This window comes from Peptoniphilus sp. GNH (assembly GCA_021307325.1).
Classification (GTDB): domain Bacteria; phylum Bacillota; class Clostridia; order Tissierellales; family Peptoniphilaceae; genus KA00134.
The window spans coordinates 1557132-1613720 of record CP089931.1 but is presented as its reverse complement, the minus strand read 5'-3'; the positions used below and the strand labels follow the sequence as shown (position 1 = coordinate 1613720).

Sequence of the window (56589 nt, the reverse complement as noted above, 5' to 3'; positions counted from 1 at the left end):
GAAAGAATTTGCCTCTGATAGGGCCTGTCAGACTCCTCTTTTTTATGAAATTTTCAAAGAATATGAGACCTTTAAGGAGAAGATGGGCCTTTTTGACTTTGATGATATGATCACCTTGGCCTACAAGATTTTGAAAGAGGATGCCTACCTTTTGAGAAGTATCTTGGATAATTTCGAGTTCATCCAGCTCGATGAGGGACAAGATACGTCAATTTCTCAGTTCAAATTAATAAGGCTCATTGCCAGTCGCAAAAAAAATTTATTTATAGTCGCAGATGACGATCAAAATATCTATTCTTTTCGGGGTGCTCGGTCTGATAATTTGAAAGATTTGGAGCTTATCTATCCAGATTTAAAAATCTACAAGCTCTCTACCAATTACCGGTCTTCCGATAACATAGTGAGGCTTGCCGGCAGTTTTATAAGCCAAAACAAGACCAGATACGAGAAAGATTTTCTCGCCAAAAAAGAAAGCCAAGAGCCTATCAAAATTCTGAAATTTACCTCGGCTCAGATTTTTGAAAAATACTTGCTAGATGACTTAAAAGAAGAAGAAAGCACTGCGATTTTATACAGAAACAACGTCTCCTCTCTTAGCATCTGTGAAATCTTGGAAAGAAATAATATTGATTTTACGATTAGAGATCGGGGCATGAGTTTTTACAACAATCCTCTGGTCTTTGACATAAAAGACATTTTAAATTTTGCCAAAAACAGGGGCGACTTTGCGGCTTTTTCAAGAATTTATTTTAAAATTAAAACTTATATCACAGGGCCTATGCTTGCATACCTTGCCGGGGTCAAGTCTTCCAATCTTTTGGAGGATTTGAGAGATTTCCCCGGCCTCAAGCCCTTTTATATAAAAAGATTTAGAGATTTATCGTCTATGCTGGATACGCTTATGTATCTTAATCCTCGCCACGCTCTTTCTTACATCTTAAAAGATTTATCCTATGAGGACTATCTAAAAAACGAGAATTTTAGATATTTAAAGCAAACTGGCTCGACTTATGAATTTTTAGATATTTTAAAAAATGTCGCCAAAAATTCTAAGACTTTGACGGATTTTTTCGGCAGATTAAAATATCTGGACTCTGTCTTGAAAGAGAGCCAATATAAGAAAAGTCGGATAAGTCTTTCTACGATCCATGGCGCCAAGGGCTTAGAATTTGACAAGGTCATCGTCGTTGACCTTTACGAAAACAATCTGCCCTCCCGCAGCTCTATCGATTTCTTGTCGCTTGGCAATGCAGAGCCTTTTGAAGAAGAAAGAAGGCTCTTGTATGTTGCCATGACTAGGGCAAGGTACAAGCTGCGCCTTTGCTATATAGAATATGAAAATACAAAAATGAGTAGATTCTTGACAGAGCTAAAAGGACTTTAAAATTAAGCACCTCTTTTTACAGGTGCTTTTTTGGTTTCTTACAATAGGTGTTTCATTTGATTTTACAATTCGTCCTTACAAAAAAAGCCGACTCACCTATGCGAGTTGGCTTCTAAGATTGATTTATCTTTTTATTTGAAATCTTTTGCACTTTTTTTGCGACATAAAATATACCCCGTCTATTTGACTTCCATTTTGCCAAGCACATTAGTCAAATCTTTTATACTCATGCTCAAGTTGTCCAGCTTTTGCTCTATGCGAACCAAAAGATAGGCAGCCACCGCAATTGGAAAGCCTATGTTGGCTATGCTTGCTAATAATTCGTCCATATAATCCACCTCCTTATGTAGGGCGAAATTCGCCTCTTATAGAGCATCAAAGCTCTTTTTCAGTAACTTGGATTAGTATTCTTTTTTCTATCGCCTTAAATTCGTCCTCAAGACTTAACAAGCCCTTGTTATTTATCAAATTTTCAAGATCTGTCAAATCTTCTTTTTGCAAGTTTTCCTTCACTCCAAGCATGGAGTAGTTTACCTTCTTGCCAGACTTTGTTCCAAGTACCAATCTCAGACTAGTTCTCATATCTTTCTCCTTTCTTCTCTCTTAGCATACCTTAGCTAAATGCGACCTCTTCCCCTCTTGGCATCCCTTAGCCAAGTGTGATTTCTTCTTCATCAATCCTGAAAGCCTTCGAAACCTTGCCATCAAAGCAATTTCCAAATGCCTTGGCAGCAAGAACGCAATCTTCGTTTCCCAATTTGTCGTTGATTTTAGCGAAAGTCTTATATTTGTATTTGACATCGCCAGAACCATTTTTTCCATCTTCAAGACCGATTCTTATCTTTCTGCTCATCATTTTCACCTCCTGTTTATATATACTCGGATAAGCAAAAATGTACTATAACTTTTTTTAAATTGCCCTTGACTTCATACGTGCAATATTTATAATTATAAGTGCAAGTAAACACACTTAGCAAGAAAGAAGGTGATTATATGACAAGAGAAGATACCGCTTGTTTCTCTGCTAAAAGTGCAGACTCATTAGCTGATTCCAAAGACATAGCAAATCATGTCAGGTCAAGTGATGACAGCTTGTTTGCACTTTCTCGTCAAGAGTTTTTGCAGCACTTTCAAGGACTTATCAAGGCATCTATCAGAAAGTATTGCTACTTTCCTGAAGACTTCGATGACCTATTCCAAGACGGTTGCATAGTCGCCTTAAACTGCCTAGACACTTACAAAAAAGAAAGAGGGATAAGCCTAGATGCCTATGTGGCATCCTATTTGCGCTTTTATTTTTTAAAAACTCGCAAATATCTAGAGAACAGGCCCTCCATCAGCCTAGACGAGAAAAGAGACGAAGGCGACCTGCACGAAATCTTGGACTCGGGGATAGACCTCGAAGGCGATTTTTTTAGAAATTTTGACGACAATTTCTTGAACTTCGTTCTAAAAAAGCTGACCAAAAGGCAAAGGCAAATCATATTTTTCTTCTATTACAAACAAATGTCCATAAAGGCAATAGGAGATGCCCTAGCCATCAGTCCAAACACAGTAAGAAATCTAAAATCAAGCGCCATAAAGGCCTTGAGAAACTATTTTGAAAAGGAGGATCTAATATGAAAATTCAAAAACTGCTCGTGAAGTGCAACTACTCATCCCGTCAAGGCTCACCCATAAGCTACATTGTCATCCATGACACCGCAAATGTGAATAGAACTGCCACAGCCTATAATCACTTTCGATTTTTCTCTTCAAAAAGAGGTGCATCAGCCCACTATTTTGTAGACGAAAATGGCATCATCCAAATAATCGAAGACGCAAATTCAGCCTGGCACGTCGGCGACGGTCGGGGCAGGTTCGGCATTTTAAATCGCAACTCTATCGGAGTAGAAATGTGTGTCAACAAGGGAGCAGACTTTTCCAAGACCTTCGAGACCACTTTAAGGCTCACATCCTATCTAATGGACAAGCACAAGATAGACCTAGACCATGTTGTAAGGCATTTTGACGCTTCTCGCAAGATGTGCCCCTTTTCTCTATCCTATGACAAGTGGGAAGGCTGGAGACTTTTTAAAACAAAATTAAAAGCTCTTAGAGCATGATATTTTAGGCAATTTTAATTTATAAAACTTGGGTGTGTATTTTTAAGTTTTGGAGATTGCCTATTGCAACTGATTTTAAGCTAAGGCTTATGATCTTAGAAAGGGAAAATTTTGAATAAAATTAAATATTTTTTGTGAAATAGCTGGAGTTTTGTGGGTCTGGCTATTTTTTTTGTGTTTCTGTTTTTTGTTCTAGAGTTTTTTCGGGTTGGTGTTTGGGTTTTGTTTTTGTGTTGTTGTTGAGGGTGAGATTTTTTGAGGGTTGGTTTGCTTGTGGGGGTTTTTGTGTTGTTGTTGGGTGTGAGATTTTTTGAGGGTTGGTGTTTGGTTTGGGTTTTTGTGTTTGTGTTTTTTTTCTAGCGTTTTTTAGGGTTGGTGTTTGGTTTGGGTTTTGGGTGTGGGGTTTTTGTTCTCGTGTTTTTTCGGGTTTATTTTTGGCATAAAAATACCAGCTCTGTGGCTGGTGTTTGTTTTGTTTTTTTTATATAATTTTCTTAGAGGACATACAGATGGTTTGCTCCAATCTCTAAGGATTGGGGGTGATGGCATGACTGATTATGAATTGTTGCCTTTGATGATAAAGATTTTTATGTTGGTTGTCGCTATATTTACCCTATTTCAAAATAGGAAATAAAATCAAAAACCTACCTGTATTTGCTATCTTTAGGTAGGTTTTTTTAACACTTAATGGAGCAAGCCGTCTTTAACGGTGTCCTCTTTACATATCTATTATATCATTAATTTTAAATTTGTATAGTTTTCAGGCTTAATTGGGGCGAGTTTTTGCTTTAATTAGGCTTTTTTGATTTCAAGGAGAGGGAGATTTTTTTCGGGTTCTCGTGTCTATTGGGTTTGTGGGTGTGGGGGTCTTGTTCTCGTGTTTTTTCGGGTTGGTTTTTTGTTTTGTTTTTGTTTGCAAGGAGGGGGCTAGGGGCGACGATGCCCCTTCCCCCTCCTTGACCACCCCTGCACCCTACTTACTGGTTGTCAGAAAAAATCTCCAAGCCTAGAAATTCAATAACTCGCTTTGCTCAGACATTTGAATTTCTTTTACGGCTTGTCGATTTTTTCTTTCTTTTTGGTGTGGGGATTGAGGGTTAGATTTTTTGTGAGGTTTTATGCTTGTGGGGTTGGTGGGTGTTGTTGTTGAGGGTGAGATTTTTTTCGGGTTGCTGTGGATATGGGGTTGGTGATGTGGGGATTGGGTTCTCGTGTTTTTTCGGGTGAATGTGCTTATGGGGTTGGCGATGTTTGAATTGAAGAGGTTAGATTTTTTTCGGGTTGGTTTGCTTATAGTGTTGGTGATGTGGTGAGAGTTTGTTCTCGTGTTTTTTCGGGTGGGATGGGTGATTTGGGTCTTGTCTTGGCTTTTACTTATGGATATAATATATAGAGTAAAATACTAGTATTTAAAAAAGGAGATTTAAATGATTACTAAAGATTTATTGATAGGTCAAATGATACACAAGCACCCTCAAACTGCCAGGACTTTGATGGAGTATGGCATGGGCTGTGTGATGTGTCCGTCTAGCCAAATGGAGACTCTCGAGGAGGCTGCCATGGTACATGGGATGGATCTGGAAGGGCTTTTGAAGGCTCTTAATGAAAGCGTGGATGCTGAATAAAATCGGGGCAGATGTCTGCCCCTTTTTGTTTGCAAATGATTATAGATTTTATGTATAAAAAAAGAAAGTCGAATATTCGACTTTCTTTTTATTTTAAGAATTACTTCTTATCTTTCTACCTTTACAGGTACAACTACTGATTCATTACCATAAGTTAAAGTAATGTTAGCAGTGTATTTGTCTGCTTCTCCTGGGATAGCAGTAAGTTCAGAAGCTGAAACCTTTACATCTGCAAAATGCTTGTTTACAGTTGCATTAAGTTTAGCATTTGCTGCTTTAACAAGTTCTTCTGCTGTAAATGCTGCTGGAGCTGTGATTTGAACTGGATTTCCAATTGTAGTCTTAGCTTCTGCAACAAGTTTAACTTCAATTCTCTTTTCAAGAGCTGCTTTTGTTGTTCCTTCAGGAAGTGCAGCTACTTTTGCCTTAGCGGCATTAAGATTAGCTTCGTTTACAGCACCTTCGAAAGTTGTTACAGCTGTTGTTGCGTCATTAGTATCCTTAGTGATGTTTTGAGCTATTCTATAAACTGCGAAGCTTTCAACTTTTCCGTAGTAGTTTTGAACTTGTACATATCTGAATACTGGTTCAATTCTGATTTCATCATTAAGAGCAACATTCAATACGTCGTTGTCAGTAACAGCTACAGTATTTCTGTAAGCTCCGTCAAGATAAGTTACTAGACTAACTCCGTTGAATTTTTCAACACTTAGAACTTTAACAGTCTTAGCATCTTTAACCATTCCGTTTGGAAGATCTCCAGGAACGTTGTTCTTTGGAACTACAGAAATTAGAGTAATTTCCTTGTTTGCTTCACCAAATTTAACTTGTACATAAGCGCCTTCTCTGATTTCGTTTGCGAACCAAGTGTCGATATCTCTTGCAACACCGTAAACTTGTTCTCCTCTTCCATCAGAAAGCTTGATAGCTGTTGTGTAACCATTTACAAATGGAAGACCATTTTGTCCTCTTGTGTAAATCTTTTCAACTTTGAAAGTTGGAGTCTTATCATAGTCAATTTCAGTTTCAATTGTTCCATTGTAACCATTTAGATTAACGATATCGTACTTGTCAGCCTTGTAAGCATATGGATAGTACTTGTAATCGCCAAGTTTGTATTCTTTTGCTTCAGTAGCCTTTTCGCCAGCTTCTTGAGCAAGAACTGAATAGTTAGATATTACAGGGTTAGAAATTCTTACAAGATCTCCTCTTAGGTTTGTCTTATCAACTTGGTTGAATACAACTAGTCTTGCAATTCTTCTGCCTGATACTTCTACCTTTTCAAATCCTAGGTATACTCTATTAGCAAATTCAGTTTCATATTTGAAGTAAGATCTGATATCTGACATAGATTTAACTTCTTTTACTCTACCCTTGTTTACATCTGCTACAAAGTAACGAGTATGAGAGTCAGTGTCAATCTTAGCAAGTTTAGCTTCTTTGAAAGTTAGGTTAGCTTTTCTAAGATCAACTGTTCCGTTGTCATGATCATCAGCTATTGGTGCCCATCCTTGAGTCTTAAGGTCAAGGTGTTCTGGGTTACCAAGTTGGATAATGTGAGTTACATTACCATCTTTGTCTGCAAGTACTCTTACTAGAGATCCGATATAGTATCCTGATCCGTAAGTTACATAAGTCATCCATCCGATTGGGTGGTAAGGTGTAGTTGCATCCTTAGCTTCTGCAGGAACGAAGTTAGTCTTTTCGTTTACTTTGAATTCAACGTCTTTTTCGATTCCACCAAGAGTGATCTTGTCGTTTGTAGCCTTAGAGATTACGCCGATAGTTTCATTTGATGGGTAAAGTCTCCATTCTTTCATTGCAAACATTGCATTGTAAATCATTGTGAATGCGTCTTTTCTTGTTGCATTGTCGTTTGAGTTTGCAACTGTTACGCCTTCAAGAATGCCCATTTCTGCTGCATATCTCATCCATTGTGATGGCCAGTCAGCGTTTGCTTTTACTAGAAGATCCTTAGTAAGGTCTTTCTTTGCAAGCACTACAAGCATCTTTGCAAGTTCTGCATAAGATACGTTCCATTTTCCTTCGAATTTGCCACTTGGGTATCCGTTTAGGAATGGAAGTCCATTTGCTGGAGATGGAGAAGTTGAACCAACTGTGATAAATCCGTTAGCCCAGTATCCTGCTTCTACATCTTTGAATGGTCTTACTGCTCCTTTTAGTTGTTCTGCTAGGTCTTGTTTACCAATAGCGTAAACTAAAAGTTTTGTTACTTCTGCTCTTTGGATTGTCTTGTCAAGTGCTAGATCGTTGTTCTTTTCGTCTTCGTTTACTTTACGACCTTCAACGATTTTTACGTCTTGTAGCCATTGAATCTTAGCGTCTGATGAAGTTAATTTTGGAACTTCTTTTGTCTTTTCCTTAACTTCTGCTTTTGCTTCAGCGGCGAAGACAGATCCGAATGTTCCTAGTACCATTACTAGTGCTAGTACTAGAGAAAGAATTCTTTTGTTCATTTGTCTTTCGACCTCCTTAAAAATTTTGTAGACCTACAAAAGTCTTAAACTTTTGCCCCATGTCTTTCTCATGGGATAAGAGGCAAGGCAAATAAATTTCCTTTTGTTTGGAATATTTAGTTGTCATTGTTCTCTTATGTCATCATTATACATCAGCCCGGGCCAAAATAAAATTACAAGTATGTTACATAATATGGTCAAGTTGTAATTTTGTTTGGGGGGGTGACTTTTTATATTATATAGGAGTTTTTTTATTTTGCAATGTGGAGGAGATGGGTTTTATTTTTTGTTTTTGTTTGTAAGGAGGGGGCTAGGGGCGACGATGCCCCTTCCCCCTCCTTGACCACCCCTGCACCCTACTTACTGGTTGTCAGAAAAAATCTCCAAGCCTAGAAATTCAATAACTCGCTTTGCTCAGACATTTGAATTTCTTTTACGGCTTGTCGATTTTTTCTTTCTTTTTGGTGTGGGGATTGAGGTTTAGATTTTTTGTGAGGTTTTGTGCTTATGGGGGTTGTGAGTGTGAGGATTGAGGTCTAGATTTTTTTCAGGTTAATCTGCTTATAGGGTTGGTTGGTGTAGGGGTTTTGTTCTCGTGTTTTTTCGAGTTGGTTTGCTTATAGTGTTGGTGATGTGGTGAGAGTTTGTTCTCGTATTTTTGTGGGTTGGTTTTTTGGTTTGGGTTTTTGTTTGCAAGGAGGGGGCTAGGGGCGACGATGCCCCTTCCCCCTCCTTGACCTCCCCTCTACCCTACTTACTGGTTGTCAGAAAAAATCTCCAAGCCTAGAAATTCAATAACTCGCTTTGCTCAAACATTTGAATTTCTTTTACGGCTTGTCGATTTTTTCTTTCTTTTTGGTGTTGTTGTTGAGTTCTCGTGTTTTTTCGGGTTGATGTGGATATGTGGGTTGTGAGTGTGGGGATTGGGTTCTCATGTTTTTTCGGGTGAATGTGCTTGTGGGGTTGGTGGGTGTGGATTGAAGGGTTAGATTTTTTGTGAGGTTTTGTGCTTATGGGGTTGGTGATGTGGGGATTGGGTTCTCGTGTTTTTTGGGGTTTGGGATATAAAAATACCAGCTCTTGGCTGGTGTTTTTGTGTTTGTATGAGTTATATGTCGTAATCGAATTGGTCTATGGATTTTTTTCTTTCTAGGTCTTCTTCTGTTAGGAAGTCTATTTCTTTCATGTTGTTGATGCTTGCGATGATTGATGTGGGGAAGGTGACTAGTTCTTGGTTGTAGAGGCTGATGTTGCTGTTTACTATTCTTTTTGCTGCTGCCAATTTTTCGTTTTCGTCATCTATTTCGTCTTGCAGGTTTACAAATTCGGCTGATGATTTCAAGTCTGGATAGGCTTCTGCCAGAGCATAAATCCCTTTTATGGCATCGTTTTGGCTTTTCATTGTCATGTTGGCTGCTGTGATGCCGCCTTCTTGTCTTAGTTTTATGGTTTCTGTCAGGGTGTCCGTCTCGTGCTTGGCAAATGATTTGGCGACTTTTAGCATTTGTGAAATGGTGTCGTATCTTTTGGCAAGGGCTATGTCTACGTTTCTCTTGGATTCTTTTATGACTATTTTGTGTCTTCTTAGTCTATTGGATGTCGATGTAAACCAAGAGAAAGCGACTAATATTACTATGATAATAAATAAATATCCCATATATTCTCCTCTAAAATTTTTCCATTATAAGATTCATTAGTGTATAGAAATCTGCGAGCTTGGTTCTTATTTCTTCGTATTCGCTTGATAGTGAAATTTTGTCTACTAGCTGGGGTATTATCGGCAGGGTTAGGATGTGTTTTCCCGATTGGAAGGCTATTGATACGTACTCGTCATTCATATAGATGGCGACTTTCATTTTTTTGCGCATATCGGTCAATAGTTCCAAGATTCTGGCATCTAGTATGAAACGAGTGTAGAAGTCGTCTGTCGAAAAAATAGAATAGAGGTTGTTGAACTCGATGGACTCGGTTTGGATTTCTTTTTCTTCGCCTCTTCTTCCTCCGTAGGCTCCGTTGCTTTTGTTGCCGAGGGCCTTTTTGGTTGAGGGTACTACTCTTATGTGTCCTTTTATGCCTGTGTTTACAGATGCCATGAGGACTTGACCTCTAAAGTCTGTCACTTCTTCCGTCTTGCCCTTATTTTGTATTTCGTCATGGACTGCTATCATGTTACAAAATTCCGTCTTGTATTCGTCTGCGAATGTTATATGACAGCTTGATGTGTATCTGTCGGAGCGATGCAGGAGATTTTCGAAAACGGCTTGGTCCATGCTGCCGAAGTAGTCGATTTTGGTGCCGGGTAAAATTTTTTTAAATATGGGGTCTAAGAAGTTGTTTACATAGGCTGTGGCAAGGTAGTTTTTGTTGCGCTCAGAGTAGCTCGACCAATATTTTATTAGAATGGCTATGACTATTATGGCGTATATTTTTATGAAGGAGTACAGGATAAGGCCTCCTATGATGCCTATAAGACCAAAGACGTAGGATTCGGTCATGCGATTTTTTATATCTTTTCTGATGTCATCAAGTCTTTTTTTGGCTTCCGGTGTGGTTTCGATTTTTTTAATCTCGTCTACAATTGCCGGGTCCGAAAATATTTCTCTGGACTTCATTTTTCTAAAACACCTCCTGGGTCTTTTATGTATTTAATAATGTTAATCAATGAGCTTTTGACAATATAGTTTTACCACAAGTTTTTTTGTCTTGTCAAAATTTTTTCATTTTTTATTTTTCTTAATCTCGGCTTTAATTTAAAGCTTTTTATGGAGTTAGGTTTGCAAAAATTTTTTCAAGTTCTCGGCGTATTCTCTGGGGTGTTCGTGGAGGAATTGTCCATGACCCATGCCTTGAAAGACTTGGCTTTTCATTTGTGGAAGGTAGGCTTTTAAGAGCTTTTGTCCTCTTGCTGGCAGGGGCTCTTCGCTTCCTCTTATGAAGAGGACTTGACCTCTAAAGTTTCTCAAATTGTCTTTTATCTTGTAATGGTAGATGTATTTGCAGGCATTTTGAATGGTTTTTTTGCTGATTTGCGGATACATCATTTCGATGATGCTCTTGTTGCCCTTGCCCATGATTTTGTCTAGCAAAAACTCGGGGATGGGTTTTTTATTTTTTATTCTTTGAGTGCCGATGATAAAGGCTAGGGTAAAGGGCAGGGCCATCCAGCCCATTTCTATTGTGATGGCTGCATCTAATAGGACTTTGTCTGTGGAGATTTTACCTCTTGATATCAGATCTACTGCCAGAGTCGCTCCCATGGAGAAGCCACAGATGCAATGGACTCTTTTATCCATTTCTTTTAATATGTAGTTTTCTATTGCTAGCATGCTATCTTTAGGGGATGTCATGTCGCCTTTTTTATAAGCGCAATGGCCATCTAGCTCGCAAAAGATCACATGGTAGTCTTTTAGGTAGGGCAAGAGGGGTTTGAAGCAGAGATCTGCTGTCGAGGCAAGCCCATGGATAAAGAGGATGGACTTGTTTTCCCTTTCCCCATATGTGGTGAATTTCATTTTATTCCTCTTTTGTGATTTTGTGCCGTCTTTGTGTAATTTATTTATGTAAGTTAGTTTTTGGTGAGTTTTAAGCTTAAAGACCTGTGACTTTAAAATCTGTTTATGTATCAATAGCTCTTATCGTTTTATATTATAGCACTCTTGGGCGGTCGGGGTGATGTATTTTAGAGTTTAAAGGCATCGTCATATATATATTTGTATATTTTTCTTTAAGGATAGTTTAAAAATAATATTCAATTATTTATCTGAATTTCGAAGGACGAATTTTATTATGGCCATAAAAAGAGCCATGCTCTTTTTATAAATTTTCAAAAGCTTTATATGAATATATAAATTATTACAATAAAGAAAAAATTTAAAATAAAACAAAATGGATGCCGCCTGCGAAGTATAGGCTAGCATCCACTAAAACTAACTAAGTAAATATGGTGTCCCTTTTTATGAGTAGATATTATTTTTGAGTTTTTTGTTAAAGTTTTTTATTTGGATTTTTTAAAGGGCATGTTTTATTTTAAAAATTCCCCTTATACATCTACATCTATTTTGGTAGTGGGCCATGATTTTCTAAGCTCTTTGTAAGATATCAAAAAGTTTGCAAGCCAACCTAATGGTACGGCGAGCCAGACAAAGGCAATGCCAAAACGTGGAGCGAAAATCAAGGCAACCGACATGCGTATGGCAAGATTTACAAGATTTGCAATAAGGAAGGGGCGCATTATGCCGAGGCCTCTTAGGACTCCATCTGTTGCCATTTTTGCATGATGGGGGCGAGATTTCTTTCGGATTGATTTTTGATTTGGATCTTTGTGTTTATGTTTTTTTGTTCTAGATTGTTTAAGATTGTTTGCTTGTTGGGTTGGTTTACGAGTGGTTTTTATCAAATGAATTACAAACAATATACACTAATCTTTCACAAACGTTTATTATAATTTTGGCTACACCGTGTTTGAGAACACTTTTGACTGGGTTAAAAATCTAAAAATCTTGTGAGGTGATATTATGAGTAAGTATAAACTTTTTATTTCTTTTTTGCTTATCGCTTTAATTGTTATGAGCTTTAAGTTTCTAAAAAAAGATTTAAATGAAGTTTCTAGCAAGAATGATAAAGAAAGGATTGATAATAAGATGACTGATGTTAAAGATAAAAATGTAATTTATTTGGCTGGAGGATGTTTTTGGGGAATTGAAGGATATTTCAAAAAGATTCCCGGTGTTATTGATACTACTGTAGGATATGCTAATGGAAAAACTAAAGATACTGATTATAAAAAAATAAGTGAGACTGATCACAGCGAGACCGTAAAAGTAAATTATGATAGAGATAGGGTTTCTCTTCAAGAGCTTTTGGAACATTATTTTAGAATAATCGATCCTACATCTATAAATAAACAAGGAAATGACAGGGGTAGGCAATATAGGACTGGCATTTATTACACTGATCGAAATGATAAGCTTGTAATAGATGAGATTATAAGACAAAAGCAAGATGAATATGATGGCAAAATTGTTGTTGAGGTGGAGCCTTTGAATAATTTTGTTCGTGGAGAAGATTATCATCAAGATTATTTGGATAAAAACCCCGGTGGATACTGCCACATAAATCTTTCGTTAGTTAATAAACCTTTGCAAGCAAAAAATAAACTAATTAAGAAAAATGAAAAGGAGCTAAGAGCAAAACTAACTGAAGAGCAATATAGTGTAACTCAAAAAAATGCTACTGAAAGGGCGTTTACTTCTGAATATGATGATTTTAATGAGCCTGGAATCTATGTTGATATTGTCAGTGGAGAGCCTTTATTCTCTTCAAAAGATAAGTATGATGCCGGCTGTGGCTGGCCTTCTTTTACTAAACCTATTGATTCAAATATAAATTATAAAAGCGATAGTTCATTCAATATGAATAGGGTTGAAGTTAGAAGTAAAAGTGGAGATTCTCATCTTGGTCATGTGTTTGACGATGGTCCTAAGGATAAGGGCGGTGCAAGATATTGTATTAATGGTGCTGCTTTGAGATTTGTCCCATTAAGCGATATGGAAGAGCAAGGATATGGGGACTATATAGACAAGGTTAAATAATTTTCCAGTACTTCTTTTGATAAAAAAATGTATCAACTTAAATCATAATATAAGGTTTAGTGTTGATACATTTTTTATTTCTCTTTATTTTTTCATTTTTATATTCTAAGGTTTTACTTGATTGTACGTAATCTTTAAATTATATATAATCCATGATAAAACCATAGATTATATATAATTTTTTATCAAAGACAAAAACAATTGTGATATATGTCTAAATTATAAACCTCATTTCAAATTATTTTTTTAATTGATTTTTGTTTAATTCAGATCTTGCAATTTTTAATAATTTATAATTATACCTAACAAGGTATAATTATAACTCTCTGTCTATTTTGGTAGTGGGCCATGATTTTCTAAGCTCTTTGTAAGATATCAAAAAGTTTGCAAGCCAACCTAATGGTACGGCGAGCCAGACAAAGGCAATGCCAAAACGTGGAGCGAAAATCAAGGCAACCGACATGCGTATGGCAAGATTTACAAGATTTGCAATAAGGAAGGGCCGCATTATGCCGAGGCCTCTTAGGACTCCATCTGTTGCCATTTTGATGCCCATAAAGATGAAGAAATATCCCAGCCATTTCATGTAATCTCCCGAGACTTGATAGGCTAGAGTGCTTCCGTCTTTACCCAAAAATAGCGAAGATATTTTATAGTGAAAGGCTTCTATGACTACAAAGGCTAGGACTGCAAAAGATAAGTCCAAGATGAGTGCGGCATGGTAGCCTTTTTTAAGTCTTTCAATTTTATTTGCTCCAAAATTTTGAGAAATATAGGCAGAGATGGAATTGCCAATTGACACAAACATCAGCGAAAAGACATTCTCTACTCGCATCGTGGCTGAGTAACCTGCAAGGGCCTGGGTGCCAAAGGGGTTTACAACTGCCTGTACAATCATCATGCCTACTGAAACGGTGGACTGTTGGAGAACTGACGGTATGGCAATTTTAAGCATGGAGTGCAACTCATACCTATCGAAGTACTTGAAGCCGCTTTTAAAGTGCCGCATCCGATAAAGAAAAATTAAAAGCGAAAACACTGCCGAGATCCCTTGCGAAATTAAAGTTGCAAGGGCTGCCCCAAATACTCCAAGTCTCAGGCTTGCCACCATCCAGATGTCCATAAAAATATTTAAGACTGATGAGAAAATCAAAAGTGCCAGAGGAATTTTTGATTCGCCAATCGAGATAAACATGGTCGAGAGAATGTTGTACATAAATAAAAATGGAAAGCCCAGAAAATAAATCCTAAGATACAAGACGGCATCATCCATTATATCTGTCGGGGTTTTTAATAGGCTCATCATAAATTTCGACAGGCAAAAGCCAAATATCCCAAGGACTATGCTTAAAAGCAAAAAGCTAATCAAGGAAGTGGATACAATTGTTTTCATTCTATTGTAATTTCTGGCTCCAAAATATCTACTCACCAGTACACCAGCACCCACTCCCGCTCCTAGGGCTATACAGATAAAGACATTGGTAAGGGCTGCGCAGGCGCCCACAGCTGCAAGAGCAGAAGAGCCCACAAACTGACCTACTATTATCGAATCTGCCATATTATATACTTGTTGAAAAAAGCTGCCGATAATCATGGGCATGGCGAAAACTGTCAAGGCTTTGAGGGGTGGGTCTGTGATTAAATATTCATCTTTTGACATGCTTTATTACTCCTATATTTTTATCTCGGTTTTTGGGGATTTGTCTATGCCTTTTTGCTCCAAGTGTTTGGCATAAAGATTGCCAAGACTGGGAACAACTCAAGTCTACCCATGATCATGCCGATTGTGAGGGCAAGCTTACTTATGTTTCCATAAAAGGCAAAGTTGCCACTTGGACCTACTGCCCCGACTCCAGGGCCGATATTGTTTAAGGTCGCTGCAACTGCCGAAAATGCCGTCACAAAGTCTGGCGAATCTAGGGAAACTATGAGAAGTAGCACCGAAAAGACTCCCACATAAATGGAAAGATAGAGTAGCACACTTTTTACAAGTCCTTCTGCCAGGGTCTTGTCTCCATCTCTTATGGCTATGACCCTTCTGGGGTTTAGGTAGAGTTTGATTTCATTTACTGCCGATTTGAAGAGGACGAGGACTCTGGATACCTTGATGCCTCCGGCGGTAGAACCAGCGCATGAGCCTATGAACATGAGTAGAAGTAAGACTACATGGGAAAACAAAGGCCACATACCAAAGTCGATTGTGGCATAGCCTGTCGTGGATATGATTGATGATACCGAGAAAAAGGCATCTCTTAGCATATCAAAAAAGCTGTCATAGCGGGTGTGGATATTAAGGCAAATGAGAAATACTGCCCCGAGTATGATAGCTAAAAAAGCTTTTAGCTCTTCGCTTTTTAGGGCATCTCTTATCCTACCCCTTACCATGAGAAAGTAGAGGTTGAAGTTGACTCCAAAGACTATCATGCCGACTCCTAAAATCCATTCTATGGTCGAGTTTTGGAAGTAGGCAACGGAGGCCTGCTTGTTGGAAAATCCTCCTGTGCCGGCAGCTCCAAAGGCGTGAATCATGGCATCAAAGGGCTTCATGCCTGCCAAAATCAAAACCAAAATCAGAACCAAGGTCATGATTATATAAATTCTATATAAAATTTTTGCGCTTATTGACATCTTGGAAACGAGTTTACCAAAAACGGGACCCGGGCTTTCTGCCTTGGCTATGAAAACAGAGCCTTTTGAGTCGTTCTCAGACTTGGGGGCTATGGCAAGGGCAAAAATCAAAATCCCCATACCGCCTATGAAGTGGGTAAAGGAGCGCCAAAATAAAAGTGAGTTGGGTAGGGCTTCCACATCTTGTAGGATGGTGGCACCAGTTGTTGTAAAGCCGGATGCTGTCTCGAAAATGGCATCTACGAGGGAGCCTACATAGCCTGAAAAGACAAAGGGCAGAGCACCAAAAAATGACATCAAAAACCAAGTTAGACTTACTATGCCAAAACCGTCTTTGAGATTGTAACTGGATTTTTGGGGTTTTACTCGGGCAAATAGGATGCCTACCAAGAGTAAAATTACTATGGTCTTTAAAAGAGAAAGGCTCACTTTTATATTTTCCCTATAATAGATGGACAGGGCCAGGGGCAAGATAAGCAAAAGCCCCTCTATTTTTAATATTCTTCCTAGAGTGTTTATAACTAATTTTTTATTCATATTTACACCAAGATGTCATCTAAGGATATTATATTTTCTTGAGTTGTGACTACGATGACATGGTCTTTAGGCAGAATTTTGCTTTCGCCATTTGGCAAAATCAAATCTCTACCTCTTTGAATAGAGGCAATCAGGGTATTTTCTTTTGTCTTTAAATCTTTTAGCTTGGTATCTAAGATTTTTAGGTCATCGCCTGCTAAAAACTGCATGGCTTCTACCCTTCTGCCGGCGAGTCTGTAAAGTTTTTCAACCGGTGAATTGTCTGCTGCTATTATAGATCTTACAAATCTTATAATCTGATCTGATACTATGGACTTGGGGGTGATTATTGAGTCTATGCCAAAATGTCCCAGAATTTTAAGCATGGAAGTCCTAGATACCTTGGCTATGGATTTATTTACACCTCTGTGCTTGGCAAAGACTGAAAGGATTACATTTTCTTCGTCTATACCCGTCAAGGCTATACAGGCTTCATAATTTCCTATTCCTTCTTCTTCAAGCACGTCTTGATCTGTGCCATCGGCATTTATGACGGTGATTTCAGGAAAGGATGATGCCAAAAATTTGGCTCTTTCCAAATCGGTTTCTATGATTTTTATGTCAACTTTTCTTTGTAGAAGTCTTTTAATCAAGTAGTAGGCTACCCTACCTCCTCCTATCATTATGGCTGATGAGATTGGCTTTTTGCTCTTGCCGAGCATAGAATAAAATTTCGCAAGGGCCTCGTTGTCGCCTAGGACATGGATTTTGTCTCCAGCCATGAGGCAGCAAGAGCCAGATGGGATAAAGACTTTGCCCTCTCTTTCTATGATGCAAACCAAGAGGGGACTGCCCAAATTTTTGCCGACTTCTGTAAGGCTCAAGCCATTTATCACTGATTCTTTCTCAAGCTCCAATTCAACTATGTTTAGCTTGCCGCCTGCAAAGGATTCGACATTAAGAGCTGTCGGGAATTTCAAATTTCTAGAAATTGTTTTGGCAGCTTCTTCTTCCGGGTTTAGGATTGTTGTTATTTCAAGAGATCGCTTTATAAAATCTACACTTTCTGAATATTGTGGATTTCTTACTCTTGCCATGGTGTGCCTAGCACCGAGTTTTTTGGCTATGATACAAGCCACTAGATTTAACTCGTCAGATTCTGAGACAGCCAAAAAAATGTCGGCATCCTTGACGCCGGCTTCTGTCTGCACATTTACATCTGTTCCATTTCCGAGCACAGCTTGAATGTCGCACTGGTCAAAAATATTTTCGACAACCGCTTGATTTTTATCAATTAAAACGACGTCGCAAGAATTGGCAAGATCAATACACAGAGCCTCGCCAACTTTTCCGCCGCCTACAATTACAACTTTCATTATCTTTCCTCCATAATGCAATGATAGCAAAAAATAGCCATATAAGCAAAATTATTAGCTGCCCAAACTAATTTTAAGCAGCTAATAATTTCAGTTTTCTTATTTTAAAAAATTTACTTGAACATTCTTTCATAGAGGTCTTCGTAAAAGGGTTTTGAGTTCATAAATTCAGCAATCAAATAAGCTATTAAACTGACAATGCCAAGTTCTAGCAAGTATTCAAAGCCCCCTGCTGTCATTTCTACCATAAGTATTACTGCTGTTATGGGAGATCTTACTATGGCTGAAAAATGGCCACAAATTCCAAGTACAGTAAAGACTATTATCATTTCATTTCCAATGATGCCAAGGCTTGCAAGAAAAGAGCCGAATATGTTTCCAAGAAGGGCGCCAATTACTACCAAGGGCACTAGACTGCCTCCGGGAACGCTGACTCCAAAACAGATTGCCAAGAGAAATATTTTCAAAAAGTAAAAGGCTATTAGGGTCGCTAGGGAGAAGTTGTCCTCCAAGGGCAGGGCTATGAGATTTTCTCCAGCAGCAAAGAGCCTGCTATCTGCAAGGATGATGATACCTGTGATTAAAAATGGCAGCAAAAATTTTATAAAAGAATTTATTTTTATTTTTTTAAAGACATCCTTGGCTCCTATTACGACGAAGTTAAAAAAGACACCCGATAAGCCTGCAAGGATTGCAAAGAGTAGTACATAGCCATAAAAACTATTACTCAAACCAGTCATCCTCGGCAGTTCTTTTAGCACATAGTGTTTGCCAAAAACTACATTAGAAAAAACAACTGCAGAAAAGACAGTAAGAGCAGATGAGAGAAAAATCTTCCTATCTGTTTTTTTAAACATCTCTTCGATTGCAAAAAGGATCCCTGAAATGGGTGCATTAAAAGCAACGGCAAGACCTGCTCCCGCCCCAGAGCCTAAAAAGTATTTTTTATCCTTTTTGTCTTTTGCCAAGGATGAAAAAGCTTCGCCTACTAGCCCACCAAGTTGGACAGATGGGCCTTCCCTGCCAAGGCTAAGGCCCGAACCAACAGTCATAATCGATGTGATAAATCTAAGCGGCAGAGTGATTTTCCAGTTTACTTGGCATTTTTCATCTATTAGTCCATAGATGGTTGGGATACCAGAGCCTCTAGTGTTTTGGTCTTTTTTGGTAAGTAGATAGATAAGAGTTCCTAAGACCAAAAAAGCGGCTAGGAAGGTCGCCCAACCAATAAAAGACCTATTTGAGTCTTTTAAAAATTCAAAGGCAAGTCCTGCAAATATGCCTATACCTTTTTTGAAAAGGGATACGACAAGGCCGGCAAATACACCAGTTAGAACATATAAAAAAAGGTTTCTTATGGATATGTCTCCGAGGATTTTCTTTTTTTCTTCTTGCAAGTTTAACATCTCCTATATTTTAATTTGGATTGGCAATAAAGAAGCGAGTCCGTCATTTCTAAAATTTCCTATAAATCTTTTTTTATTATATCAAAAAAAGAAGAAGAACTAAGAAAATTCTTCTTCTCTTGTTTGTGAGGATAATACGTTTCATTAATAAAATTTTGGTGTGTCTTAAATTTCCATTTCCAAAAGTGCCATGGACAAACTCTTGCCGTGCTTATCTAGGGACAAGGATCTGGTAACTCCTCCTCCCAAGGTCTTGTCTAGAACAAAGTTAAGAGCACCAACTGAGTCAAGCTCATATCTTACAACTTCTCCATGGCAAATTTCCTTGAAGTATTCTTTTACCACTTGAGCTGTAACCTTGTCTTTAAGGGTTTGATAGTCTTCTTTCTTGTAGGCTATGAGAGATATGTTTGAGATATCTCCCTTATCGCCTGTCCTTGAATGGGCTATGTCTTTTAATCTCATCTTATACCTCCAAATAATTTACTTGTGCCTTTACCGCTTCTCTCGGCACAAAGATTGAACAAATCGAAACTACATCTGAAACTTTTTTAGTGGCTCCACCACCGCCAGCTGGTCCATTTGTATAAAGGGCCTCAACTTCGTTTCCAATCAGGGCTGCGTTTTTTCTGTCCTCAGTCCTTGCTGCTATTCTCAATCTTATTTCTGGGAAGATTTCTGGAGCATATTGGCTGGAAATTTTATCTGCATAAAGAGAATTGTAGCCAAGGTATTCAACCTTGATTTCATCATATTTGCATCCGACAATTTCAAGTCTTTTTAAGACAACATCAGCTGCCAACTTAGCTCTTTGTAGAGAATTTCTTCCGCCGTAGGAAATTTCTCCTTCTCCTATGAAACAATCATTGTAGCCTATGCTTACCTTTAAAGTTTCAGGCTTGTCATGGGAATCTGCATTTCTAACTGCCACCTTGTCTTTTCCAATTTCTTCAAATTCAACCTTTGAAAAATCAGCATTTACATCTGGTGTCATATACATTTTTGGATTGTGAATTTCGTAAATCATTTGCTCTTTTAAGGTATCCGGGCTTACAAGTCCTCCCGCTTCTTCAACCTTAGTTACGAAAAATTCTCCATTTTCTTTTATCTCTACAATCGGAAAACCAAGTCTTTCCAGATTGGGGACTTCCTTATAGCCTGGATCAGCATAATAGCCACCCGTTGCTTGGCCTCCACACTCTAAAAGATGACCTGCAAGAGTCGCTTGGCCAAGTTCTTTTTTATTTTTTTCAAGAGTCCAGCCAAATTCATAGCAAAGAGGTCCAATTGTAAGGGCTGGGTCTGATACACGACCTGTGATTACAATGTCCGCTCCGTTTTCAAGGGCTTCCATTATACCATCTGCACCCATGTAGACATTAGCTGAAATAAATTTGTCTTTCATTTCTCCAAGAGTTTTGTCAAATTCCAAGATCTTATTGTCATAGTAAGAAGAGATTCTATCTGCTATATCATCCCCTGTCACATAGGCTATCTTGATGCCTTTTACATTTAATCTCTTGGCGATTTCTGCTGTCACCCTTGCTGCTTCTACTGGATTTGCAGCACCCATGTTGGTTATGACTTTTACCTTGTTTTGCTTAACAAGGGGAAGGATTCTTTCCATTCTGTATTCTAGCAATTGGTTGTAGCCCTTTTTAGGGTCTTTTAACTTGTCCATTTGTCCTATTGCTATTGTTCTTTCTGCAAGGCACTCGAAGATTATATAGTCGAGATCTCCTTTTTCCATCAGTTCTACGGCAGGCTCAATCCTGTCGCCGGCATAGCCTGCGCCGCTGCCAATTCTAATCTTTTTCATCTTTATCTCCTTTCAAGAGTCACAGATTCAAAGGGGCAGTCCAAGCCGCCCCTATATCTGAGGCTTTTTAAAACAGTTTAATTTAGATAGCTATTGCTCCAACAATAACTGCCACAATAAGCATTACAATTGCATTTAAAAATGCAAATGGAATTGTGGATTTTTGGTGTTCTCCCAAGTCTATTCCTGCAAGACCTGTAAGTAGGAAGGTCGCTCCTGTAAGTGGAGAGATTGGAAAACCGGTTGTCATTTGTCCGATTATAGACGCTCTACCAACCATTACAGGGTCTACGCCAAAGGCTTGAACTGCAGTAGATATTACAGGAAGCACTCCATAGTAGTATGAATCTGGGTCAAATACCAAGGATAGAGGCATTGAGAAAATACCAGTTATCACTGGAATTTTTGTTCCAAGGCCTACTGGAATCAATTCCACAAGAGCATGGGCCATGGCATCAAGCATGCCAGAACCCTTTACAATTCCTGTAAAAGAACCAGCCGCAAAAAGCATACTTGCCATCATGAGAGCTGATGGAGCGTGCTTGTCTACAAGCTTTCTTTGTTGTTTTTGGTCTGGATAATTTATAATCATGGCTAGGGCAGTTGCGATCATAAATACTGCTGCTGGTGGCAAGATATTCTTTATAAGAACTACTATTGCTACAATTATGAGAATCACGTTTACAGGGAAAAGCTTAGGTCTTTTCATTGCTTCTGATTCGGAGTCTTTCTTTTCATTTGCCGCTTCTTTTACAGAGTCAACATTTTCAAGAGATTTTCCTATTCTAGCTTTTTCTCTCTTTCCTAAAAAGACAGATACCAAAAGAATGAAGATTATACCTGCTCCAAGAGCTGGCAACATTGGTGTAAAGACATCAGCTGCAGTAGAGTTTAGAGCTGTTATGGCACGAATTGTCGGGCCGCCCCAAGGTAGCATGTTCATAGTACCTGCTCCAAGAGCTGCACAAGTTGCAAGTGTTGTCTTTCTCATGCCAAGTTTTTCATAAAGTGGTAACATGGCAGGTATTACGATTAGGAAGGTAACTGCTCCAGAGCCGTCTAAGTGAACCAAGCAAGCAAGAATTGTAGTTCCAAGACAAATTTTTACCGGATCTTTTCCTACAATTTTTAAAGTTCTTTCGATTATAGGGTCAAATGTTCCGGCATCTGTTAGGATTCCAAAAAACAAAATTGCGAATATAAACATTACTCCCGTAGGGGCTATGTTTTTTAATCCATTAGTTATAAGCTTACCGAGGGTCGCCTCTTCTACTGTTATAAGGTCGAGTCCTCTTGCCAAAAGATATCCCAAAATTGGCACTATTATAAGAGCCAAGAGGGTCGAGAGTCTTTTGGTCATAATCAATCCCAACATGATTAGGATGGTCAAAAGACCTATCAATGCTAAATTCATAAATAATTCCTCCTTGATTTTAAGGTCGGATGAAATTCCCACTAATATGTAACAAATTATTGTTAGCTTATTTATGGACTTATTGCGAAAATTTCAAACTCCTCTTGAATAATAAGCATCATTGCAAAAAATATTATTGCAAGGTTCGTGCCAAAACTCTAAAATTTTCAAAAATAAAAAAGTTTTTTATAAATTTTTTTATAAAAGGACTGTTTTTTGATGTCTTGTAAGCCAAAACATAGGCGGAAATTTTTTATTTTATTTTTTTTAGAAAATTTTTGGAGGTGAAAATTAAAAAAATCCCCATTTTTTTCCAACATTTTAGAAAAAATCTGAGGATTTTTATTTTTATTTGTTTTTTGCAATTTTTAAAAGTTTGCAGGCAAACGTTTCATCAAGTTTAACGATAATATAAATCATTACTTAATCTTTCTAAATTTTTAGAAGTTCGGTCATTGCTTTTCTATTTTTTTAGAATCGCTTAATTTATTGTAGAGCGATGCCAATGAAATTCCTAGTCTTTTTGCGACAATTTGTCTATTTTTGGTCGTGTCATCCAAGCCTGAAAGCTCTTTTAAAATTTCTTTGCGTTCGAAATCCTGCGTCCTTTCTTTTAAACTTCTGCCAACTTTTTTGTCTTGTGATTTTATTTTTTCAATGTTTTCAAACATTTTTGGTGGAAAGGAGTCCTCGTCTAAGATATCATCGCCAGTCATTACCGCAGAAAATTCCAAGACATTTTTTAGTTCTCTTATATTGCCGGGCCAATTATAACTTCTAAGCAGCTCTCTTGCTCCTTCTGTAAGAATAAAATTTTTCTTTAGTCTGGTGTTCATCTTGCCTAAAAAATGGTCTACAAGACTATCTATATCCTTTCTTCTCTCTCTTAGAGGTCTTATCTCAATTGGGATTACTGCTATTCTGTAATAGAGGTCTTTGCGGAATTTGCCTTCTGCTATATATTTTAATAAGTCCACATTGCAGGCGGAAATAATCCTCACATCTATGTCAAGCTCCTCTCGCCCGCCGATTTTTCTAATCTTTTTTTCTTGGAGGACTCTAAGAAGTTTGGCCTGTAAACTCAAATCCATCTCAGAAATTTCATCAAAAAATATTGTACCGCCACTTGCCGATTCAAAAAGCCCCGTCTTCCCGCCCTTGGCAGCTCCCGTGAAAGCTCCTTGCTCATATCCAAAGAGTTCGGCTTCTAAGAGGTCCTTGGGGAAGGTAGAACAATTTATAGCTACGAAGGGTTTGCCCCCTCTTTTTGATTCGTTGTGGATGGATTGGGCATACAGCTCCTTGCCAGTGCCAGATTCGCCCTGTATCAAAACATCGACATCCCTATGAGCAATTTTTTTGGCAAGCTTCATTGTTTCTATGGATGGTTCATCTGCTGCCACTATGGAATCAAAGGTATAGCGAGTCCCGTTGTTTTCCCTCATCCACTCTTTTAAGTATCTATTTCTTCTTTCTATTTCATAAAGTCCATCTTTTATAAATTCGGCATCCTTTAAAAAGGTAACAAGAGATATGCCACCTCTTACCTCTTTATCTTCTACTATGGGATAGATATTTACAAAATATTCTTCCTCTTCTTCCTTTCTGACAAGACCAACAAGGGCCTTGCCACTTTCTATGACGCCAGGTTGTCTTGCTCCTTTTCTAATCTCTGTAATTTTTTTACCTTTTATTTCTTCGAAATTTTTATTTATGAAATTCAAGTAGGCCTTGTTGCAGTAAATGATGTTTGAGTCTTGATCACATATGAGCACTCCCTCTTTCATTGATTCAAAGAGTCCCTTATAAGAAATCATATGATAATTCCTCCTCTTATACATTTAATTTATCTCTTATTTTTTATTATAAGTGAAATGTTTTTTCTATAAACAATAAAAACTAAGAAAAGATAAACAATATGATAAAGGAGCATAGCCAAATTTAAAAGGGTATTTTAAAAATAAATACAAAAAAGAGCCTACAAAGATTTGTAGACTCTTTTTCATTCAAGACATCTTTTTACTTTCTTTGTCCCAATTCGTTGTCAAAGATGTATAAGCCGCCCCAGTTGCCTTTAATTCTTTCCATCTTGGTAATGATATATCTGAAGTTGTCTTCTTCTTCAATTTGTTCTTTTACATACCATTGCATAAAGATTGAAACTTCGGCATTGCCTTCCTTCTTAGCCAGTTCATAGATCTTTTGAATTCTTTCTGTAACGACCTTTTCGTGTTCATAGGCTAGTTTAAATACTTCTGTATAGCCTTTGAATCCGCTTGTTTCTGGCTTTGGGATTGCTTCGTATTCTGGTTTTTCGTCCATTTCAAAGAGGAAGTCATAGATCTTGTTGGCATGTTCGATTTCTTCGTCAGCTTGATGTTTCATGAAGTTTGAAAATCCTCTCATGTCTTCTGATGTGAAGTAGGCTTCCATTGCCTTGTAAATATAGGCACTTTCTAGTTCAAAGTTGAATTGATCATTAAGTGCATTTCTTAATTTTTTTGACATTTTCATTTTTTATTCCTCCTTAATAATTTTACATCTTACAATTTACAGCATACCCATTTTTAATTTTTATAAGCCATATCATCTAAAAAAATTTCTCCAAAATGTAAAATTAAATTTACATATCTGATTTCATCTTTTAAAAGCGGATTTTTCTTTTGAAAATCTTCAAAAGAAAAGCTAAGACTTATGGGGATGGACTTTAAATCATAATCATCTTTAAGATAGGCAATTTTAGATCTGTAAAACTTCTCTGGCCCTTTTATATCAGGTAGATCAAGCCTTGCACTCTCTCCGTATATGTCTGAAACTTCCAAAGATGCCCCTATGCCGTCTAGGCTCAAATTTTCTATCACAAGAGATAACTCTTTAAATTCTATTGGATTTTTAAGATATGTTTCGTAGCTTGAGTTTGCTGTGGCTTCCAGATAAAGACCAGATCCCAGATCTTCTTTTTCAAACTCGTAATAAGAAGAAAAGCCCTTGAATTTGTTGCGGCCACCTATGCTAGCTGTTTCAATGTCATAATCTTCTTCATAGTCATTTATTATTTTAGAAGGGCCCTTTTGAAATTGGCAAAATGCCTTTTTAGAGTCTAATGTCTTTAAAAGTTTTTTGCCAAAATTTTCTCCCCTTCCACATCTTGAGGACTCGATAAAATCAAAAATTAAACTCTTTAAAATATTTTCCTGAGTTCTTCTTTTTAGTAAGCCATCGCCATCAATAAAAAATTTTTCTGGATAGTCTTGGTCTTTTTCCTGCCAAAGCTGATTAAACATACCATGAGATGCCCCTCTTAAATAGACTGCCGCCTTGAAATTTTCTGGGCCAAGGCTGGAATACTTGTAGGCTCTAAGGCCTTCAAAATCTTCCAAATCCCTGTCATGACTTCCGTGGACAAATAGTAGATCTGTATTTGATGCTAATATTTCCTTGCCGCCAAGGTCATACTGATTGTGAGTGCCTGCAATCGAAATAAGACCCCTTATATTAAATTTAAAGTCTAGGTTTTTGCTGCCCTTGTTGGGAAACTTATTTAAATCATTCAAGTTGTAGGCTGTCATGATTGCCTCGGCTCCTCTGGAGTGCCCAGCAAGATATATGGCATTGTCATTTGAAATAGATGGGATATCTAAACCTTCTGGATTTTCTACGAGATATTTTATATTTTCAAGTAGCATAAGAGCCCTTGCTCCCATCTCATCTGAAAGTGAAATTTCATAAAAGCCATTTAAAACTTTCTCATCAACTGAAACTGCAATCATACCCTTAGAGGCGAGATAATCTAAAAGATAGTCATAGCCTCTATAAGAATCAGTAGTCATCTGATGGTTGCCATGGACAAGTACAAAAAGCGGGGCAGTCTTTAAATCTTTTTTATCTAAATTCTTAGGATAGGCTATCCTGCCTCTTAGCTTGGCATTAGATAGCTTATCAGCATTTATTAAATCTCTTAATTTTCTAGCTGTCTTGGGTTTAAAACTGCTGGAATATTTGACGTAAGGTCTTAAATCTAGGGTCTTTTTAACACTCTCATAGTCTTTGAAAATAACTTGATAGGGTCCCCTTTTGACATCAAAACTAAAATCCTTTCTGGCTCCAAAAGAATCTTTAAAAAGAAAAAATAATAAGATGGAAATAATTAAGACATTGGGAAATAAAAATAAGTAGCCGACTTTTTTTCTTCCTGCCAAGAGCCTTAGACCTATGTAGGCAAATAAAAAGGGTAGACTTAAAAGAAAGGCAAGTCCCAGCAATTGCAAATCTGAAAAATCATCTGGACAGGCACTTATTATCTTATAAATGCCAAAAATTATAAGTATTTCAAAGACCAAAAAATTGCTATTTAGATTTTTGATTTTTTTATGAATTTTTTCCAAGAGAATAAAAAGCAGAAAAAATATAGCAAAAGACACCACTATATATATGGCAAGCAAGGTTTTAAAATTGTATCTCAAGTCTGAAATATAATCATAAATAAAAGAAAATATAAAAAGACAAAGGCATAGCACTCCCAATACCCTTGTCCAATTTGTATTTTTGGAAAATATTTCATCCAAACTTCTATTTGTTTTAGTTTTAAAATTTTTATAAATCTTCAAAATTTTCTTCATCTGTCAGTCCTTGTTCTGGATCTTCAGATTCAAAATAGTCCTCGTCCTTGGCTGTTTTGTCTTTTTCATTTTCTCTGTTGAATCTGCCGCATCTTTTTGTTCTTTTTATATCTTTAATGTCATAGATTTGCAATTCTTCGTCGTCATCTTCTTTGAATTTGACCTTTACCAATTCTTGAATGGTGTAAGTTTCCACAACGACTCCCTTGCCATCTTTAGTTTCGACACATTCGCCTACTTGGGGCATCCTCTTTAAAATGCACTCATATCCTTCTTGCTCATACTTTAGGCAGCACATGAGCCTGCCACAACTGCCTGAAATCTTAGTCGGATTTAGGGATAAACCCTGATCTTTTGCCATCTTTATGGATACCGGAGCAAAGTCTGTCAAAAATTTAGAGCAGCAAGTTTCCCTTCCACAGCAGCCCAAGGCTCCCACTATCTTGGCCTGATCTCTTACTCCTATCTGCCTAAGCTCAATTCTCGTTTTAAATATTGCAGCCAAATCTCTAACTAGCTCTCTAAAATCTATTCTCTCATCTGCTATAAAATAAAAGAGGAGCTTGCTTTTGTCGAAAGTGTATTCGGCTCCGACTAATCTCATATCCAGCTTGTGGTCTTTTATCTTTTGAGTGCATATTATGGCAGCCTCTTTGGCATTATTTCTGTTATCTATTTGCTTGGTTCTATCTTCATCAGTAGCTATTCTTATAATGGGTTTTAGATTTTTTGCAAAATCTTCATCTTCGGATATGGCCTTTTTACTTGCAACATATCCCATTTCAATTCCTCTAATCGTTTCAACAATTACAGAGTCTCCGATTTTAGCGCCCGTTTCATTTATATCGAAAAAATATATTTTCCCGTTGCGCTTAAATCTCACGCCTGCTGTATCAATCATCTTCTCCCCCTATATATAGTAAAAGCGGCATAAGTGCTGCTCTAAAATTCACATTAAAGTTCAATTTTTCTCTAGCCTCAATTATAAGACTAGACATATTCAAAATTCTTCTAAGCTCCAAGCCCTCAAAGTCTTTTCTCAAAGTCGGGTTGATAGCCAGATTTCTCACATAATAGTAGCTAATCTCGAGCAATATATCTATATCATCTTTTTTATCTTCAAAAAATTTAAAAGTTCTATAAGCTTCGAATCCTCCAAAAGTAAGAAGGCTTTTTAAAGCCGCCTCTGTTTTTATCTTCAAATCAAAAAAATCCACATCGGCTAAGATTTCAAGAGCTTTTCCTATCGAGCCCTTGGCAAATCTTATTGCATCTTCTGCTCTTATTTTATTATAACCCATAAAAAGCAGATGTCCCATTATTTCATCATCTCTTAGGGGATAGAACTTTATAAGCTTTGCCCTTGATAAAATTGTCGGCAAAATATTTTCATTATTTGAAGCCACAAGGATTAATTTCACATGAGCTAGGGGTTCTTCTAAGGTCTTTAAAAGAGCGTTTTGAGCTTCCTTGCTAGCCTTGTCAAAGTCCCTTATTATATAGACCTTGTACTTCTTATACCTGGGCAATCTAAAGGAATCTTCAACCACTTCTTCTATTTGAGATTTTTTTATGGAAATTTTATCTTCTATGATTTTGAGATCGGAATGGCAAATTTCATCTATCTGCAAAATTTTTCTGGCAAAAGCTTGAGCAAAAAGAAATTTACCAAGGCCCTCTCTGCCCAAAAAAAGATAGGAGTGATTGCTGCCCACTTCCAAATCTTTTAATAGGAGTTCTTTCGCCTTTTCATTTCCCAAAAGATTTTCAAATGTTAAATACTCAGACACTTGTTCACATCCACGAAAAATAAGCTTGCCCCCGATACTTCTATCTTTTCTTCGTCCTTTTCTACCAGATTTTTGTGGCAAACTTCTTTCATAATCTGATCTACAAGCTCTATCTTTTCATCAATGACCCCAATAAGAAGTGTGGTGTTGCCCGACTTGAAAAACCCTCCACTAGAAGAAAGTTTTGTAACGGTGATGCGAGCCTCAACGAGCCTTGCTAGAACTCTTTCTATATACTGGTCTTGGATAATGGCAATAATAAGTTTCAATAGTTTTAATACCTCCTGAAATCATAGATATCAAGTATAAAAACTGTAGCCCCGCCCACTTGAATTTGAATTGGCATAGACATAAGAGATGAAGAAAACATTTGACCCGGCATACCAGAGGTTTGGATTGTCTTGGTAAGCTCTCTTGTCTTGCAATTTTTTCTTATAATTTGCAAATAATCCTCCAGCCTCTCGTCATCTACTCCGGAAAAAATTGTCGTGTTGCCAGATTTTAAAAACCCACCACTAGACGAGAGTTTGGTCACTCTAAAATTTTCTTCAGTAAGCTTTTCAATTAAGTAATCGCTGTCAAAATCTTGAACTATAGTAATCAAAAGTTTCATTATTTATTCTCCATAGCTTTTTTTATCTCCATGTAAGTCGCCTTAAAGACCTCATCTATACTCATGGAGGCATCTATAAATACTGACTTAGTAGTCTTTGCATAGGATTTATAGGCTTCTAGCACTTTGTTGTGGAAATCTTCTCCCTCATTCTCCAGCCTATCCAGCCCTTCTTTTTCCTTTCTCTTAAAAGTCGATTTTTTAGGTAGAAGGATTATGCTCAAATCAGCCTTCAAAGAACTTGTGGCAAAATCATTTATTTTTGAAACCTCATCAAAACCAAGCCCTCTTACAAGCCCTTGGTAAATTAGAGATGACAAAACATATCTATCCGACAAGACCAGATATCCTTCTTTTAAGGCAGGTAAAATTTTTTCATGGACATGTTGGGCTCTGGATGCCGCATACAAAAGGGCCTCTGTTCTGGCATCCATGGCTACATTTTCATTATCAAGGATTATATTTCTTATCTTTTCACCTATATCGGTGCCACCCGGCTCTCTTGATCTTATAACTTTAAGACCATCCAGGGTGAATTTTTCTAAAATCATTTTTGAAATTGTGGATTTGCCGCAACCATCAGGTCCTTCAAAGGCTACAAAAAATCCCCTATTCATCTATTACCTCCATCATGCCATCTTCTATTCCCACAATATGGGCTCCATATTTTAAATATTCTCCTAGAGTTTCAATAATTTCACGATCTACAAGCTCACCAGGTATAAGAATCGGAACTCCCGGCGGATATGGTGCGACAATTGACGCCGCAACTCTGCCCTCTGTCTTTTCATAAGGCAAGCGAAGAGATTTTTTATGAAAAGCTTCATAAGCTTCCATTTTCTTTTCAGGATTTTTTTCTTCAAACTTGGGCAGGTCTATCTCTTTTCTGGCCTTTTCTGAAATTTCTGCCAAGGCCCTTGTCAAGATTTCATAGTCCTCTTTTGTATTCATGACTGTGGCAATGGCAAGAACATAGTAAAAATCTGCCATTTCTACCCTTATATTATAGTCGAAATACAAACTCCTTACAATCTCAAAGCCTGTAAGCCCGGGAATCCTAAACAGCACCTTCATGGGCTCTTTGAAAACTCCATTTGAAGGCTTGTAAAAAATCACCTTGCCTTTTAACTTGTCCTCCATCTCTTTTATATAGCCTTCATTCGCACTCAAAAGTTCCCCGCCCCTTGTTTCCATAAAATCAAGAGCGCCTTCCATATTTTGTGTGAAGATATAAGAAGGGGATGTCGTTGTGAAAAGTATTATGGTCTTCATAAGCCTTTTTTCATCAATTCGATTGCTTACAAGGTGTAAAAGTGACGTCTGAGTCAAGGCAGGCAGAGTCTTGTGGGGAGAATGAATTACAAGGTCTGCATCTTGGAATAGGGCAGACTTTTCTCTATATGCTGAAAAGGGAAGGTGGGGGCCATGAGCTTCATCAACTATTAATACAGCTCCATGAGCATGCACAATATCTGCTATCTCTTTTACTCTGCTTGTCACTCCAAAATAATTTGGACTAGTTATCACAACACAGCTTATGTCCCCATTTTCTTCAAGGGCCTTTTCTATGACCTTAGGGTCCGCATCTGTTATAAGGTTCTCCTTCTTGTCATAGTTGGCGTGAAAATAGGAAAGCTTTAGTCTTGCTATTACAGCTGCATTAAAAACCGACTTGTGACAATTTCTTTGTACCAAAATTCTGTCGCCAGGCTTTGTTGCTGCAGCTATGGCGCAGATTAAAGAGCCTGATGAACCATTGACCATGTAGTAGGATCTTTTAGTTTCAAAAATCCTCTCCATTTCTCTTTCGGACTCTCTAATACAGCCTTGCGGATTTAATAAGTTGTCAGTTGTCCATGTTTCAGTTACATCGTGTTTTATAAAATCAAAATCATCTTCAAATTTTCTCTGTTTGTGACCAGGCATTTGGAAAGAAATCCCCTTTAGGGCTTCTACTCCCTCTCTTATATATCTTTTCATATGCATCTCTCCTTTTGTTTATCTTATTATACAGTATTCATTAATATTTTAAAATTTTTTTAATTTAACCCTTGACATTCTTTTTCACCTCTCGTAAAATATCATTCATCAGCAAAACCAAACAAGAGGAAGAGTAAGTCAATGATATTTTTACAGAGAAGCCATATTGGTGAGAGTGGCCAAAAGAAGAGTGACTGAACATGGTCCTTGATGGGATGAGTCGATATTTAGATTCATACGGGAACTCCCGTTACAGAGTTAGGGTATGATGGTACCTGAAGGTGGTCTATTTTTTAGGCAAATAAGGTGGTAACGCGGAATTTTTCGTCCTTTTTATCTTTTTTAGATAAGAAGGACGTTTTTTTATGTTTATGGAGGTAGTGAATTTGATAGAACTTGAAAATATAAGAGTTAGTTTCAAACAAAAAGATAAGCTTATAAAAGCTGTTGATGGAGTGAATTTAAAAATTGAGGACAAGGATATATTCGGCATAGTTGGATTTTCTGGTGCAGGAAAGTCAACTCTTGTAAGATGTATAAATCTTCTTCAAAGACCAGATGAGGGCAGGGTGCTTGTGAATGGCAAAGATTTGCTTTCTATGTCGGCAAAAGACTTGAGGTCTAAGAGAAGAAAGATAGGTATGATTTTTCAGCATTTTAATCTCATGAAGAGTAGAACGATACTGGATAATGTAATCTATCCCCTAAAGCACTCAAAGCTTTCAAAAAAAGAAAAGATAGAAAAAGCTAAAGACCTCCTAAGTCTTGTCGGCATTGTCGATAAACAAGGGGCCTATCCCGGCGAACTATCTGGTGGTCAAAAGCAAAGAGTTGCCATAGCAAGAGCCCTTGCCAACGACCCTGACATCCTACTTTGTGATGAAGCAACCTCTGCCCTAGACCCTCAAACCACTTTGCAGATTCTAAATTTGCTAAAGGATTTGAACAAAAAACTGGGCATCACCATTGTAATTATCACTCACGAAATGCAAGTGGTAAAAGAAATTTGCAACAAATTGGCTGTCATGGAAAATGGAAAAGTCATAGAAGTCGGCACTGCTATTGAAATATTTTCTAAACCTAAACAAAAATTGACCCAAGAATTTATAAAAACCGCCAACAATTTGGACTCTGTTCTGGAAAGTTTAAGGGCCAACAAGGAGCTTATTTCCCTTAAAGATGATGAGAGAATTTTGGAGCTATCCTATCTTGGCACTTCAACTACAAAGCCTCTTATTGTCGAAATATACGAGCGATTCAAGGTCAAGACTTCCATTCTCTGGGGCAATATAGAATTTATTTCAAATATCCCCTTGGGCACTCTAATAGTGAAAATAAAGGGTGATGAAGAAAATCTCAAGTCGGCCTTCCATTTTCTAGAAAAAGAAGGAGTAAGACTTTCTAATATAAATTTAAGTGAGGTGTTTATATGAATTATTTTGCAAATGCTTTGGCTATAAAAGATGATTTTTTAAGCGCAAGTATATCCACCCTCTACATGACCTTTTTTACTGCAATATTTGCAGGCCTTGTAGGTCTTATCTTGGGGGTCATTCTAGTAACTACAAGGCCCGGTGCGATTTTAGAAAACAAATTTTTAAATTCGTTCTTGGATAAGCTAATAAACCTTTTAAGGTCCGTGCCTTTTATAATAATGCTTACCTTTATAGCTCCTCTTACGAGGCTTATAGCAGGCACAAGTATAGGGCAAAGAGCGGCCATAGTCCCTCTTTTTTTCGCAGCCTTTCCTTTTTTTGCCAAGCAGGTAGAATCCGCTTTGGCAGATGTGGATAAGGGTGTGATAGAAGCCGCCCTTTCTATGGGCGATTCAAATGCTGATATAATTCTGCGAGTCTATCTAAAAGAAGGACTTGCAAATATTATAAGGGCTTCTTCCCTGACTCTCATCTCCTTGGTGGGTCTTACCGCCATGGCAGGTGCGATCGGAGCTGGCGGCCTAGGACAAATAGCCATAAATGTAGGCTATGGAAGATTTCAAGATGATGTCACCTTGGTGTGTCTTATAATTATTTTAATTATTGTCTTTATCATTCAAGGTGTGTCAAATATATTAATTAAAAAAGTAGAAAAATAGGAGGAAAAAAAATGAAAAAGAAATTGTTTAACTTGGTAGGAATTGGTGTATTGGCTCTTGGCCTGGTGGGATGTTCTGGAGCAAAACAAAATGCTGACAAAAAAACATCTGAAGCTAATGAGTCTACTAGTGTAAAAATCGGTCTAGTGGGCGCTAACCACGATGTGTGGGATTTTGTAAAATCCAAATTGGAAAAAGAAGGTATCAAGATAGAATTTGTAGAATTCTCAGATTACAATCAACCAAATGTTGCCTTGGTCGATAAGGAAATTGATTTGAACTCTTTTCAACATCAAGCCTTCCTCGACAAATTCAATCAAGAAAAGAAGGCCAACCTCGTATCAATTGGCGACACAGTTTTGGCTCCACTTGGAATATTTTCACAAAAATATGACAGCGTAGACCAAATACCAGACAAGGCTCAAATAGCTATACCGGTCGATCCTACAAACCAATCAAGGGCTTTGGTACTTTTGCAATCTGCAGACCTTATAAAGCTAGATTCTAAGCCGGGACAACTTGTAACCAGCAAGGATATAAAAGAAAATCCAAAGAATCTAGACATCATAACTGTGGATGCTTCCCAAACTGCTAGAAACCTTCAAGATGTGGCAGCTTCTTGCATAAACAACGGTTACGCTGTCGATGCAGGCTTTGACCCAGTAAAAGATTCCATTTTCTTGGAACCTGTTGACGAAAATTCTAAGCCCTATATAAATATCATAGTCGCAAGACCAGAAGACAAGGACAATGAAATTTATAAAAAAATAGTAAAGGCTTATCAAGCAGATGACACTAAGAAAGTTATAGAAGAAACATCTAAGGGAGCATCTATACCAGCCTGGGATGGAGACTTAAAATAATGATAAATAGTAAAGAAGTCTTAGAGATAAAGGACTATATAATAGGCGCGAGGAGATTTTTGCACGAAAATCCCGAACCCAGCCTCAAAGAATACAAGACTGCAGATTTTGTAGAAAAAGAATTAACTGGAATGGGTCTAAGACCTATAAGAGTCGGAGAAACTGGACTTCTAGCAGAAATTGACACAAAAAATCCAGGCCCCACAGCTTTTTTAAGAGCTGATATGGATGCCCTGGAGTTGGAAGATAAGAAAACTTGCCCCTATTCATCAAAAAACAAGGGGCTCGCTCACGCCTGTGGTCATGATGGTCATACGGCCGCTCTTTTGGGCGCAGCAAAAATAATAGCAGCAAATAAAAGTAAGTATAAAGGAAAAATAAAGCTAGCCTTTCAAGCAGCTGAAGAAATCGGTGCCGGAGCTAGGATCTTTGTAAGAGATGGCCATCTAAAGGATGTGGATTTTGCCTTTGGCATCCACTTAGCATCTGATATTTTACTCGGCAAGTGTGAAATCTTGGACGGCCCTTCTTATGCTTCTTGCGACATCTTTAAAGTACAAGTTTATGGAGAGGCAGCTCATGCCGCTTCTCCCCACTTGGGAAAAGACGCCGCACTTTGCTTGGCAAATATCCTTACCGAGCTACAAAATCTGGTTTCTAGAAAAAAAGATCCCCAAGAAGCTTGTGTAATCTCTGTTGGTAAAATTTCTGCAGGCACAAGATATAATGTAGTAGCCGACTCTGGCTTTCTCGAAGGCACTCTCAGATGTCTTGACGAAGATTTGAGAAAGGATTTTTTGAAAAGAATAGAAAACCTAGCCCGCCTTATAGGAGAAATTCACGATTGTAAAATAACTTTTACAAATTACGATGCCGCATCTGTGCTTGTAAATGACAAAGATATGGCTGACCTCGCAAGGACAAAAGCTTCTGAAATCTTTTCTTTCGAAAACATAATTTCAAATGGCAAGCCATCACTAGGAGCTGAAGACTTCGCCGACTATTCACAAGTGGTGAAGTCAGTCTTTGTAAGAGTAGGTTCCCAATCAGGAAAAACAACAGCCTACCCTCACCATCATCAGCTCTTTGACATAGATGAAAGAGCCCTCTTGGCTGCATGCGATCTTCACCTAAATATGGTCAAATAAGTTTTAAGTTAAAAAACGGCAGAAGGAGTATATCCTCTGCCGTTTACTAATATAATTTTAAACTATTTAATTTATCGTCACCAATCTCTATATCTGCTAATGTTGTAGCCATAATTTGGCGAGAAGTTTCCTGATGAATCTGTGCTTCCTTTGATTGAAATACGATTATTGTTAATCCTCCAACTATTGTACTCAGCATCTGTAAGTCTTACATAGCCCTCATAGTTTAGATAATTATTCAAGATGTTTCCATTTAGATTATCTATTAATGTTGTCAAAGAAACCTTATAGAGTCGTCTTCCATAGTTATCCATGTAACTGCTATCTAGTGATATAGTGCCTTCTCCTCTTACATCTGATCTATTGTATCTTCCGCTTTGTATACCAGATCCGTTATAGTAATCTTCGATTTTCAAGTAATATACACTCGGGACATTGCTACTGCCATTGTTTCTAACTGATAAAGATACATTGTAGCCTAGGATAGAGCTTAGCTTTACATATCCATTTATTTGAGCATTGTTTTTATCATATACTGGGCAAGTTATATATCCATCTCTATCAACTGGGATTTGGTATTCATAATTATCTACATAAATTCTTCCATAATCTGAATAATTTGTAACTCTACCTCTCCTGTCGTAGTTACCATAGCCATTTTCTCCAACTATTACTTTGTAGTTAATATCAAATGTAGGCTTGTCTCCCTTGGATAGGGTTGAGTAGGTTCTTGAAACTGCGAAAGATGAATAAACCGGCTTATCTTTCATGGAATCTGGGATGTAGAATTTGAATTTTGTTCCATTTTGCATCAAGACTACATAATTTGCATATCCGCTGATGCCCGAGTTAGAACTTGTTTCTACAACTTCGCCTGTGATTTTAGCATTTCTTGGATAAACATAGGCTTCTGTTATCTCTTTTGCAGAATTTAGTTTGTATTCAATTCTGTCTCCATTTTGCACATTTACAAGATTGTTATTATATACATCTCCAACTCTATAAATCTTTGCATCTCTTGCTAGCACATATTCTTGTGTATCATAAGATGACAGATAGCTAGAAGTTGCCACTTCATCTGAATTAGAGTAGTTTTTCCTATAATCTATTGTGATTCTACCATAGCTTGCATTGACATTTCTTGCATAGCCTACAATCTTGGAGCCTTGGTAATTGGAATCTATGATTTCAATTTTTGTAGCAGTTCCCAAATTGTCAGAACCCGTGTCTTCTGTCTTGTAAGTCACCTTTACTTGTAGATCTTTATAGAGGTCTTGAAGTTTTGCTGTATAGCCCTTGCATTCTACCTTGGTCTTTTCATTTACTGTAAATATAGCAGCATTAGATCTGCTATCCAATTTTACCAAAATAGTGGTAGCGCCTTCGCTGACATCTGTCATTACTCTTCCGTTGGTAGTCACTTCTGATTCAACTTTGGTCTTGCCCTTGGCGTATTCATAAGACTTATCTGTTATAAAAGCCATCTCTGATCTTCTTATAGGTCTTCTTCCTTCAAACTTTCCATTGCTTCCTGTAGCTGCAAAGATATCCGCCTTTACAAGAGAGGCTAAGTAGCCTCTTGTAGCAGATGGAATATCACTCTTGTCTGTGTGTTTTAAAAGATTTTGATCTCCATTTGCTGAAAGACCCAAAGCTTTTGCATAATAGATTGTAATCGCATTTCTTTCAGGATAAGCTCTGTCTTCCCTGGTCTTGAAATAATTTGATGCTTCTGCCTTTTTAAGGTCATTTTCACTCATTATTTCCTTATAGAGCATATAAGATATAGGCTCTATTGCCCAAGTGCTAACCCCATATTTTCTTACTATATCATCATATTGACTTTTTGCTTTCCTGATTTCATCTTGTGTCGGATTTAGTAAACCCTTCAATAAACTAGCAGTTTCTTCAAAAGACACGTACTTGCCTGGATAATAGTTCCCGTCGTTGTAGCCATTTATAATGCCCCTGTCAGCCAATTTTTCAATAGATGCCTTGGCCCACACAGCGTTTGTTTGAACGTCTGGGAAGCTTTTTGCAAAAGCTGCTCCTGGAACCAACAAAAGGGCTGCTAAAACAAGACTTGCTGCTTTTTTAGTTTTCTTCATTTTCTTACCTCCTAGTTCTTTTATTATAACATATCAAAGTTTTTAATTTTATTACAAGTTAGTTGCAATTGTGTATTTTTACTTAATTTTCATTTTGCAATCCCTCATTTAATGATATAATTTTCTTAGTTGACTAAGGAGGTATTCACGTGAGATATTTACCTGTAAGTATTGATACAAAAAATAAAAATTTTTTAGTAATAGGAGCTGGTAAGACAGCCTATGAAAAAATTTTGAGATTGATGGATTCACAAGCAAGGATTTACATAATAGGAGAGGATATTTCTCCAGAAATTAAAGAGCTCCAAATTGACAACCCTGATCGCATTTTTATAAAACAACAAATTGTAAATGACTCTTTTATTTTCTTCGCCTATGACTATGTAATAATAGCAACCAACAATCTAGAATTAAATGACGCATTAGAAATGAGAGCAAGAAAATCTGGCATTGCCTATATGAGATCAGATGGTGATTTCACATCTTCTTTCAAAATCGGCAACTATATAACTAATGGAGAAATCACAATCGCCCTTTATGATGGCTTAAACAATCCACCGCTTGAAGATAAAATAACCGATGACTTGCAAAGGCTCATCGACTCATACAATATGGACAAGTTCAAAATCTTATCTCAAATAAGAAAAACTCTTTTGAGAAGAAATTCGCCCAATGTCGATAGCATAATAAAAGAGCTTTATGACAGAGAAAAAATAAGCGTGGAGCTATATTTAAAAGATTTAAACAAGTCTGGCCCAGCAGATAAGGATCTCGAACTTGTAAATGATATAGTAAACGAAAATGTCAAATTAGAAGACATTAAAAATTCAGAAAAAAAAGGCAATGCCTTCACAGATGAGCTTAAAGAGATAAATGATGCTCGTCAAAAAGAAGAAGAACAAATTCAAGATGAGATTTCCGATTTAAACAAAAAATCAAGTCCAAAAGAACTTGAAGAAATGCCTCTTGAAGAAACACCTTCAAATGAAACTAAGGCCTTCTCCTTAGATGAAAAAATTTCCAAACCTTTTGAAGAAGAGCCTAAAAGCTTTGAATTTAAACAAGAAAGTATCTTTAAAGACGAAAAACCACAAGTCCACGAAAGAAAAAGAAGTCCTAGAAAACCAAAAGTAAAAAAATCTGCTAAAAATTTCTTTGAGGACTTGAAAACTAAGACAAAAGATCTCTTCGCCTATGACGATGAAGATGATGACGAAGATAATTAATTTAAAATATTAAACTTATTTAATTAAAAATAGTCCACAAATTGCTACTTAAAATCAAAAATCGGCGACAGCCTAGTCCTGTTCGCCGATTTTTTTCAATAAAAAGACTCCGCTAAAGGAGTCATTTTTAGCATTCTACTGAATTTTCCCAAAGTCCGTGGATATTGCAATAGCTAAGAGCATAAAAGCTTCCCTTGCCTTCTGTCAAAACTTTTGCTTCTACAACTGGAGCTGAGCACACTTCTTCTTCGCCATGAGCTGAGAAAGTATAAGAGCCAACTTCAACTGGGAACTTTGAACCTTCTTTTTGGAAAAATACTTTTATCCAAGCTATGTGGTGTTCAAGAGTGTTAGGATGTGCGATTTCACTTCCAACTTCAGCTCTTACCTTGTAGCCGCCTTCTACCTTTTCTACTGCTAGGCTTGGAACGTGTTTTTCCTTAGCCCAATCCCCGCTTTGTACTGTTTGAGTTAATTTCATTTTTAATTTCCCCCTTAAATAATATCTTTTTCATCTAAATTAATACCCCATAATATAATTTATATTCACGCCCTACTTTATTTGTTATAATGACTTAGAGGTGGAAAATGGAAAAATACAATATTATTGCTACTTGCAATATGGGCTTGGAGGCCGTTCTTAAAAGAGAATGTATGGATTTGGGATTTTCAAATATAAAATCCGAAAATGGAAGAATTATTTTCCAAGGAGGACCCCTTGAGATTGCAAAGGCCAATGTGCATTTGCGCACTTGTGAAAGAGTCCTTGTTGAAGTAAATAGCTTCTCCTGCTTTAGCTTTGAAGAGCTATATCAAGGTGTCAAAAATATTAACTGGGAAAATTTTATAGATGAAGATAGCAATTTTGTTGTAAATGGCAGAAGTAAAAATTCAAAACTATTTTCCATAAGAGATTGCCAAAGCATAAGTGAAAAAGCCATAGTCGACAAACTAAAAGCTCACTATAAAAAAGATTGGTTTTCTAAAACTGGTGCTAGAATGGACATAGAAATCTCACTTGATAAGGATGTGGCATCTATAACCATAGATACATCCGGTCAGGGGCTTCATAAGAGGGGGTATAGGGCGAGAAATTTTAAGGCCCCCATATCTGAAACCATAGCGGCTGCTCTTGTGATGCTTTCATATTGGAATAAGAACAGAATTTTAGTGGACCCCTTTTGTGGGTCTGGCACAATTGTGATTGAGGCTGCCATGATTGGCAAAAATATTGCTCCAGGACTTACGAGAAAATTTGCTGGTGAAAATTTCAAATTCATAGGTCAAGATTTTTTTAAAACTGTGAAAAAAGATGCCTATGCTATGATTGACTACAAGAGCAACTTGACAATTTACGCTTCTGATATTGAAAGAAAGGCCATTGAAATTGCAAAAGAAAATGCAGAAATTTTGGGCCTTGAAGATGACATAAACTTTTTCCAAAAAGACATTTTTGATTTGGATCTTGGTGGCGATTTTGGTGTTGTAATCACAAATCCGCCCTATGGCATTAGACTAGAGGAAAAACAGAGAGTTTCAGAGCTGGAAGCAGAGCTTGGCAAGTTATATAGACATCTTAAAAATTGGTCATTTTATATAATAACTGCCAACGAAGATTTTCAAGAAAACTTCAAGCAAAAGGCTAAAAGAAACAGAAAATTGTATAACGGCAGGCTCAAAACTTATTACTACCAATACCCTGGTCCCAAACCAAACGACTTGAGAGGTTGATATGAATACAGAAAAAAGTCTATTAGAAAATAAATCCCACTTTTATTTCGATATTCTAAATGGATTTGCCGATGCTATAAGAATTTTAAACGAGAACAATCAAGTAATATTTGTAAATGACTCCATGCTCATGCTAATGGGTGCCAATGTGGGAGCTATGTATTGTACTTTTGACAATCCTTTTTGCAATTTAGATGTCACTGCCAAGTCTTTAGAAACCGGGGCTGTCATAGAAAGAGAAAGCGATATAGACGGAAGAACATATCTCATAAAGACTTCTCCTATCAGAAATGACTTTTCAGATATAGTGGGTGTTGTTGAAATTTTTAGAGATATAAGCAGGGAAAAGCGTCTGAACCGCGAACTAAAAAATCAAAATATTCAACTCATAGATGAAATGCAAAGAGCTGAAAAAATTCAAGAAGCCATCCTTCCCGAGAAAGGCTTTTATAAAAATTTAAAGCTTTCGTATGTATATGAGCCGGAAAGTCAACTCTCTGGTGACATGATTGATGTATTCGAGATAGATGAAGATAATGTAGGTGTTTATATTTCTGATACTGTGGGACATGGTTTTTCCGCATCAATGGTAACCATGTCTGTCAGTCAGGCCTTTAGAAACATGGACCTAAAAATGCTCCTAAACCCTAATCTGGCACTTAAAGATTTGTGTCACAGATTTACATCTTTAGGACTCGGAATCGAAATTTATCTGACTTGTTTTTATGCCGTACTCAATGTAAAAACTGGACAAATTTCTTATTCCAATGCTGGCCATGCCCCCTGTCCCTTGCTTTTTTCAGATAATGAGGTCAAAGTTTTGGAAAGCTCCGGATTTCCCATATCTCCCTTCTTTGAAAATGTCGATTACAGCGTAAATAAAGCTAAATTTTTCACCGGAGATAAAATTTTGTTTATGACAGACGGCTGTGTAGATGGTCTTAGTCCATCTCGTGAGCCTTATAGTTTAAAAAGAGTCATGTCTCTTGTACCAGCTCTAAAGGGCAATATCATAGAGCAATTGTTCTCAGATATAAGAAATTACATCAACACTGTGCAAATAGACGATATGACCCTCATGCTAATGGAATGTTTCTAATTTTTATTGTGTTTTAAGTTCCTGCAAATAATTTTATTTAAAATTATCTCAAATGTTTTATTTAAAAATTATTTGAGACTAAATCCATTTGCAATATCTTATTTCTAAAATATATATTAAAAATTTTTAGACATAAGCTATGAAATATGTTTTAACATTTAAAAATTATAAAATTATAAAGAAAAACATCTGCCTACAAATTGTAGAAGACAGATGTTTTTTAAATTTTTCAAATAATAAAAAAAGATCTAGGCTACCCTGGATCTTTTTTATATTTTATTCTCAGACTAATTCCAAGATAGCCATTTCTGCAGCGTCGCCCCTTCTATGTCCCTTTTTAAGGATTCTAGTATAGCCACCATTTCTATCTTGATATTTTGGTCCTATTTCTTTAAATAATTTTGTCACAACATCTTCATCGTAGATGTAAGCAAGGGCTTGACGTCTTGCATGAAGATCGCCACGCTTGCCAAGTGTGATCATTTTTTCTGCCATTCTTCTAGTTTCTTTAGCTCTTGTAACTGTTGTTTCAATTCTTTCTCCGTTTAGAAGACTTGTCACAAGATTTCTAAGCATGGCTTTTCTATGGGGAGTTGTTACTCCTAGCTTCTTTAGCTTTGCCACTAATATCCCTCCTTACTCTTCTGCTTTTTTCAAACTTAACCCTAGCTCTTCGAGTTTGTTTTGAACTTCTTCTAATGACTTTTTGCCCAGGTTTCGAACTTTCATCATTTCTTCTTCAGTTTTGTTAACTAGTTCTTCAACTGTATTTATGCTTGCTCTTTTCAAACAATTAAAACTTCTTACAGATAGGTCTAGTTCTTCAACTGTCATCTCAAGAACTTTTTCTTTTTCATCTTCTTCTTTTTCAACCATGATATTTACTTCATTTGTCGATTGAGTAAGAGATATAAAAAGATCAAAATGTTCTGTGAGAACTTTTGCAGCAAGAGATACGGCTTCATCTGCACTCATGGAACCATCAGTTTCAACTTCAAGGATTAGTCTGTCAAAGTCTGTCCTTTGACCAACTCTTGTGTTTTCAACTTTCCAGTTGGCTTTTATAACAGGTGTGTAGTTTGAATCAATTGGAATAATTCCAATTGTATCAATCTCATCTTTCTTGAGCTCTGCTGGCTCATATCCTCTGCCTCTTTCAACTGTCAGTTCCATATAAACATCTGCATCTTCATTCAAAGTGGCTATGTGATGGTCGGGGTTGAATACTGTAATTTCAGGTCCTACCATAAGATCCTGAGCTTTTATTTCTCCCTCTCCCTTTTTTTCTATAACCACCTTAACTGGCTCTTCACTGCTTGATTTCAATACCAGTCCTTTTAAGTTTAGGATGATTTCAGGTACATCTTCAAGTACACCTGGAATTGTTGCAAATTCATGCTCAACACCACGAATATTCACAAAGGAAACCGCTGCGCCTGGAAGAGATGATAATAAGACTCTTCTAAGAGAGTTTCCCAGTGTGATACCATAGCCGTTTTCCAAGGGTTCAACTATAAATCTACCAAATTTACCGTCATCTGACATTTCATCTATATCAATGCTTGGTTTTTCTATCTCTATCATTATAGTCCTCCTTTCCCAGAACAGGCCACAAAAACATTAAACTCTTCTACGCTTTGGTGGTCTACATCCGTTGTGAGGTATAGGAGTAACGTCCTTAATCATAGTTACTTCAAGTCCAGTTGCTTGAAGAGATCTAATAGCTGCTTCTCTTCCTGATCCTGGTCCCTTAACATATACTTCAACAGTCTTTAAACCATGTTCTTTTGCTTTTATAGCCGCTTCTTGTGCTGCTTCTTGTGCTGCAAAAGGAGTTGACTTTCTGCTTCCTCTAAAGCCTAATTGTCCAGCACTTGCCCATGAGATTACATTACCGCTCATGTCTGTAAGTGTAACCATGGTGTTGTTGAATGTGGAAGCTATATGAGCTTGACCTTTTTCTATATTTTTACGTTGTCTTCTTCTAACACGTGTTGTGGTTTTTTTAACCGGTTTTTTAGCCATTCATATCCCCCCTTACTTCTTCTTAGATACCAATTTCTTAGGACCTTTTCTTGTTCTAGCATTGGTCTTTGTCTTTTGACCTCTTACGGGAAGACCTTTTTTATGTCTAATTCCACGGTAGCAGTTAATTTCTCTAAGTCTTTTTATACTCATTGCAATATCACGACGAAGATCTCCTTCTACATGATATTTGTCAATTTGTTCTCTGATGCTTGCAAGTTCAGCCTCTGTCAAATCCTTCACTCTTGTATCAAAGTTAACACCAGCGTTTGTTAGGATTTCTTGAGATCTAGCCCTTCCAATACCAAAGATATAAGTTAAGCCTATTTCTACACGCTTTTCTCTTGGTAAGTCAATACCAGCAATTCTTGCCATTAAAGCTAACCTCCTTATCCTTGTCTTTGTTTATGTTTCGGATTTTCACAAATAACCATTACTCGTCCGTGTCTTTTTATAATTTTACATTTTTCGCACATCTTTTTAACAGATGGTCTTACTTTCATTATATCCCTCCTACTTTATAGGAAATCACTTATTTTTTACGCCAAGTAATTCTACCACGAGTTAAATCATAGGGCGAGAGCTCCAGAGTAACTCGGTCGCCCGGCAGAATCCTTATATAATTCATTCTGAGTTTTCCTGAAATATGGGCCAATATTATGTGTCCATTTTCAAGCTTCACTTTAAAGTTTGTATTAGGTAAGGCATCTACAACAGTTCCTTCAACCTCAATTACATCTTCTTTTGCCACAGTCCCTCGCCTCCTTAATTGCCATAGGGCTTTAGCATCTTTCTTATATAGGAGTCAGTTAAATTGTCTCCATCTAGGATTATCTTATCCTTATAAAGTGATAGATGCTTTATTTTTTTCTTTTTCGGATTTCGTAAACTTCTCCTTTTGCCATCTGCAATCAGAACATAGTCTTTGGATAAAATTTCTGTTATCACAAAAACTTCACCCTTGTCTCTTCCTGCCAAGGCCCTAGCTAACCTTCCTCTTTCTAGTAAAAAAGTCGAATCCATTAATTGTTTTCTAAACCCTTTTTAATAGCTTGAAAGACTTCCTTTATATCGCCTTGTCCATCGACTGTAAGCAGTAGAGCTTGGGCTTTATAGTAATCAATCAAGGGAGCGGTTTGATTTTCGTAAACTTCAATCCTTGTTTTGACAGTTTCTTCTGTATCATCATCTCTTTGAATCAAATCAGTTCCATCACTGTCGCATTTGCCTGCAACTTTTGGAGGATTAAATTCAGTATGGTAGGTTGCTCCGCATGTCTTGCAGATTCTTCTTCCTACTGCTCTTTTTATTAAAATCTTTGCCGGTACTTCTACATTTATAACTCTATCAAGGGCCTTGCCCATCTTTGCAAGCTCCGAGTCTAATACTACTGCTTGGGATACTGTTCTTGGGTAGCCATCTAGCAAAAATCCATCTTTGCAGTCGTCTTTTCTAAGTCTATCTGCAACTATTTCATTTACAAGTTCGTCTGGTACCAAATGTCCGTTATCCATGTATGATTTAGCTTTTTTGCCCAAATCTGTACCATTTTTAATATTTTCCCTGAATATGTCTCCTGTGGATATATGTGGGATTTTATATTCATCAACAATGTATTGTGCTTGGGTTCCTTTTCCAGCTCCTGGAGGTCCCAAAATTACAAGTCTCATTTTAATCTCCCCTTATTTCAAGAAGCCTTTATAGTGTCTCATTAGCATTTGTTGCTCAAGGACTCTTGCGGTTTCAAGTACAACTCCTACAACGATTATCATGGATGTTCCACCAAAACTAAATGGTAGATTTGCAACTTTTCCAAGTATTACCGGCAATATTGTAAGTATAGCAAGTGCTATGGCGCCTGGTAAAACTAGTCTATTTAATACTCTTTGCATGTAGTCACTTGTCGGTTTTCCTGGTCTTATTCCTGGGATAAATCCTCCATTTTGTTGCATGCTCTTGGAGTATTCGACTGTATTAAATTGGATTGTTGTATAGAAGTATGTGAAGAATATTATGAAAATAATGCTTAGTATTATATATAATATCGTTCCTGGAAGTCCTCCTGTAGTCATCCATTTTATTATGAATTTTTGTGTTGAAGATCCTTCTTGCGAAAACATTGCTATTGTTCCAGGAATTGCCAATATTGAGTTTGCAAATATTATAGGCATTACTCCAGACATCAATACTTTAATCGGGATGTGAGTAGCTTGTCCGCCATACATCTTTCTTCCGACTACTCTTTTTGCATATTGAACTGGAATTCTTCTTTCTCCTTCATTTAGTATTACAACAAATACTATTATTAGAATTGCTAATATTAGGAATATTGCAAGAAATACTGGACTTGCATATCCAAATCTAACTAATTGAAATGATCTTAGTATATCTTTTGGGAAACGAGTTACTATACCTGCAAATATAAGAAGTGAGATACCATTTCCTATACCTTTTTCAGTTATTTGTTCTCCTATCCATACTAGAATACATGATCCTGCCACTACTGAAAGTACAACTATTGTATGTTGTAAAAATCCGCTTGCCTGTGATGCTGATTTAAAAGCACCCATGGTATATCCTATCGCTTGAACAGCCGAAATTGCTATTGACAAGTATCTTGTGTAAGCAGCAATTTTCTTTCTTCCTGTGTCTCCTTCTTTTGAAAGAGCTTCTAAGGAAGGTATCGCTATTGTCAAAAGTTGTAGAACGATTGAAGCGGTGATATATGGATATATGTTTGCAACAAAGATGGAAAAGTTTGTTAAGTTTCCACCTGACATGAGATCAAGAAATCCCAAAATTGAATTTGAACCTTGCTCAACTAATGCTGCAACAGCTTGTTTATCTATATAAGGCACTGCAATTTGTGATCCCAATCTGTAAAGGAAGAGCATCAATACTGTGAAAATCATCTTCTTCCTTAGTTCTGGGACCTTCCATGCATTCTTAAAGGTAGATAGCAATTAGATCACCTCGGCCTTTCCTCCAGCAGCCTCAATTTTTTCTGCCGCAGACTTTGAGAAGTGGTTAGCTTGCACTGTTAGAGCAACATTAAGTTCACCATTTCCTAATATTCTAACTCCATCTTTTGCCTTTGATTTTTTAATAATGCCTTTTTCTATTAGTAGTTCTTTTGTAACAACTGTTCCTTTTTCAAATGAATTTAATGTATCTACATTAATTGCCACTGTTTCTTTGGCAAATATATTTGTGAATCCTCTCTTTGGAAGACGTCTGAATAGCGGCATTTGACCACCTTCAAAACCTGGTCTTACTCCACCGCCGCTTCTGGCATTTTGTCCCTTGTGTCCACGTCCGGAAGTCTTGCCAAGTCCTGAACCAATACCTCTACCTACACGCTTTTTAGCTTTAACCCCGCCGCCTTCGGCTGGTCTTAGATTGTGTAATTTCAACTAGTTCACCACCTTTTATTCTTCTACTTCCAGCATGTAACTGATTTTGTTGATCATACCTCTGATTTGAGGTGTATCTTCTTTTTCAACAACTTGTAAAAGTTTTTTAAAGCCTAGAGCCTTAACTATCTTCTTGTGGTTGTCGATTCTACCTATAGGGCTCTTTACTAATTTTATTTTGATTTTACTCATTAAGAATACCCCCTTATAAGATCTCTTGTACTGATTTATTTCTAAGTTTTGCAACTTTTTCTGCAGTCTTAAGAGATGTCAGCGCATTCATTGTAGCATTGACAATATTTCTTGAGTTGTTTGAACCAAGATTTTTAGTACGAATGTCTGTGATTCCAGCAAGTTCGCATATAGCACGAACTGCTCCACCTGCGATAACTCCTGTACCTGGATTAGCAGGCTTCAAAAACACTCTGCCAGCTCCAAAAATTCCAGTTATTTCGTGAGGAATTGTTCCATTCTCTACAGATACCTCTACAAGCTTTTTCTTTGCATCTTGAGTAGCTTTTCTTATGGCTTCTGGCACTTCAAGCGCCTTACCTGTTCCGACACCTACGTGTCCATTTCCATCGCCTACTACAACCAAAGCAGCAAATCTGAAGTTTCTACCGCCCTTAACGACTTTGGCAACTCTGTTTAATGCAACAACTCTTTCTTCCAAGTCTAGTTCGCTTGCGTTAATTAATGAACGTTCCAAATTCTCCCTCCTTTACAGCTTTAGTCCTGCTTCTCTTGCAGCATCTGCAAGTGCTTTTATTCTTCCTTGATATATATAGCCGCCTCTGTCGAAAACTACTGCTTCGATTCCCTTTTCAAGAGCTCTTTTTGCAACAGTTTCTCCTACTTTTTGAGCAGCTTCCATATTCTTTCCTTCTGATCCTATATTCTTTTCAAGTGTTGATGCCGATACAAGTGTTACTGCATTTACATCATCTATAACTTGAGCATAAATGTGCTTACCAGATCTGAAAACACATAATCTTGGTGTAGAAGGAGTTCCTTTGACTTTACGTCTTATTCTTTTATGTCTTTTAAGTCTGTTTTTTTCTCTGTCAACTCTTTTAAACATACTTTACCTCCTACTTACCTGTTTTTCCGACTTTACGTCTTATTATTTCATCGACATACTTGATACCCTTACCCTTGTATGGTTCTGGTTCTCTGTAGCTTCTTACGTGAGCAGCATATGCTCCGACTTTTTGCTTGTCGATTCCTGAAATTATGATTTGATTTGGCTTTGGTACTTCAACTTCTATGCCGGCTGGATCTTCAAGTTCCAAAGGATGAGAAAATCCTAGTGTTAGAGCAAGTTTTTTGCCGTTCTTGGCTGCTCTATATCCTGTTCCGACGATTTCAAGTTCTTTTTTGTATCCTTGTGTAACGCCTTCAATCATATTGAAGATAAGTGTTCTTGTAAGTCCATGCAGTGATCTGTGGTTTTTGCTCTCACTTGGACGACTTACAGTTAGAACTCCTTCTTCCAATTTTATTTCCATTTCTTTATTAAACTCTTTTACGAGTTCACCCTTAGGGCCTTTTACAGTCACCTTGTGACCTTCAACTTTTACGTCTACGCCTTGAGGGATTTCAATTGGTTTTTTTCCAATTCTGGACATTCTAACACCTCCTGTTTACCAAACGTAGCAAATAACTTCTCCGCCAACTCTTTCTGCACGAGCTTTTTTGTCAGTCATTATTCCCTTTGAAGTTGAAATAATAGCAATTCCAAGTCCACCTAAAACTTTTGGCACATCGTTTGAGGAAACATATACTCTCAAACCTGGCTTTGAAATTCTCTTAAGTCCTGTAATAACTCTTTCGTTGTTGGGTCCGTATTTTAAATCTATTCTAATAACGCCTTGTTTATCATCTTCTATGACGTCATAATTCTTTATATATCCTTCATTTAGAAGTATTTCCGAAATCTCTTTTTTAATCTTTGAAGCCGGAACGTCAACAGATTTGTGTCTTGCACTGCCTGCGTTACGAACTCTTGTAAGCATATCTGCAATTGGGTCTGTCATCATAGGTTTTGCCTCCTTTCCGGTATTACCAGCTTGCTTTTTTTACGCCCGGGATTTGGCCCTTGTATGCCAATTCTCTAAAGCATATTCTGCAAATACCGTATTTTTTCAAAACAGAGTGTGGTCTTCCGCAAATTCTACATCTTGTGTATGCGCGTGTTGAAAACTTAGGTTCTCTCTGTTGTTTTGCAATCATTGATTTCTTTGCCATGTCTCCTCCTTATTTTTCAAATGGCATTCCCATTCTTTCAAGGAAGAATTTTGCTTCCTCGTCAGTCTTGGCTGTTGTTACAATGGCAATGTCCATACCTCTTATCTCGTCAACTTTGTCATACTCGATTTCAGGGAAAATAAGTTGTTCTTTAAGTCCAAGAGCATAGTTTCCTCTTCCGTCAAAAGCACTCGCTTTAACTCCTCTAAAGTCTCTTACGCGGGGCAGAGCGATATTCATAAGCTTGTCTAGGAAGGCATACATTTTTTCACCTCTAAGGGTTACTTTGCAACCAATCTTGTGACCTTCACGCAATTTAAAGTTAGCTATTGATTTTTTAGCTACTGTTACAACTGGCTTTTGGCCTGCGATTAGTGTAAGTTCATTTACTGCACTTTCTAAGGCTTTTGGATTGTCTTTAGCTTCTCCAAGTCCAATGTTTATGATTACTTTTTCAAGTCTTGGAACTTCCATTATGTTTTTATATCCAAATTCATCTATTAGACTTTTTATAACTTCGTTTTTATATTTGTCATTTAGTCTTGATGTCATACTCTACCTCCTCTCTTACTTGATTGTGGATCCGTCAGATTTTTTATATCTAACTTTCTTTCCATCTTCAAATCTATATCCGATTCTTGTGCCTTTTTTGGTCTTTTCGTCGTAATACATTACATTAGATACGTGGATCGGATTTTCAACCTTTGTAAGTCCGCCAGGTTCTTGTGGTCCCTTTGGCTTTACATGCTTAGTTACTATATTTACTCCTTCAACAACTACACGTTGTTCTCTGGGCAAACTTTTTACAACCTTACCGGTCTTTCCTCTATCCTTGCCCGCAATTACTTTTACAGTGTCGCCTTTTTTAATTTTCATACTACACCTCCAATTAAAGTACTTCCGGTGCTAGTGAGATTATCTTCATAAAGTTGCCTGCTCTTAATTCTCTTGTAACAGGTCCAAAAATACGAGTTCCCACGGGACTTTTGTCTTCTTTTATAACTACCGCAGCATTGTCATCAAATTTTATATATGATCCATCTTTACGGCTAATTCCTTTAGTTGTTCTTACGATAACAGCTTTTACAACGCTGCCTTTCTTAACAACGCTACCCGGTGTTGCATTTTTTACAGAGCAAACCACAATGTCTCCAATATTGGCAGTCCTTCTGTTTGTACCACCTAAAACTTTAATGACAAGTAGTTCTCTAGCTCCGGAATTGTCTGCAACCCTAAGTCTTGTTTCTTGTTGTATCATCAGAAACCCTCCTTAATTATTTTATTGAGCCTTCTCAATAATGTTAACTAGTCTCCATCTCTTGTCTTTTGATAGTGGTCTTGTCTCCATAATTTTTACCAAATCACCAATACCACATTCATTATTCTCGTCATGAGCTTTGAATTTTGTTGTCTTTTTAAATCTCTTCTTGTAAATGGGATGTGCGACTAACGTCTCAACAGCAACTGTAATGGTCTTGTCCATCTTATCGCTTACCACTCTTCCCACTATGGTTTTTCTCGAGTTTCTTTCCATGAGAGTTAAGCCTCCTTCCCGATTTTCATTGCACGTTCTGTGATTATAGTCTTTATTCTTGCAATGCTTCTCTTTACTGTCTTTATTCTCAATGGATTATCAAGTTGACCTGTAGCCAATTGAAATCTCAAATTAAATAACTCGTTTTTTAGTTCGTTAACCTTGCTATTTAATTGTTCATCTGTCATTTGGCGAATTTCTTTAGTCTTCATTTGATTCACCATCCTTTGCTTTCATAACAAATTTTGTCTTTATTGGAAGTTTCATTGCTGCAAGTCTTATTGCTTCTCTTGCGATTTCTTCTGAAACTCCGCTCATTTCAAACATTATTCTTCCTGGTTTTACTACTGCCACCCAGTAAGCAGGCGCCCCTTTACCAGAACCCATACGAGTTTCAGCAGGCTTTTCTGTAACCGGTTTGTCCGGGAATATTTTTATCCATATATTTCCGCCTCTTCTAATGTATCTTGTCATAGCACGACGTGCTGCCTCGATTTGATTAGAAGTTATCCAAGCAGGCTCAAGGGCTTTCAAACCATACTCACCATATGTCAAGGTGTTTCCGCGATGTGCCTTACCCTTCATCCTGCCCCTGTGGACACGACGGTATTTAACTCTTTTAGGCATTAACATAGTCTTAATCCTCCCTTCAGCTTAGGCGTTTGTTCTTTCTTTGCCGGGTTTGTTGCTTCTTCTTTTAAAGTTTTGATTTTCTCTACCCGGTTTGTTGTTTCTTCTATTTTGAGCTCCAGATTTTTGGTTTCTGTCTCTTCTTCTGTTTTTTCTTGTTTCTTCTGTGATTTGTGGAAGAACTTCACCCTTGTATAGCCATACTTTTACGCCTATTTTTCCATAGGTTGTGTCGGCTTCTGCGAATCCGTAGTCTATATCAGCTCTTAGGGTTTGTAGAGGAATTGTTCCTTCTGAATATCCTTCTGTTCTAGCCATATCAGCTCCGCCAAGTCTTCCAGAAACAGCTGTCTTTATGCCTTTTGCTCCAGCTCTTAAAGTTCTTTGGATGGCTTGTTTCATAGCTCTTCTGAAAGATACACGTCTTTCAAGTGATTCAGCTATTGATTCAGCTACTAGTTGAGCGTCTAAGTCTTGATTTTTTACTTCTTCTACATTGATTATTGAGCTTCTTCCTGTAAGCTTTTCAACTTCAGCTCTAAGTTCTTCTACTCCTACGCCTCCTCTGCCGATTACCATTCCTGGCTTTGAAGTGTGGACAGAGATTTTAGCTTTGTTTGCCGCTCTTTCAATTAGTATTTTTGAAATTCCCGCAGCATAAAGTTTGTTTTTTATATATTCACGAATTTTTTCGTCTTCTACTAGAAGGTCTGCAAAATTCTTTTTGTCAGCATACCATTTTGAATCCCAGTCTTTGATTATTCCTACTCTAAGACCGTGTGGGTTTACTTTTTGACCCATTTATATACCTCCTTACTCTCTTTCTGCTACGACAACGCCAATGTGAGATGATCTTTTAAGGATTGGATAAGCCATTCCTTTTGCCTTAGGGCGAAATCTCTTCATTGTAGGACCGTCATTTGCAAATGCTTTTTTCACATATAGGTTAGCCCTGTCTAGGTTTAGGTTGTTTTCAGCATTTGCTACTGCAGAATGTAGCACCTTGTATAGTGCTTTTGCACCTCTTTTAGGTGTGAATTTTAAGATTGCAAGGGCCTCATCTACTTGTCTGCCACGAATTTCGGCGCAGATGTAATTCACCTTTAGGGGTGAAATTCTAACATACTTTGCTGTTGCTTTAGTTTCCATATGACCCCTCCTTATTTAACTCCTGTACTCTTTTCGCTCTTTCCTGCGTGTCCTTTGAAGGTTCTTGTTGCTACGAACTCTCCAAGTTTATGACCAACCATATCTTCTGTTATATATACTGGAACGTGCTTTCTTCCGTCATGCACTGCTATTGTATGCGATACCATTTCAGGAAATATTGTTGAACGACGAGACCATGTCTTTACAACTTTTTTATCATTTGCTGCGTTTAATTCTCTCACCTTTTTTAATAGGTGTTCATCTGCAAATGGTCCTTTTTTTACGGATCTTGCCATTATTTTCCTCCTTACTTAGCCTTTGCTCTTCTTACGATGTACTTGTCAGACTTTTTGTTTTTCTTTCTAGTCTTAAGTCCCATTGCCTTCTTGCCCCATGGTGTCATTGGAGAAGGTCTACCTATAGGAGCTCTACCTTCACCACCACCGTGTGGATGGTCTACTGGGTTCATGGCAGATCCTCTTACTGATGGTCTTCTGCCTAGATATCTGCTCTTTCCAGCTTTTCCTAGTCTAACTAGTTCGTGTGAAAGATTTCCAACTTGACCGATTGTAGCTTTTGAGTCGATATTTACAAGTCTGAATTCTCCTGAAGGAAGTCTAAGTTGAGCATACTTTCCTTCTTTTGCCATTAGTTGGGCGCTTGCTCCAGCACTTCTTGCGATTTGACCGCCTTTTCCAGGAACCATTTCTATGTTGTGTACAATTGTACCTACTGGAATGACTCTTAGAGGAAGGGCATTACCAATCTTGATATCTGCATGTTCGCCAGATTCAACTTTGTCGCCAACCTTTAATCCGTTAGGAGCTATGATATATCTTTTTTCTCCATCTACATAATTTAAAAGCGCAATGTAGCTTGTTCTGTAAGGGTCATACTCAATTGATGCAACACTTGCTGGTATGTTGTCCTTATTTCTTTTGAAATCTATAATTCTATATTTTCTTTTAACTCCGCCGCCTCTAAATCTCGAAGTGATTCTGCCTTGCGCATTTCTTCCTCCGGTTGAATTTAGATTTATTGTAAGTGATTTCTCAGGCTTAGTTTTGGTAACTTCTTCAAAAGTTGCCACCATCATAGTTCTGCGGCCTGGAGTTGTAGGTTTAAATCCTTTTACTGCCAATTTATTTCACCCCTTATTGCATTCCATCGAAAAATTCAATAGGTTTTGAATCAGCTGTTAGCTTTACAATTGCTTTTTTGTAGCTTGGTGTAAATCCTACGCTGACACCTTGTCTTTTCTTCTTGCCTCTTACATTCATTGTGTTAACTTTTTCTACCTTAACACCGAAAATCTTTTCAACTGCTTTTTTAACTTCAGTCTTGTTGGTACTCTTGTCAACTTCAAATGTGTACTTGTTTTCTTCCATATCTTTCATAGACTTTTCAGTAACTATGGGTCTTTTTAGAATATCGTAAATTGACATTAGTTAAACACCTCCTGTATTACATCAAGGGCATCCTTTGTAAGAACTAGGGAGTTGTATTTCAAAAGATCGTAAACGTTGATGTTTTGTGCCATTGAAGTTGCAACTCCTGCAATGTTTCTAGCACTTCTTACAACATTTTCATCTTTTCCGTCTGTAACAACCAAAGCTTTTTTGTCAGCCTTGATAGCTTTTAAAAATTCGTTGAACGCCTTAGTCTTAGCTGTTTGCATTTTAATTTCGTCTACCAATATTATTTCATTGTTTTGAAGCTTAGAAGTTAGAACACTCTTTAGGGCCAATCTTCTTACTTTTTTAGGTGTTGTGTAAGAATAATCTCTTGGCTTTGGCGCAAAAACAATTCCGCCGCCTCTCCATTGAGGTGATCTTATACTTCCTTGTCTTGCTCTACCTGTTCCCTTTTGTCTCCATGGCTTTCTTCCCCCGCCTCTTACTTCGGCGCGAGTCTTAGCACTTTTAGTTCCTTGTCTCTTGTTGGCAAGAATGTTTTTTACCACTAGGTAAACAGCGTGCTCATTAATTTCTATATCAAATATGTTTTCCTTTAGCTCAATATCGCCAACAGGTTCTCCCTGCATATTTATCATTTGAATCTTAGGCATGTTTGAACCTCCTTCCATTACTTGCCGGTTTTAACGGTTTCTTTGATAATAACAAGACCCTTCTTAGGTCCGGGAACTGCTCCCTTTATAAGGATTAGGTTCTTGTCTTCAAAAACCTTAACTACTTCTAGATTTTGTACGGTAACTCTATCATGTCCTGTTTTTCCAGCCATTCTATGACCCTTAAAAACTTTTCCTGGATATGAAGCAGCGCCCATACCACCGGGCATTCTGTGGAATTTAGAACCGTGGCTTTCTCTACCTCTACCAAATCCATGGCGGCTTATAACACCTTGAGTACCCTTACCCTTGCTAGTTCCTATTACGTCAACCTTGTCATTTTCCGCAAAAACGGAAACCTTTATTTCGTCTCCTACCTTGTAGGCATTTTCATCTTCAACTCTGAACTCTCTTAGATACTTTTTGTATTCTACACTGGCCTTGTCGAAGTGACCCTTTGTAGGTTTATTTACTTTTCTTTCTTTCACATTGCCTGAAGCAATTTGAACAGCCTTGTAGCCGTCAACTTCTTCTGTTTTTACCTGAACCACAATGTTTGGCTCAGATTCTATAACCGTAACAGGGGTAACTGTTCCCTTTTCGTCGAAAATTTGAGTCATTCCGACTTTTTTGCCGATTATATATTTCATTTCTACACCTCCAAAAATTATAGCGGATTGCAAGCAATCATATAAAAGAACAATTATAACTTGATTTCGATATCAACGCCCGCTGGTAGATTAAGTTTCATAAGAGCATCTACTGTCTTTTGGTTTGGACCAATGATGTCTATTAATCTCTTGTGGGTTCTTTGTTCGAATTGTTCTCTCGAGTCCTTGTACTTGTGAACTGCTCTAAGGATTGTGATTATTTCCTTTTCAGTAGGCAGTGGAACCGGGCCTGATACAGTGGCTCCTGTAGCCTTTGCAGCTTCAACGATTTTTCCTGCAGAGCTATCAAGTAACTCGTGGTCGTAAGCTTTCAGTCTAATTCTGATTTTTTGTTTTGCGTTATTTGCCATTTTATTCCTCCAATCGCATATTTGTTTTACGATAGGGTCATCGATACACACAGCCTGGTGTGTCATGGGCTTTTATAAAAAAGCGGAAGATAACCATACGCCGGATTTTTCCGACTTCTCAGCGGTAATTACCCTTGGAGCTTTCTTCCTTTTTGCTCCAAGCAACCTATCGCCTCATCGCAACATTTACTACAAACGCTTAAACATTATACCCTATCGTTTGTATTAAAACAAGCTTTTTTGCATAGTTTTTTTATATTTTTCTAATCTTATTTTCTGTGTAAATTTTTTTCATCTTTTATTATATTTTTATTTATTATATTTTTATTTTTTTCAAATTTTTCTCCAATAAAATTATTTTTTTGTTTTTTCTAATTAAAACGCTTTGATTTGAAAATGCCCAACACTTTTTCTTCAATAGAATATAAAATATTATATAAAAAAATCGACACAGAGTTTTATCTCGGTGCCGATTTTTTTCTTATTTGTGATTATTATAGTTTTGCTTGGGCTGCTGTTATTTTTGCAAGAGCCACTACTTCGTCTTCGTTGCAACCTCTTGAAAGGTCGTTTACGGGTTTGTTTAAGCCTTGGAGGATTGGTCCTATTGCTTCGAATCCACCAAATCTTTGAGCTATCTTGTAGCCTATATTTCCTGCTTCAAGAGATGGGAATATAAATACGTTGGCATGGCCCGCAACTTTTGATCCTGGTGCTTTTTTAGCTCCAACGCTTTCTACAAAGGCTGCATCAAATTGAAGTTCGCCATCCAAAACAAGGCTTGGGTCCATTTCTAAAGCTTTTTTGGTTGCATTTACAACCTTGTCTACGAAAGGATGTGATGCTGAGCCTTTTGTTGAGAAGGATAGCATGGCTATTTTTGGATCTA

69 protein-coding genes and 1 other annotated feature (2 of these 70 running past the window's edge) are annotated in these 56589 nt (G+C 37.4%); of the genes, 12 read left to right on the top strand and 57 right to left on the bottom strand.

All coding sequences use genetic code 11. The annotated features are described in order from the left end of the window. Positions 1 to 1384, top strand: partial view of an ATP-dependent helicase gene (locus LV469_07770; protein UHR02533.1) — the 3' portion only. The gene continues 446 nt to the left of window position 1, outside the view; only the last 1384 of its 1830 coding nucleotides appear in the window; its start codon lies beyond the left edge, outside the window; the stop codon is at positions 1382 to 1384. 179 nt (positions 1385 to 1563) lie between these two features. Here the strand turns inward: LV469_07770 and LV469_07765 are convergent, their stop codons facing one another. From LV469_07765 to LV469_07755, 3 genes are all read right to left on the bottom strand, one after another. Further along, positions 1564 to 1713 carry a YvrJ family protein gene (locus LV469_07765; protein UHR02532.1) on the bottom strand — a complete coding sequence of 50 codons (150 nt, stop codon included), beginning with the start codon at positions 1711 to 1713 and terminating at the stop codon, positions 1564 to 1566. A 46-nt stretch (positions 1714 to 1759) separates the two neighbouring features. Then, positions 1760 to 1966, bottom strand: coding sequence for a hypothetical protein (locus LV469_07760; protein UHR02531.1), 207 nt, complete (start codon positions 1964 to 1966; stop codon positions 1760 to 1762). Between the two features lie 67 nt (positions 1967 to 2033). Further along, positions 2034 to 2240, bottom strand: a complete 207-nt coding sequence (locus tag LV469_07755) for a hypothetical protein (GenBank protein ID UHR02530.1) — start codon at positions 2238 to 2240, stop codon at positions 2034 to 2036. 137 nt (positions 2241 to 2377) lie between these two features. On the opposite strand from LV469_07755, the gene LV469_07750 reads away from it, so the two are divergent. The 3 genes from LV469_07750 (at position 2378) to LV469_07740 (ending at position 5114) form a co-directional block, all read left to right on the top strand. Then, positions 2378 to 3007 carry a sigma-70 family RNA polymerase sigma factor gene (locus LV469_07750; GenBank protein UHR02529.1) on the top strand — a complete coding sequence of 210 codons (630 nt, stop codon included), beginning with the start codon at positions 2378 to 2380 and terminating at the stop codon, positions 3005 to 3007. Next, positions 3004 to 3489, top strand: coding sequence for an N-acetylmuramoyl-L-alanine amidase (locus LV469_07745; GenBank protein ID UHR02528.1), 486 nt, complete (start codon positions 3004 to 3006; stop codon positions 3487 to 3489). The genes LV469_07750 and LV469_07745 overlap by 4 nt, the downstream gene beginning before the upstream one ends. Positions 3490 to 4916: 1427 nt before the next feature. After that, complete coding sequence (locus tag LV469_07740) at positions 4917 to 5114, top strand: DUF1858 domain-containing protein (GenBank protein ID UHR02527.1); 198 nt, start codon at positions 4917 to 4919, stop codon at positions 5112 to 5114. Positions 5115 to 5221: 107 nt separating this feature from the next. On the opposite strand, the gene LV469_07735 is transcribed toward LV469_07740, so the two are convergent. The 5 genes from LV469_07735 to LV469_07715 form a co-directional block, all read right to left on the bottom strand. Next, the gene (locus LV469_07735) at positions 5222 to 7591 is read right to left on the bottom strand and encodes a hypothetical protein (protein ID UHR02526.1); all 2370 of its coding nucleotides are present in this window, start codon (positions 7589 to 7591) and stop codon (positions 5222 to 5224) included. A gap of 1108 nt (positions 7592 to 8699) precedes the next feature. Next, entirely contained in the window at positions 8700 to 9248 is a 549-nt protein-coding gene (locus tag LV469_07730; GenBank protein UHR02525.1) for a LemA family protein, read from the bottom strand. Positions 9249 to 9258: 10 nt separating this feature from the next. Continuing rightward, positions 9259 to 10203 carry a DUF3137 domain-containing protein gene (locus LV469_07725; GenBank protein ID UHR02524.1) on the bottom strand — a complete coding sequence of 315 codons (945 nt, stop codon included), beginning with the start codon at positions 10201 to 10203 and terminating at the stop codon, positions 9259 to 9261. 156 nt (positions 10204 to 10359) lie between these two features. After that, complete coding sequence (locus LV469_07720; GenBank protein UHR02523.1) at positions 10360 to 11103, bottom strand: alpha/beta hydrolase; 744 nt, start codon at positions 11101 to 11103, stop codon at positions 10360 to 10362. A 527-nt stretch (positions 11104 to 11630) separates the two neighbouring features. Then, positions 11631 to 11858: a hypothetical protein gene (locus LV469_07715; protein ID UHR02522.1), complete on the bottom strand. Its 228-nt coding sequence runs from the start codon at positions 11856 to 11858 to the stop codon at positions 11631 to 11633. Between the two features lie 373 nt (positions 11859 to 12231). Between LV469_07715 and msrB the strand changes: the two genes are divergently transcribed. Next, positions 12232 to 13182 (top strand): peptide-methionine (R)-S-oxide reductase MsrB, encoded by a 951-nt coding sequence (gene msrB, locus LV469_07710; protein ID UHR03601.1) that lies wholly within the window; start codon positions 12232 to 12234, stop codon positions 13180 to 13182. 316 nt (positions 13183 to 13498) lie between these two features. Here the strand turns inward: msrB and LV469_07705 are convergent, their stop codons facing one another. From LV469_07705 to LV469_07630, 16 genes are all read right to left on the bottom strand, one after another. Beyond that, positions 13499 to 14842: an MATE family efflux transporter gene (locus LV469_07705; protein ID UHR02521.1), complete on the bottom strand. Its 1344-nt coding sequence runs from the start codon at positions 14840 to 14842 to the stop codon at positions 13499 to 13501. A 44-nt stretch (positions 14843 to 14886) separates the two neighbouring features. After that, complete coding sequence (locus LV469_07700; GenBank protein ID UHR02520.1) at positions 14887 to 16347, bottom strand: TrkH family potassium uptake protein; 1461 nt, start codon at positions 16345 to 16347, stop codon at positions 14887 to 14889. 2 nt (positions 16348 to 16349) lie between these two features. Next, positions 16350 to 17702 carry a Trk system potassium transporter TrkA gene (gene trkA, locus LV469_07695; GenBank protein ID UHR02519.1) on the bottom strand — a complete coding sequence of 451 codons (1353 nt, stop codon included), beginning with the start codon at positions 17700 to 17702 and terminating at the stop codon, positions 16350 to 16352. A 113-nt stretch (positions 17703 to 17815) separates the two neighbouring features. Continuing rightward, entirely contained in the window at positions 17816 to 19099 is a 1284-nt protein-coding gene (locus LV469_07690; protein ID UHR02518.1) for a ClC family H(+)/Cl(-) exchange transporter, read from the bottom strand. A gap of 174 nt (positions 19100 to 19273) precedes the next feature. Beyond that, positions 19274 to 19573, bottom strand: coding sequence for a hypothetical protein (locus LV469_07685; GenBank protein UHR02517.1), 300 nt, complete (start codon positions 19571 to 19573; stop codon positions 19274 to 19276). Between the two features lies 1 nt (position 19574). Continuing rightward, positions 19575 to 20927, bottom strand: coding sequence for a DUF1446 domain-containing protein (locus LV469_07680; protein UHR02516.1), 1353 nt, complete (start codon positions 20925 to 20927; stop codon positions 19575 to 19577). Positions 20928 to 21009: 82 nt separating this feature from the next. Next, entirely contained in the window at positions 21010 to 22341 is a 1332-nt protein-coding gene (locus tag LV469_07675; protein ID UHR02515.1) for a citrate:proton symporter, read from the bottom strand. Between the two features lie 452 nt (positions 22342 to 22793). Then, the gene (locus LV469_07670) at positions 22794 to 24158 is read right to left on the bottom strand and encodes a sigma 54-interacting transcriptional regulator (GenBank protein UHR02514.1); all 1365 of its coding nucleotides are present in this window, start codon (positions 24156 to 24158) and stop codon (positions 22794 to 22796) included. Positions 24159 to 24360: 202 nt separating this feature from the next. After that, a complete protein-coding gene (locus tag LV469_07665) occupies positions 24361 to 24855 on the bottom strand; it encodes a ferritin (GenBank protein UHR02513.1) in 495 nt (164 codons plus the stop codon). Between the two features lie 53 nt (positions 24856 to 24908). Next, on the bottom strand, positions 24909 to 26960 hold the full coding sequence (locus LV469_07660) for a hypothetical protein (GenBank protein UHR02512.1): 2052 nt from the start codon (positions 26958 to 26960) through the stop codon (positions 24909 to 24911). After that, entirely contained in the window at positions 26935 to 27861 is a 927-nt protein-coding gene (locus tag LV469_07655; GenBank protein UHR02511.1) for a stage 0 sporulation family protein, read from the bottom strand. The genes LV469_07660 and LV469_07655 overlap by 26 nt, the downstream gene beginning before the upstream one ends. Then, complete coding sequence (locus tag LV469_07650; GenBank protein ID UHR02510.1) at positions 27854 to 28750, bottom strand: AAA family ATPase; 897 nt, start codon at positions 28748 to 28750, stop codon at positions 27854 to 27856. The genes LV469_07655 and LV469_07650 overlap by 8 nt, the downstream gene beginning before the upstream one ends. Next, positions 28735 to 29019, bottom strand: coding sequence for a cyclic-di-AMP receptor (locus tag LV469_07645; protein UHR02509.1), 285 nt, complete (start codon positions 29017 to 29019; stop codon positions 28735 to 28737). The genes LV469_07650 and LV469_07645 overlap by 16 nt, the downstream gene beginning before the upstream one ends. Before the next feature lie 5 nt (positions 29020 to 29024). After that, entirely contained in the window at positions 29025 to 29363 is a 339-nt protein-coding gene (locus tag LV469_07640) for a cyclic-di-AMP receptor (protein ID UHR02508.1), read from the bottom strand. Next, on the bottom strand, positions 29363 to 29980 hold the full coding sequence (gene tmk, locus LV469_07635; protein UHR02507.1) for a dTMP kinase: 618 nt from the start codon (positions 29978 to 29980) through the stop codon (positions 29363 to 29365). The genes LV469_07640 and tmk overlap by 1 nt, the downstream gene beginning before the upstream one ends. Then, a complete protein-coding gene (locus LV469_07630; GenBank protein UHR02506.1) occupies positions 29973 to 31343 on the bottom strand; it encodes an aminotransferase class I/II-fold pyridoxal phosphate-dependent enzyme in 1371 nt (456 codons plus the stop codon). Before LV469_07630 ends, tmk begins: the two co-directional genes overlap by 8 nt. A 112-nt stretch (positions 31344 to 31455) precedes the next feature. Next, positions 31456 to 31678: a binding site (T-box leader), on the top strand. 51 nt (positions 31679 to 31729) lie between these two features. Here LV469_07630 and LV469_07625 point away from each other — a divergent pair. The 4 genes from LV469_07625 to LV469_07610 are packed head-to-tail and all read left to right on the top strand — an operon-like array spanning position 31730 to position 35449. Continuing rightward, positions 31730 to 32776, top strand: coding sequence for a methionine ABC transporter ATP-binding protein (locus LV469_07625; protein ID UHR02505.1), 1047 nt, complete (start codon positions 31730 to 31732; stop codon positions 32774 to 32776). Beyond that, entirely contained in the window at positions 32773 to 33438 is a 666-nt protein-coding gene (locus LV469_07620; GenBank protein ID UHR02504.1) for an ABC transporter permease, read from the top strand. The genes LV469_07625 and LV469_07620 overlap by 4 nt, the downstream gene beginning before the upstream one ends. An 11-nt stretch (positions 33439 to 33449) precedes the next feature. Next, positions 33450 to 34301 (top strand): MetQ/NlpA family ABC transporter substrate-binding protein, encoded by an 852-nt coding sequence (locus tag LV469_07615; GenBank protein ID UHR02503.1) that lies wholly within the window; start codon positions 33450 to 33452, stop codon positions 34299 to 34301. Further along, positions 34301 to 35449 (top strand): M20 family metallopeptidase, encoded by a 1149-nt coding sequence (locus LV469_07610; GenBank protein UHR02502.1) that lies wholly within the window; start codon positions 34301 to 34303, stop codon positions 35447 to 35449. Before LV469_07615 ends, LV469_07610 begins: the two co-directional genes overlap by 1 nt. A 77-nt stretch (positions 35450 to 35526) precedes the next feature. Here the strand turns inward: LV469_07610 and LV469_07605 are convergent, their stop codons facing one another. Next, positions 35527 to 37557 carry an S-layer homology domain-containing protein gene (locus LV469_07605; GenBank protein ID UHR02501.1) on the bottom strand — a complete coding sequence of 677 codons (2031 nt, stop codon included), beginning with the start codon at positions 37555 to 37557 and terminating at the stop codon, positions 35527 to 35529. A gap of 149 nt (positions 37558 to 37706) precedes the next feature. Here LV469_07605 and LV469_07600 point away from each other — a divergent pair, with 149 nt between their 5' ends. Further along, a complete protein-coding gene (locus LV469_07600) occupies positions 37707 to 38783 on the top strand; it encodes a hypothetical protein (protein UHR02500.1) in 1077 nt (358 codons plus the stop codon). A 127-nt stretch (positions 38784 to 38910) separates the two neighbouring features. On the opposite strand, the gene LV469_07595 is transcribed toward LV469_07600, so the two are convergent. After that, positions 38911 to 39264, bottom strand: a complete 354-nt coding sequence (locus LV469_07595) for a superoxide reductase (GenBank protein ID UHR02499.1) — start codon at positions 39262 to 39264, stop codon at positions 38911 to 38913. A 107-nt stretch (positions 39265 to 39371) separates the two neighbouring features. Here LV469_07595 and LV469_07590 point away from each other — a divergent pair, with 107 nt between their 5' ends. Further along, positions 39372 to 40514 (top strand): class I SAM-dependent RNA methyltransferase, encoded by a 1143-nt coding sequence (locus LV469_07590; protein ID UHR02498.1) that lies wholly within the window; start codon positions 39372 to 39374, stop codon positions 40512 to 40514. A 1-nt stretch (position 40515) separates the two neighbouring features. Then, on the top strand, positions 40516 to 41613 hold the full coding sequence (locus LV469_07585; GenBank protein ID UHR02497.1) for a SpoIIE family protein phosphatase: 1098 nt from the start codon (positions 40516 to 40518) through the stop codon (positions 41611 to 41613). Positions 41614 to 41895: 282 nt separating this feature from the next. Here the strand turns inward: LV469_07585 and rplQ are convergent, their stop codons facing one another. The 31 genes from rplQ to pta all read right to left on the bottom strand — a co-directional run. After that, complete coding sequence (gene rplQ, locus LV469_07580) at positions 41896 to 42189, bottom strand: 50S ribosomal protein L17 (protein ID UHR03600.1); 294 nt, start codon at positions 42187 to 42189, stop codon at positions 41896 to 41898. A gap of 60 nt (positions 42190 to 42249) precedes the next feature. Next, a complete protein-coding gene (locus LV469_07575) occupies positions 42250 to 43197 on the bottom strand; it encodes a DNA-directed RNA polymerase subunit alpha (protein UHR02496.1) in 948 nt (315 codons plus the stop codon). A 36-nt stretch (positions 43198 to 43233) separates the two neighbouring features. After that, positions 43234 to 43638: a 30S ribosomal protein S11 gene (rpsK, locus tag LV469_07570; protein UHR02495.1), complete on the bottom strand. Its 405-nt coding sequence runs from the start codon at positions 43636 to 43638 to the stop codon at positions 43234 to 43236. A gap of 12 nt (positions 43639 to 43650) precedes the next feature. After that, complete coding sequence (gene rpsM / locus LV469_07565) at positions 43651 to 44013, bottom strand: 30S ribosomal protein S13 (protein UHR02494.1); 363 nt, start codon at positions 44011 to 44013, stop codon at positions 43651 to 43653. Between the two features lie 14 nt (positions 44014 to 44027). After that, the gene (gene rpmJ / locus LV469_07560) at positions 44028 to 44141 is read right to left on the bottom strand and encodes a 50S ribosomal protein L36 (protein ID UHR02493.1); all 114 of its coding nucleotides are present in this window, start codon (positions 44139 to 44141) and stop codon (positions 44028 to 44030) included. 29 nt (positions 44142 to 44170) lie between these two features. Beyond that, complete coding sequence (infA, locus tag LV469_07555; protein ID UHR02492.1) at positions 44171 to 44389, bottom strand: translation initiation factor IF-1; 219 nt, start codon at positions 44387 to 44389, stop codon at positions 44171 to 44173. 14 nt (positions 44390 to 44403) lie between these two features. Further along, complete coding sequence (locus LV469_07550; protein ID UHR02491.1) at positions 44404 to 44661, bottom strand: KOW domain-containing RNA-binding protein; 258 nt, start codon at positions 44659 to 44661, stop codon at positions 44404 to 44406. Then, positions 44661 to 45308 (bottom strand): adenylate kinase, encoded by a 648-nt coding sequence (locus LV469_07545; protein UHR02490.1) that lies wholly within the window; start codon positions 45306 to 45308, stop codon positions 44661 to 44663. The genes LV469_07550 and LV469_07545 overlap by 1 nt, the downstream gene beginning before the upstream one ends. 12 nt (positions 45309 to 45320) lie before the next feature. Further along, positions 45321 to 46601 carry a preprotein translocase subunit SecY gene (gene secY, locus LV469_07540; GenBank protein ID UHR02489.1) on the bottom strand — a complete coding sequence of 427 codons (1281 nt, stop codon included), beginning with the start codon at positions 46599 to 46601 and terminating at the stop codon, positions 45321 to 45323. Continuing rightward, a complete protein-coding gene (rplO, locus tag LV469_07535) occupies positions 46602 to 47051 on the bottom strand; it encodes a 50S ribosomal protein L15 (GenBank protein ID UHR02488.1) in 450 nt (149 codons plus the stop codon). A gap of 15 nt (positions 47052 to 47066) precedes the next feature. Further along, entirely contained in the window at positions 47067 to 47243 is a 177-nt protein-coding gene (gene rpmD / locus LV469_07530) for a 50S ribosomal protein L30 (GenBank protein UHR02487.1), read from the bottom strand. Between the two features lie 13 nt (positions 47244 to 47256). After that, entirely contained in the window at positions 47257 to 47760 is a 504-nt protein-coding gene (rpsE, locus tag LV469_07525) for a 30S ribosomal protein S5 (GenBank protein UHR02486.1), read from the bottom strand. Between the two features lie 12 nt (positions 47761 to 47772). Further along, on the bottom strand, positions 47773 to 48132 hold the full coding sequence (gene rplR / locus LV469_07520) for a 50S ribosomal protein L18 (protein ID UHR02485.1): 360 nt from the start codon (positions 48130 to 48132) through the stop codon (positions 47773 to 47775). A 10-nt stretch (positions 48133 to 48142) separates the two neighbouring features. Continuing rightward, complete coding sequence (gene rplF / locus LV469_07515) at positions 48143 to 48679, bottom strand: 50S ribosomal protein L6 (GenBank protein ID UHR02484.1); 537 nt, start codon at positions 48677 to 48679, stop codon at positions 48143 to 48145. A gap of 15 nt (positions 48680 to 48694) precedes the next feature. Continuing rightward, positions 48695 to 49090, bottom strand: a complete 396-nt coding sequence (gene rpsH, locus LV469_07510; protein UHR02483.1) for a 30S ribosomal protein S8 — start codon at positions 49088 to 49090, stop codon at positions 48695 to 48697. 22 nt (positions 49091 to 49112) lie between these two features. After that, a complete protein-coding gene (locus tag LV469_07505; protein ID UHR02482.1) occupies positions 49113 to 49298 on the bottom strand; it encodes a type Z 30S ribosomal protein S14 in 186 nt (61 codons plus the stop codon). Positions 49299 to 49307: 9 nt separating this feature from the next. Beyond that, positions 49308 to 49850, bottom strand: coding sequence for a 50S ribosomal protein L5 (rplE, locus tag LV469_07500; GenBank protein UHR02481.1), 543 nt, complete (start codon positions 49848 to 49850; stop codon positions 49308 to 49310). A 15-nt stretch (positions 49851 to 49865) separates the two neighbouring features. Further along, a complete protein-coding gene (gene rplX / locus LV469_07495) occupies positions 49866 to 50174 on the bottom strand; it encodes a 50S ribosomal protein L24 (protein UHR02480.1) in 309 nt (102 codons plus the stop codon). Positions 50175 to 50187: 13 nt separating this feature from the next. Further along, complete coding sequence (gene rplN, locus LV469_07490; GenBank protein ID UHR02479.1) at positions 50188 to 50556, bottom strand: 50S ribosomal protein L14; 369 nt, start codon at positions 50554 to 50556, stop codon at positions 50188 to 50190. Between the two features lie 21 nt (positions 50557 to 50577). Then, complete coding sequence (rpsQ, locus tag LV469_07485) at positions 50578 to 50832, bottom strand: 30S ribosomal protein S17 (protein ID UHR02478.1); 255 nt, start codon at positions 50830 to 50832, stop codon at positions 50578 to 50580. Positions 50833 to 50837: 5 nt separating this feature from the next. Then, positions 50838 to 51044, bottom strand: a complete 207-nt coding sequence (gene rpmC / locus LV469_07480) for a 50S ribosomal protein L29 (GenBank protein UHR02477.1) — start codon at positions 51042 to 51044, stop codon at positions 50838 to 50840. After that, complete coding sequence (gene rplP / locus LV469_07475) at positions 51034 to 51465, bottom strand: 50S ribosomal protein L16 (GenBank protein ID UHR02476.1); 432 nt, start codon at positions 51463 to 51465, stop codon at positions 51034 to 51036. Before rplP ends, rpmC begins: the two co-directional genes overlap by 11 nt. A 21-nt stretch (positions 51466 to 51486) precedes the next feature. Further along, positions 51487 to 52263, bottom strand: coding sequence for a 30S ribosomal protein S3 (gene rpsC, locus LV469_07470; GenBank protein UHR02475.1), 777 nt, complete (start codon positions 52261 to 52263; stop codon positions 51487 to 51489). A 12-nt stretch (positions 52264 to 52275) separates the two neighbouring features. Continuing rightward, positions 52276 to 52611 (bottom strand): 50S ribosomal protein L22, encoded by a 336-nt coding sequence (gene rplV, locus LV469_07465; protein ID UHR02474.1) that lies wholly within the window; start codon positions 52609 to 52611, stop codon positions 52276 to 52278. Between the two features lie 11 nt (positions 52612 to 52622). Beyond that, on the bottom strand, positions 52623 to 52907 hold the full coding sequence (rpsS, locus tag LV469_07460; GenBank protein UHR02473.1) for a 30S ribosomal protein S19: 285 nt from the start codon (positions 52905 to 52907) through the stop codon (positions 52623 to 52625). An 11-nt stretch (positions 52908 to 52918) separates the two neighbouring features. Then, the gene (gene rplB / locus LV469_07455; GenBank protein ID UHR02472.1) at positions 52919 to 53752 is read right to left on the bottom strand and encodes a 50S ribosomal protein L2; all 834 of its coding nucleotides are present in this window, start codon (positions 53750 to 53752) and stop codon (positions 52919 to 52921) included. A 13-nt stretch (positions 53753 to 53765) separates the two neighbouring features. Beyond that, positions 53766 to 54056, bottom strand: coding sequence for a 50S ribosomal protein L23 (gene rplW, locus LV469_07450; GenBank protein UHR02471.1), 291 nt, complete (start codon positions 54054 to 54056; stop codon positions 53766 to 53768). After that, entirely contained in the window at positions 54056 to 54679 is a 624-nt protein-coding gene (gene rplD / locus LV469_07445) for a 50S ribosomal protein L4 (protein ID UHR02470.1), read from the bottom strand. Before rplD ends, rplW begins: the two co-directional genes overlap by 1 nt. 17 nt (positions 54680 to 54696) lie before the next feature. Then, positions 54697 to 55329 carry a 50S ribosomal protein L3 gene (rplC, locus tag LV469_07440; protein UHR02469.1) on the bottom strand — a complete coding sequence of 211 codons (633 nt, stop codon included), beginning with the start codon at positions 55327 to 55329 and terminating at the stop codon, positions 54697 to 54699. A 53-nt stretch (positions 55330 to 55382) separates the two neighbouring features. Then, on the bottom strand, positions 55383 to 55700 hold the full coding sequence (gene rpsJ / locus LV469_07435) for a 30S ribosomal protein S10 (GenBank protein UHR02468.1): 318 nt from the start codon (positions 55698 to 55700) through the stop codon (positions 55383 to 55385). A gap of 494 nt (positions 55701 to 56194) precedes the next feature. Further along, positions 56195 to 56589 carry the 3' portion of a phosphate acetyltransferase gene (pta, locus tag LV469_07430; protein ID UHR02467.1) on the bottom strand. 577 nt of this gene lie beyond the right edge of the window, so the window shows 395 of its 972 coding nt (coding positions 578-972); the start codon falls outside the window, past its right edge; it ends in the stop codon at positions 56195 to 56197.

Coding starts and splice junctions, on each gene's coding strand:
- LV469_07620 (UHR02504.1), top strand. CDS start 32,773: ATGAATTATTTTGCAAATGCTTTGGCTATAAAAGATGATTTTTTAAGC.
- rpmJ (UHR02493.1), bottom strand. CDS start 44,141: ATGAAAGTAAGACCATCTGTTAAAAAGATGTGCGAAAAATGTAAAATT.
- LV469_07670 (UHR02514.1), bottom strand. CDS start 24,158: ATGATTTCTTATAAGGGACTCTTTGAATCAATGAAAGAGGGAGTGCTC.
- rplX (UHR02480.1), bottom strand. CDS start 50,174: ATGAAAATTAAAAAAGGCGACACTGTAAAAGTAATTGCGGGCAAGGAT.
- LV469_07715 (UHR02522.1), bottom strand. CDS start 11,858: ATGGCAACAGATGGAGTCCTAAGAGGCCTCGGCATAATGCGCCCCTTC.
- rpsC (UHR02475.1), bottom strand. CDS start 52,263: ATGGGTCAAAAAGTAAACCCACACGGTCTTAGAGTAGGAATAATCAAA.
- LV469_07745 (UHR02528.1), top strand. CDS start 3,004: ATGAAAATTCAAAAACTGCTCGTGAAGTGCAACTACTCATCCCGTCAA.
- rplF (UHR02484.1), bottom strand. CDS start 48,679: ATGTCCAGAATTGGAAAAAAACCAATTGAAATCCCTCAAGGCGTAGAC.
- rpsK (UHR02495.1), bottom strand. CDS start 43,638: ATGGCTAAAAAACCGGTTAAAAAAACCACAACACGTGTTAGAAGAAGA.
- rplV (UHR02474.1), bottom strand. CDS start 52,611: ATGGAAACTAAAGCAACAGCAAAGTATGTTAGAATTTCACCCCTAAAG.
- rplE (UHR02481.1), bottom strand. CDS start 49,850: ATGACATCAAGACTAAATGACAAATATAAAAACGAAGTTATAAAAAGT.
- trkA (UHR02519.1), bottom strand. CDS start 17,702: ATGAAAGTTGTAATTGTAGGCGGCGGAAAAGTTGGCGAGGCTCTGTGT.
- LV469_07685 (UHR02517.1), bottom strand. CDS start 19,573: ATGAGATTAAAAGACATAGCCCATTCAAGGACAGGCGATAAGGGAGAT.
- rplD (UHR02470.1), bottom strand. CDS start 54,679: ATGCCTAAGATTCAAATGATAAATATGCAGGGAGAACCTGTTGGCGAT.
- rpsQ (UHR02478.1), bottom strand. CDS start 50,832: ATGGAAAGAAACTCGAGAAAAACCATAGTGGGAAGAGTGGTAAGCGAT.
- rpsS (UHR02473.1), bottom strand. CDS start 52,907: ATGGCAAGATCCGTAAAAAAAGGACCATTTGCAGATGAACACCTATTA.
- LV469_07640 (UHR02508.1), bottom strand. CDS start 29,363: ATGAAACTTTTGATTACTATAGTTCAAGATTTTGACAGCGATTACTTA.
- tmk (UHR02507.1), bottom strand. CDS start 29,980: ATGAATAGGGGATTTTTTGTAGCCTTTGAAGGACCTGATGGTTGCGGC.
- LV469_07740 (UHR02527.1), top strand. CDS start 4,917: ATGATTACTAAAGATTTATTGATAGGTCAAATGATACACAAGCACCCT.
- rplC (UHR02469.1), bottom strand. CDS start 55,329: ATGAAATATATAATCGGCAAAAAAGTCGGAATGACTCAAATTTTCGAC.
- LV469_07750 (UHR02529.1), top strand. CDS start 2,378: ATGACAAGAGAAGATACCGCTTGTTTCTCTGCTAAAAGTGCAGACTCA.
- rpsM (UHR02494.1), bottom strand. CDS start 44,013: ATGGCAAGAATTGCTGGTATTGACTTACCAAGAGAAAAGCGTGTAGAA.
- LV469_07545 (UHR02490.1), bottom strand. CDS start 45,308: ATGAGACTTGTAATTTTGGGACCTCCAGGAGCTGGAAAAGGAACCCAA.
- LV469_07675 (UHR02515.1), bottom strand. CDS start 22,341: ATGAATTTAGCATTGATAGGTCTTTTGACCATCCTAATCATGTTGGGA.
- rplN (UHR02479.1), bottom strand. CDS start 50,556: ATGATACAACAAGAAACAAGACTTAGGGTTGCAGACAATTCCGGAGCT.
- LV469_07730 (UHR02525.1), bottom strand. CDS start 9,248: ATGGGATATTTATTTATTATCATAGTAATATTAGTCGCTTTCTCTTGG.
- LV469_07615 (UHR02503.1), top strand. CDS start 33,450: ATGAAAAAGAAATTGTTTAACTTGGTAGGAATTGGTGTATTGGCTCTT.
- LV469_07585 (UHR02497.1), top strand. CDS start 40,516: ATGAATACAGAAAAAAGTCTATTAGAAAATAAATCCCACTTTTATTTC.
- LV469_07595 (UHR02499.1), bottom strand. CDS start 39,264: ATGAAATTAACTCAAACAGTACAAAGCGGGGATTGGGCTAAGGAAAAA.
- LV469_07630 (UHR02506.1), bottom strand. CDS start 31,343: ATGAAAAGATATATAAGAGAGGGAGTAGAAGCCCTAAAGGGGATTTCT.
- rpmD (UHR02487.1), bottom strand. CDS start 47,243: ATGAGTAAAATCAAAATAAAATTAGTAAAGAGCCCTATAGGTAGAATC.
- rpsH (UHR02483.1), bottom strand. CDS start 49,090: ATGATGACAGACCCAATTGCAGATATGCTTACAAGAGTTCGTAACGCA.
- rpsJ (UHR02468.1), bottom strand. CDS start 55,700: ATGGCAAATAACGCAAAACAAAAAATCAGAATTAGACTGAAAGCTTAC.
- msrB (UHR03601.1), top strand. CDS start 12,232: ATGACTGATGTTAAAGATAAAAATGTAATTTATTTGGCTGGAGGATGT.
- LV469_07575 (UHR02496.1), bottom strand. CDS start 43,197: ATGATAGAGATAGAAAAACCAAGCATTGATATAGATGAAATGTCAGAT.
- LV469_07505 (UHR02482.1), bottom strand. CDS start 49,298: ATGGCAAAGAAATCAATGATTGCAAAACAACAGAGAGAACCTAAGTTT.
- rplW (UHR02471.1), bottom strand. CDS start 54,056: ATGTCAATTTACGATATTCTAAAAAGACCCATAGTTACTGAAAAGTCT.
- LV469_07755 (UHR02530.1), bottom strand. CDS start 2,240: ATGATGAGCAGAAAGATAAGAATCGGTCTTGAAGATGGAAAAAATGGT.
- LV469_07725 (UHR02524.1), bottom strand. CDS start 10,203: ATGAAGTCCAGAGAAATATTTTCGGACCCGGCAATTGTAGACGAGATT.
- LV469_07700 (UHR02520.1), bottom strand. CDS start 16,347: ATGAATAAAAAATTAGTTATAAACACTCTAGGAAGAATATTAAAAATA.
- LV469_07705 (UHR02521.1), bottom strand. CDS start 14,842: ATGTCAAAAGATGAATATTTAATCACAGACCCACCCCTCAAAGCCTTG.
- LV469_07610 (UHR02502.1), top strand. CDS start 34,301: ATGATAAATAGTAAAGAAGTCTTAGAGATAAAGGACTATATAATAGGC.
- rpmC (UHR02477.1), bottom strand. CDS start 51,044: ATGAAGACTAAAGAAATTCGCCAAATGACAGATGAACAATTAAATAGC.
- LV469_07660 (UHR02512.1), bottom strand. CDS start 26,960: ATGAAGAAAATTTTGAAGATTTATAAAAATTTTAAAACTAAAACAAAT.
- LV469_07720 (UHR02523.1), bottom strand. CDS start 11,103: ATGAAATTCACCACATATGGGGAAAGGGAAAACAAGTCCATCCTCTTT.
- rplQ (UHR03600.1), bottom strand. CDS start 42,189: ATGCTTAGAAATCTTGTGACAAGTCTTCTAAACGGAGAAAGAATTGAA.
- LV469_07735 (UHR02526.1), bottom strand. CDS start 7,591: ATGAACAAAAGAATTCTTTCTCTAGTACTAGCACTAGTAATGGTACTA.
- LV469_07765 (UHR02532.1), bottom strand. CDS start 1,713: ATGGACGAATTATTAGCAAGCATAGCCAACATAGGCTTTCCAATTGCG.
- rplP (UHR02476.1), bottom strand. CDS start 51,465: ATGTTAATGCCTAAAAGAGTTAAATACCGTCGTGTCCACAGGGGCAGG.
- rplR (UHR02485.1), bottom strand. CDS start 48,132: ATGTTTAAAAGAGTTGACAGAGAAAAAAACAGACTTAAAAGACATAAA.
- LV469_07550 (UHR02491.1), bottom strand. CDS start 44,661: ATGGATTCGACTTTTTTACTAGAAAGAGGAAGGTTAGCTAGGGCCTTG.
- LV469_07605 (UHR02501.1), bottom strand. CDS start 37,557: ATGAAGAAAACTAAAAAAGCAGCAAGTCTTGTTTTAGCAGCCCTTTTG.
- LV469_07590 (UHR02498.1), top strand. CDS start 39,372: ATGGAAAAATACAATATTATTGCTACTTGCAATATGGGCTTGGAGGCC.
- LV469_07680 (UHR02516.1), bottom strand. CDS start 20,927: ATGAAAAAGATTAGAATTGGCAGCGGCGCAGGCTATGCCGGCGACAGG.
- LV469_07760 (UHR02531.1), bottom strand. CDS start 1,966: ATGAGAACTAGTCTGAGATTGGTACTTGGAACAAAGTCTGGCAAGAAG.
- LV469_07655 (UHR02511.1), bottom strand. CDS start 27,861: ATGATTGATACAGCAGGCGTGAGATTTAAGCGCAACGGGAAAATATAT.
- LV469_07665 (UHR02513.1), bottom strand. CDS start 24,855: ATGAAAATGTCAAAAAAATTAAGAAATGCACTTAATGATCAATTCAAC.